This is a genomic window from Thiomicrorhabdus arctica DSM 13458 (assembly GCF_000381085.1).
Lineage (GTDB): Bacteria > Pseudomonadota > Gammaproteobacteria > Thiomicrospirales > Thiomicrospiraceae > Thiomicrorhabdus > Thiomicrorhabdus arctica.
In genome coordinates, this window is the sequence record NZ_KB905899.1 from 519,041 (window position 1) to 576,711 (window position 57,671).

Sequence of the window (57,671 nt, forward strand, 5' to 3'; positions counted from 1 at the left end):
GACTTCACCATCAGTACCTTATGTGATTGCTCAGGGTTATGTGCCACGTGGGCAACCCAGTTATGTTTATTTATAGCGGGGTCAAGATAACCCTCTCTTGAGATGAATAGTTCACTAAAACATTTATGTTTGACCTTAAATTCGAGCAAAGTTTTACAGCCTGTAAAAGCTAGAAATTTACGATTGACCGTGAGGATTTTTTGACCGTCAGTGATAAAGGTGATGTGTGGGTTGACTTCAAAAACCGTGTGCAATTCGGAAGAGGTTTTCTCTAGTTCAACCTTGAAATTATGCGTCTCGGTTATGTCATACACCGTACCAATCATATGCGAGGGTTCGCCATTATCATCAAAGAAGGGAATGCCGGTCTCTTGTACAAAACGAACCCCACCGTCACTTCTAATGACACGGTGAATCACATTGTAGTTTTGTGTCGTCGCGAGTGATTCACTGATGGCGGACTCGACGGCGGCGAGCTCATTGATTGGAATATAGGAGGTAAATTTTTCATAAGTCGGTATGAAAGATTGTGGCTGTTCACCAATTATCCGAAAGACTTCATCCGACCATGATAATGAATTGTCGACTATATTCCATTCCCAACTTCCTAGGTGGGCTAGTTTCTGAGCATCTTCGAGACGTTTTTTTTCTTTAGTCAGCTCAAGTTCAAGTTTCTTTTGCACCGTCAAATCGTCAAAGAGTGACATGATGTTTCCATTGGACAGCTTGATAACGTAATTCTTCTTCCAACGATGAGCATGCGTATCTTGGTATAACATTAAATCGAGATTTTGGCTTTCACCCGTTTTGTAAACTTCTAAAATGGTGTCAAAGAGTCCTGATGTTTTAGCACTTGGAAATTCTTCGAGGAGTTTTTTACCAATAAGTTCGTTTTTATTCAATTTCTCGTTGACCTGTGCGGCCACATTTAAATCAACCAAATAAACATCACCCTCTTTAACTTGATAAATTGTAATATGGATTGGTAGGTCATCAATATTAACGACAAAATCGGAGGGATTTATCACTGAGTTACTCATTCATTATTCACTTAAATTAAGTCAATAATGAATTATAACGAATTAAAAATAGGTAGCTGATTAGTATTTATCACCGTGGTGTATATTTTTTTAATGAGAGCACGCATTTCTGGCGTCTAGAGCATAGGGATGAGTTTTACAGCAGGGTAGGTCTATAAGTTTAGGTGATTGGACGCCATTAATGAGCGCTTTAAAATGGAATTAAGGACACAAAAAAACCAACCAGGCCTGGTTGGTTCCTTGAGAAACCCAAGAATCAGTCTAAAATATTTATGTACAATTCTACTTAGAATGAACCAGCATCAGCTTAGCTTAACTAACCAAATCGGTGGACATGTAAAAATGCCTTAAAAATAGAAAGCACGGCAATCGATTAAGTTGGTTAGGGCAAAGATGTAACTTTAAAACTCGTAGACGACATCGACTAACTGGCCGACTGCAACATCAGACACTTTAGGTTGAGCCTTTAACCAAGCTTCAATTTTTAAACGATCTTCTTCACTGACTGAGCCATAGCGCTGGTTAGAACAAACAAACGCATCAAATGCATCGGTACCACCACCCCCTAGTAATAAGTTGTTGCTTTCAACAACTTCTAACAAAGCATCAATAAATTTGTCGTATTCTTCGCTGTCTTGAATATCAATATTGCATGTCATCTCAAAACCTTTAATGGCAAATTCGCCTAAATAAAGTTTCTTTCTTAATCTTTTGTTTTTGTTCTCAATTCGCGTCGTGTTCATATAATGGCTTCCTTAGGATTGTGATATCTATTAGTATCTGTGGTGAATATCAGTGGGTAGCGACTGAAAATCAACCTGGTTTATAGGGTGGAATGATGGCTTGGACAAAAAAGTTAAAAAAGTGATTTAGGTCATTTTGAATCCATCATTCTAATGATCACAATTTGTCGCTGATTTTACCGATTAATTATATATTTACAATAAGAAATATCCGTAGATGTTCAAACGTGTCCAGGCAAAGTTAGACGCACCAATGAGTACGAAATTTAAATTAAATTAATTTGAGTTTGGTAGCGACTCATTGAGATATTTATTAAACCCAAAGGTTCATTATCTAAATGACCGACTCATAAAACTTTAGGATTAACCGCTTTATAATGAGTCATCCACAGCAATGCACCCATTAGCCATAGAGCGAACATGCTACCGGCCATTGCAAAAAGTGATGAGTGTACGAAAGGTACGAGCATTATCGACACTAAAGCCGCCATCCCCATTTGCAGCAAGCTCTGCAATGAAGCCGCCATGCCACGTTTTTCGGGCAGACAATCCATGGCGAGAATAGACAGCGCAGGGAGGCCTAACGACAAAGCAAACGCATAGAGACTGATTGTAGGGATAATGGTTAAGATCGTTGGCGATGTTATAAATAACAACATTAGATTAAGTAGAGCGGCGAAACCACCTATGCTAACAGACAAGTAGATAATCTGGTTGGGTGCGTTTTTGTTTGAGAGGCGATGCGAGAGCAACGCGCCCAGTATCATGCCGGTAACCATTGGAACAAATTGTACCCAGAAGTCTTCTGGCCCAAGTTTTAGATGATCAAAGATTAAACTGGCAGAGCCTGCTATATAGACAAAAAAACCGCCAAAGATAAAAGACTGCGCTAAAACCAAGCGTATAAATAATGGATGTTTTAAGCTGTGTAAATAGGAGTTAAATAATTTTTTGAGCGCAATGGATTGAATGTGATCTGGATGTTGGGTTTCTTTAAGCAGGAGTCCAATAATCAATAGAGTGAAAACGCCATAAGCGCTTAAAAACCAAAAAATACTTTGCCAATCATATTGTTGTTGTAAATAACCGCCGATAATTGGAGCAATAGCGGGTGCAATTGCAAAAACCATCATAATCAACGACATGGCTTTTTGTGCTTCTTGCGGGGTAAAAAAGTCTCTTATCATGGCGCGCGCTGCAATAATGACCCCGCCGGCAAATACGCCTTGTAAGACTCTAAATACCATGAAATGGTCAAATGAAAGTGCGAGCGCACAGCCAATAGATGCCAGTGCAAACCCAGCTAAAGAGATAATCGATATTTTTTGTCGACCAAAACGATCTGCAAGCGGTCCCCAAATAAGTGTGGTTAATGAAAATGCCAATAAATACGCCCCCATTGAGGTAGAGAGCAGTTCGCGCGAGACATGATAATAATCTTCAATTGCAGGAAAAGAGGGTAGATAAGTATCAATTGAAAAGGGTGCAATCATATTACTGAGTGCTGCAAATAAAATCAGCCAGAGTGGGGTTCTTCTAGACATTAATGAGATCACCTTTTTAGTGTGGAGTATTCGCAATTAAGTGGGCTTGGCGTAATTTGATCGTGAGCATCATTAAAGGCGAATAAATGAATATGGATAAAATGATATTACCAATGACAATGGCTTCAAATAAGGTTTTAAATTCGAAAGCGTCCGGAATCATATGGACCATTAAAATAGACAAGCCACCTTTTACGCCTGCAAAAGTCAAAATTATCCACCAATCAGTGGTGATGTTTTGCATTTTATCCGTTTTATTAGAGATCCACGCAAACTGACCCATCATCATGCCTCTGATAAAGGTGGTCACGACAAAGACCGATAATATTTCACGCCAATAAAGACTTAACAAAGTGAGGTTAATCATTTCAGAAATTGAGACAAATAATATAACGTTGGCAAACAGGGCCGCAAAACCAATAAATCCTAAAATAATAGTGCGATTTTTTTTGGTGGCTTTTAAATGTTTTAAACTTAAAAAGTTGGGTAAGTCTGTTGGAGGGTTTTTTTTAAGAGATTGACGTGATGAAAATTGCGACATTGGTTTTCTGTCGGCTATATTAGGTTCAGTCTCACCCACGAAAGGTTCATCTGAATTGATTAAGCTATTGGCAAGCACCATTGAAACCACAATGGCAAAAATACCGGCAAAATGAAAATGCTCGGCAATCAATAAAGCACTGTAAGCAATAATCAATAAAATGCCAGTTTCAGTAATGGGATCATCAGACAGTTTAAGCAGATACATCCCAATAATGCCGACAATTACCCCACTTAATAAGGCGCCACCAGTAGAGATTGAAAAGCTGGTGATAATTTCAGAGGTCGTCATCGGTTGACTCATTAGAGTGATCGCGATGGTAAAAATAGCAAATGCTGAGACGTCATTAAACAAGGATTCAGACTCGGCTAAAAACTTGAGTTTATGAGGCAATTTAGTCGTGCTGAAAATAGAAGCAACCGTGACAGGGTCTGTTGCAATAACCATCGACATCAAAGCGATCATTGCAGGGACGCTCAATGCATAATTCGGCAACATAATCGGTTGTAGCAGCACACCTGCAAAAACGGATAATGTCACGGCAATGCCCGCAGTACTCATAACACTTAACCAATTGTCTTTTAAATCTTCGGTTTTGAGTTGCATTACATCGCCCATTAAGAGCAATGGCAGTAAGAATAATAATAGGTGATCGAATCCATCATCATTAATATTAATAGGGTGAATATTAAAATGCGCCAATAACGACACCGTAACAATCAGCGTAATAGGTAAAGGAATACGGATTTTTTCCTGAATGATCAAAGATAAAACCATTAGGGCAATAATCATTAAACCAGCTTCTAACATGCTATCGGTTCCTTATTTACGCTTAACTACTCTGTTCTTGAGGTTCTATGAGATGCATTGAACGATCGATTATAAGTTAAATAAGCGGTTTTATAAGCAAAGTCGTAAAAATAAATAGAGTGGTTTTTGACCAGGCCTGGTCAGTTTTAAATTATTTATAATATGCAGTTAGCGAAGCCTTATGATCTAAACCTTGTCGATGAACTGCTTTAAGGTTCTAACGGGTTAAAAAAATGGGGTTTTTGTTTATGGTCAGTGCTTGATTGGATAGGTTAAAATAGTGGCCTAATTTAATACATAAGTAGAAAATCATGGCAGGATCCCTATTTGATCAGCTGAAAAAAGCCGGTTTGGTTGATGACAAAAAAGCCCAAAAGGCCAAGAAAGAAAAGTATCAGCAAACGAAACAGAGTAAAGGCAAGAAGGGTCAGAAACCCGTTGTAAATGAAGTCACCAAGATCGCCGAAGAAGCGGCAAAGCAAAAAAATGAGCGTGACCTTCAACTAAACCTTGAGCGTAAGCAACAGCAAGAAAAGAAAGCGACTTTAGCCGAGTTACGTCAGATCATTGAGACAAATCGCATGAGTGGTTTTGAGGGGGATGTTGTATACAACTTTGCCGATGAGAGCACCGTCAAAACATTGAGCGTGAATAAAAAGATACAACGAGCACTGGTAGCGGGTACCATTCGCTTAGCGCGTTTTGAAGGCGGTTATGCTCTGATTCCGATCGAAGCGGCGAACAAGGTTGATCAACGTGATCATTCAGTATTGATTTCAATGGCCGTAGTCGATGAGTCGATCTCGCAAGAAGACCAAGATTACTATGCCCAGTTTGAAGTGCCAGATGATCTGATCTGGTAAAATCAAACGTCATTCATTTTTCAAATCGACTAGGTCTGATCGATTCGTGTTTAATTTGTTAGGCATAAAAAAAGCAACATAAAGTGAGTTTAAACTCACTTTATGTTGCTTAGATTTATGGTTTTTTAATGAAACTTAATTCCAACCTTTGAAGGTTATGAAATGATATTAAGTAACTCTACGTCAAAAATTAACGCTGAAAATGGAGCTATCTTTGCGCCAGAACCTTGTGAACCATAGGCGAGCTCTTGAGGCACATACAAACGCCATTTTGACCCTTGAGGCATTATTTGTAATGCTTCCGTCCAACCGGCGATAACGCGATTCACTGGAAACTCAGCGGGTTGACCACGTTCAACAGAACTATCAAAAACCGTTCCATCAATTAAGGTCCCGTGGTAATGCGTTGAAACGACAGAATCCGCCGTTGGTAAAGCGCCTTCACCGGCGATAATGATTTCATATTGCAGACCTGAATCCGTGACAAAAACGCCATCCTTCTGAGCATTTGCCGCTAAAAACTCTTCACCTTCAACGCCCGCAACCTTAGCCAACTCGGCTTGCTTTGCTTGCATAATCTCGTTGATTTCTTCAAAAGCCTTCGCAAATGCCTCTTGGCTAACTGGGCTCTCTGTGCCTTCTAAAGAGTCAATGACACCGGCTGCAACCGCTTGAGCGTTAATTCCTTCAAAAGGGTCAGAAGCCAATTGATCACCCATTTGGCGACCAATACCATAGCTTACAATATCAGGGGTAGTCGTAAAGTTGTTAGACATAATTAGAAATCCAGTAGATAAAAAAAAGAGTAATTTTAGCATAAAACATAAGTAAAGATAAACGTAAGGGAGTGGACGTATTAAAGGTTCAGAATAGTTTATAAATTTTGGTGGGTTTACTCATGTGAAGCAAATACACGCTTTTAATGTCAGAGAAGGGAGTTCTCTTCGGCTATGCCAATCCCTGGATTAGGTTTCATGCTAAGACCCTTCCATATTATCAACAGAGGATAGCAATTTTAAATAGCTCATAATGTGAAGGAAGGTCTTTTGAATCATTGCTAACGTCTGTTTTTTCAGCTTTGGTTTATAGCAATCTAGGCGGTGGTATAAAAGCCTGCACATCAAGCTGAAGATCTAATGGGATGGATTGGATATTGTTATCCATAAAGCAATCACTGAATGCGTTAATTATCTCCTTTTGCTCGAGATCTGGGCACTCAATTACATCCAAATTATTATTTGGCAGAAAATTCGTTAGAATTTTGTCGTGTGCCACGAATATTGCGCCGAGCAACCTGTTCAATATCCCTCTAAATAGAGTCCACTATCATTATTGAACGTATTGGCAATCAAACCAGCACCATTCTGACGGATGTTGTCATTCAAATTACCTGCCTTCTAGGTTTATATATTAATGTTGATGGCATTGTTGTCAGGGAGGTAACAGAAGGCTACCTATTTAAGCGAGAGGGTATACACAGTAAATGAATCAATCAAAAAATATCACCAGGTCGGGTCATTATTTTTTAATGTGTAAACGAATGCCAGTGATGATGGTAATCAAAATCAGTAGGGCGAATAGATCCAATAACCATGGTCCGATAGGCCCTATAAAATATCCATTATGCAGTTCTAGAATAATTTTTTCCAAAGTTAAACCGGAAGGAGCTAGAGCGAGTAGTTTGGTTTTTAAGGTTTCTGGTAAAGGGTTATTAGTCAGTGCTTCAGTAGTCATCTTAAAGGTTGACGTTGCATTATCTGTATTAAGGACAAATTCACTGTACTCTGCATTTAATGACCATACCTGCTGATCTGTCATGAGATAAATCTGTTGCTGACTTACAAAAAGTTGAGACTCATTTTGTTTTTGAAGCTTTTCAGGCAAAGGAATTAAGTCAATTAACTCTCCTGCACTGCTCAAAAAAGCAACCTGGCTCGCTTGCTTGATAAATAGAAACGGTTCATGGGGAAGTATTTGGTAAATTTCTCCTTGCAATGGGAGTAATTTATCATCCCAATAAAGGTTTTGATTGCTGCGGGTAATCCAATGCTGATTGACCGAAAAAGATTGAGATACTACGGCTGCTGATTGTCCATACCATTTTAGTAATAAAGGGTTTTTTATGTCAATATTAGGTAAGTCGAGTGCTTTACTGTGGTTGAGCAAAACACCACTTAGTGTGAGGTACACTAAACCAAATGCCATAACCCATGCCAAGGAACGATGCAGTTTACGTGCGCTAGGTTTATTCATGCTTTGGGACCTTAATGGTTTGTAAGTGAATGCGTTTTAACAGGGGCTGGTGTTAACTGTTTAGCACTACCTTGTTTTGTGTCGATATGCTGTTGCAACAGCAAAGCCAGTTTAGACAACTTGGTGACGGCTCGCACCGAAAGGGTTGCGCCACTGATGCCATCAATATGCGTGGTTAAATCGATATTATTGAGATCAACGGGAGATTTTAATGCAATTCCATCAAATTGCTGAGTAAATGTTGGCAGTTCGACTTCCCAACCACGGCTCTCTCTAAATTTGAGAATCCGAAGGCTTTTTATCTGTTGGTTTTGAATGACAATACCTACAGTAATCGGTTTATGTTTGCCGATTTCCTCTAGAATCCATACCGTTTTACGATTATCATCGCGACCACTTTGCCAATAAGGAACTCTTAACGTGTAGTAGGGGTGGTCAAGTACGAGGGTAACCTGCTTTTTTACCTCGCCTGTTAACCATTGATACTGTTTGTTCGGGTTCTCTTGTAGGTGAGAAGCTAAAAAAGCCGCACTCTCTTCAGAGAGTGCAGCGGCATGAATTTGTGCGCTAAAGCTAATCAAGCCAACCAAGAGCAAGGCTCTGATAGGCTTGGATGATATCTGTTTAGCGGAAACCAAAAAAAGTGCTAAATTATTCATTAGAAACTATAACCAACTCCTAAGTTGATTCCATTTTGTTCAGTACTGCCTACCTTTTTAAGCTGGTAATCCGCTTTAAAGACGACCTGCTTGTGTGGCCAATAGTTTACACCAAAGTCTGTTTGTGTGTTTTTGTTCGCGTCAATGGTCGTTGTATTCCACTCATTATAGCGAGCAAATACACCCCAATTTTCAGAAATTTTATAACTTGGTTCTAGATAATAACCGTATTGTTTGTCAGCATTATTAGACTTAGCGGCATTACCTTCAATATCCCACTGTGCATAAAGTGCTTTGGCGGTGAAATTTTCTTTTGAATAGATTATGTGTGTTTCCAATAGTGTAGCGGCACCCGCATCGGTCAACTGACTCTGGCTAATATTGCTTTCATGACGTGCTGTAGCGGCAAGTTCTAGACCTGGAATCCCTGTGTATTTCAGACGCCCTGTGTAGGCAAGGTCAGAGGCTATGGCTTTGCTACTTTTTTGGCGACCTTTACGAATATTGAACCCATCAGGTGTATTGAGGCCTTCTGAAACCACCAAATCATAACTTAAACCTGAGTTCGTAATACCATTTAGGGAGGCACCAGCACTCCACCAGGTCGCTGGAATGATCTCCTTTTCTACAGGGTTTCGTTCAGTCCCATAAAAAGTGTTGGGTTCGTGAGTTTCATTGAGAATACCCACTGGCACTAATGTCATACCTACTCTGGTTTTCAACTGTTTGGTTAAATCCATTTCAATATAAGCTTGTTCAAGCTCAACTTCACCATTCTGGCCGTCACCGGCGATACTATGCTCTAATTCAAACTCTGAAAAGAAACGGATTTTTTCATTAAAATCATGACCAAAGAAAAGTACAAAACGGTGGAAGTCGACCTCTGGTGTTTTACCTTCTATATTATTGTAATGCAGTTCGCCATAACCACCAATGTGGGTTTTTGAAGCAACTTGAGAATGAGCAGAGCTTTCTGAACTGACTCTAGTTTGAGTTTCCATTTTGTCTGCTAATGCATTCATTTGAGATTGCAGCGTGTTAATCTCAGATTGTAATTCAGGCATAGTTGCTGCATGGCTTGATCCTGCAAAAAGTGCGATGGCTACTGCTGTACTCAAAGCTGTTTTGCGTGGAATAAAATTGGCAGTAAGCTGGTTTTTCAAGTTGGTGTTTATCTTAAGTGACATAAACTTCTCTCTAAAAGTAAATTGTAAAAATAGTGCTCTCATAGTTTTTAGTACAAATAATCTAAATGCTAACGATTCGTATTACGTATACTAGTTAAGTTCCTTTCTTAAGTCAAATCTAAATGTTAATTACTTTCATTTAGATGTGTATTAGAAGGATATAACGGACTTATTTGGGTCGACTTGAGGTGTGAAATCCATGTCCTAAAAGCACTTTGTCTTAGGAACAGTGTTAAATAGTGTGTGAAGTGTCCTGCATCAGTTAAAATACACGCAATTAAAATGAACGAGAGAAACTTCATGTCTATAGAACAACCAACGGTCGGTGTCATCAGCTTAGGCTGTCCAAAAGCAACAGTGGATACAGAGCGGATTTTGACGCAGCTTAGAACCGAAGGATATCAGTTAACCAACAGTTATGAAGATGCTGATACGGTCATTGTCAATACCTGTGGCTTTATCGACAGTGCCGTTCAAGAGTCTTTAGATACTATCGGTGAAGCGTTGGCCGAGAATGGGAAGGTCATCGTCACAGGGTGTTTAGGTGCCAGAGCGGAAGAAATCACTGCGGTGCATCCTAAGGTGTTAGCGGTATCAGGACCTGCAGCTTATGAAGAAGTGGTTTCTGCCGTGCATAATGTGATTGCACCTCCAGCACATAATCCATTTGTTGATTTAGTACCTCCTCAAGGCATTAAACTGACACCAAAACATTACGCCTACTTAAAAATATCAGAAGGCTGTAACCACCGTTGTACTTTCTGCATTATACCTTCTATGCGTGGCGATTTAGTAAGTCGCCCAGTGAGTGATGTGCTTAATGAAGCCAAACGTCTAAAAGACGCCGGAGTTAAAGAATTATTGGTAGTGTCGCAAGATACGGCCGCTTACGGTGTCGATGTGAAATATAAGACAGAGTTTGCAGAAGGTCGTCCGACGAAGACGTCCATGACCGGTTTGTCTGAAGCTTTAGGCGAATTAGGGGGGGTAGGTGAGTTCTGGGTGCGTTTGCATTATGTTTACCCATATCCGAATGTTGAAGAAGTTATACCTTTAATGGCAGAAGGTAAAATATTGCCTTATTTGGACATGCCTTTACAACATGCCAATGCACGTGTCTTAAAAGCGATGAAACGCCCAGGAAATGTTGAAAAAACGCTTGAACGTATTAAGAAATGGCGTGAAGCAGTTCCAGATTTGACCATTCGTTCGACTTTCATTGTGGGCTTCCCAGGGGAAACTGAGGAAGAGTTTCAAGACCTATTGGATTTCTTAGCAGAAGCACAATTAGATCGTGTTGGTTGCTTCCAGTACTCTCCGGTCACGGGTGCGGTTGCCAATGAGATTGCAGAAGCGATTCCGGATGAGATTAAGCAAGAGCGTTATGATCGTTTTATGCAGACTCAGCAAGTCATCAGTACCGCGAAGATGCAAGCTAAAATCGGTAAAGTGATGCAGGTCTTGGTTGATGAAATTGACGATCAAGGTGCAATTGCACGTTCACCGGCAGATGCTCCCGAAATTGATGGTCTCGTGTTCATTGAAGAGGGTTTCCATTTACAGCCGGGTCAATTTGTCACCGTAGAGATTGTGGCTGCAGATGAATATGATCTGTGGGCGCGTCCCGTCGTTGAATTTGTTGACCAGGAAACGTCTTATATTGAATTAGGTTAGTCTCTGATTAGATTGATTCGGTAAGGTTAAATGAGGGTACCCTTTTATGAGAAGATGATTTCTTCGAGGGGTACGGGTCTACCGAGTAGGTAGCCCTGTAGATAATGACATCCCGCATCAATCAAGAACGTTTTCTGTTCTTCAGTCTCAACACCTTCAGCAACCAGTTTTAATCCGAGTGTTTGTGCCAGTGAGATTATGGTTTGTACAATAGCAGTGCTTTCGGAATTTTCGAACATATCTCTGACAAAGGACTGGTCGATTTTAAGTGTCGTGATGGGTAGGCATTTTAAGTAGACCAACGAAGAGTAACCCGTTCCAAAATCATCCAGTGAAAATGCAATGCCATTTTTTTGGAGTGTTTTCATTTTTTTGACACTATCAGCCATATTTCCCATCAACTGACTTTCTGTTATTTCAATTTCAAGCTGCGCTAAGTTAATCTCATATTTATCAACGCTTTGTAAGGTTTGTTTCACAAAGTTATCTTGTTTTAGTTGGTGTTCACTGACGTTGATGGCAATGGTTAAGGCTCGTGTTTTATCCTCTTTTGCCCACAGATTAAGTTGACGGCAAGCACTTTCAAGCACCCATTGACCAATCTCCAAAATTAATCCAGTTTCTTCTGCAACGGGGATGAAATCATCAGGAGAGATCAATCCCTTCTTAGGATGTTGCCACCTAATCAGTGCTTCATAACCGATGATACTGCCGAAGGATGAAAGTTTTGGTTGATAAAAGAGCTTAAACTGATCTTTAGTAATCGCTATACGTAAATCCTTTTCAAGGGTGCTACGCTGCTCAACGGCCAATTGCATTTCAGGGTCAAAGAAAGTGATGGTGTTTTTACCTGAATTTTTGGATTGATACATCGCTAAATCCGAGTGTTTCATTAATTCTTCAGCTGTTCTTTGGTGTCCATTGCAAATAGTAATCCCTATGCTTGCACTGATAGTGTAATAGGTACCGTTTAAGTCGTAGGGTTTAGCAATTTCACTTAATAATTTTTCTGCAATTTTTTGTGAATGGAAGATGGCCAGGTGATACTGAGTCGAAATATTGGAAAGAAGCAGAATGAATTCATCTCCTCCTGGACGAGATACAGTATCGCACTCACGAACACAAGCTGATAAGCGTTCCGCTAGTTGTTGTAGCAACAGATCGCCATAATGATGACCTAACGTATCATTGAGCGTTTTAAAGTTGTCGAGGTCGATAAAGACAATCGCGAAATAAAAATGATCACGTTGACTGGTGGCCATAAGTTGCATTAAATGATCTTTTAATAAACGACGATTCGCTAACTGTGTCAGAGGGTCATAAAATGCAAGCTGTAGAATTTTATGTTCATTTTCTTTATGTAGAGTGATATCGGTAAAGGTGGAGAGATAATGACTGATTTGACCTTGGTCCGTAGTGATGGTTTTAATCGATTGACCCACTGGATAAATTTCACCTGACTTACGACGATTCCATATTTCTCCCTGCCAAACCCCTTCTTTTTTAAGCGTGTTCCAAATTTGATTGTAAAATTCAACGGGGTGATGCCCCGATTTGAACATTCTAGGAGTCTTGCCAATCACGTCACTGGGCTGATAACCTGTAATGTTTGAAAATGCTTTATTGACCCGAATTATTTTTTCATCTGGTGTGGTAATTAAAATAGCTTGCTCTGTATTAAAGGCAACAGCGGCAATGGCGAGGGAAGTCGTTTGCTCTTCAAGTCGGTGTTGCTGTGACTTTAGCCGCTTGTTGGTGGATATTAAAACAAGACTGAACAGCAGTATGATGACAACAATCAATGAAATTCCCATTATTTCTAGCGAATATTGAGCCCAAATATCTTCAAGAGTAAATGCAGGAATTGCTTCGTATGGGTAGACTCTTAAAGTACGTAATACTTCTCTTATGGGCTCATAGTCTGCAGGAATACTAAATCCGTGAATGCCTATTTTTTGAGTCGTTATACTGTCATGTTCTAGTGTTAACAGTAAGCCCGCTATTTTACCTGCGATAACGGTATTTGTATGAGGAAGCGCTGAAAAAGGCCACTCGGGATAGAGTCTAGTTGAGAGCATAAAAGGAAATCGTTCGGAAGATCGATTAATGACTTGCAACTGATTAAATCCCGAAGGAAATTTATTATGCAAAGATTCCAAAACACCCGTGCGTACGAAGGCTGCATCTACCTCTTTATTTAACAGAGCAGTAATGGCGGTATCATGGGGCATCCCGGTTTCTATAAATTGTAGATCCTTCTTGAGATCAAGCCCGGCTAATTGAAGTTCATAGGCTTGCATCATATACCCACCAAAAGATTGAAAGCTGGGGGTTGCGACACGTTTCCCCTTTAAATCAATGAGATTTTGGATAGATGCATTGTCTTTGCGAATAATAATGGCTCCCCCAAACCTAAAAAGAGGGGAGCCATTTGAGTCATTTATTAAACTTGCTAATGGTGCAGACAGTCCATGTTGATGCGTGAGCTGTATATAATTTGCCGAATTGGTGAGCAAAAAATCAATACTTTTGGTTTCAATTTCCTTTTGTAACTCAGTGAATGTAAGCACCTTGAGGCTAAGTTGGACATTGGATAAAGATTGGTTGAGGTAGTCCACTAACGGCTGCCATTGGCGTTTGGTCGATGCGATTGGTTGGAAAGAGAGTACTCCTATCGTTAGGTGATAGTTTTCCGGTAGAACATGAGAGTGTTCAGTATTTTGCGAGTTACCCTCGGCACCAACCTGGGAGAGATACCCTAGAAAAATAAGAAATATAAATGGCAGCCATGAAATTAAGAGAAATTGGCGCATTTTTAGCATGTTTTATCCGTCTAGTTGTTTTGTAACACTATAGTATACCCTTGTTTTTTACCAGGGAATAGTTATTCGGGTATTTAAAATATTGAGGCTTGGAAAGGATATGTGAATCATATTTTGTAGGGATAAATAGCTAAATAAACACTGCGTTTTCAGAGTAAAAAGGAGTGTTTTAATGAAATCTCTGAACAAAAAGAGATATTCTCTCCGACCAGGTGAATGGGTTTGAAAAAGATTGGTTGACGGCTTGATCCGTTGTATGAATTCATTAACCTAAATTAGGTTCACTTGTAAATGCAATTCTCCGACGGAGACGGAGGGTCGCTAAATCATTTACTCATAATCTATTTAATGAACTGAAGATGACATCGATTTTTCAAAATCTAACACGATTTGACTCGTTTTGAGTAAACTGTCGGGATTAAGGCTAAGTGAATCTACACCTAACTGCACAAAAAACTGTGCCATCTCAGGATAGTCCGATGGGGCTTGTCCGCAAACGCCACTGTGCAGTCCGTTTCTTTTCGCACCTTCAATGGCCCATTGGATCATTTTCTTGACGCCATTGTCGCGTTCATCGTAATCATAAGCGACCAGTTCGGAATCCCTGTCAACGCCGAGGACCAATTGCGTTAAATCATTGGTGCCAATAGAGATGCCGTCAAAGTAGGGCGCAAAGTGATCAATCTCTAGGATGTTATTGGGAATTTCGCACATCATGTAGAGCTTTAAGTTATTCTCACCGCGTTGAAGACCATACTTGGCAAGCGTGTTAATAACCAATTTGGCTTCATCAACGCGTCTTATAAAGGGCACCATAATAATTAAATTATTTAATCCCATCTCTTCTCGGACTCTTTTAATTGCATGGCACTCGAGCTCGAAAGCGGGCTCAAATAACTTTGAGCTGTAACGCGAAGCCCCTCGAAAGCCAATCATTGGATTTTCTTCTGTGGGTTCAAATTGCTCGCCGCCAAGTAAACTGGCGTATTCATTGGATTTAAAATCAGAGAGGCGAATCACCACTGGTTTCGGGTAAAAGGCAGCCGTGATGGTGCCTATGCCTTCAGAGAGTTTTTGGATAAAAAAATCTGCTCCAGATTTGTGGTTTTTAATCAGTTCAAGAATACGGCTTTTCTGAACAGGATCTTTAACCCGTTCTGGGTGGAGTAAAGCCAGAGGGTGCGCTTGAATTGATTGGTTGATAATAAACTCCATTCGGGCCAGGCCAACGCCTTGATTAGGCATGAAGCTGGTTTGAAAGGCGAGGTCGGGATTCGCTAAGTTGATCATCATCTTTGTCTTAGGGGCTTTTAAATGACTTAAATCAGTCTCAATGACTCGATAGGGGATTTTACCAGAATAGACTCTACCGATCTCACCCTGCGCACAAGATACGGTAACGTAGGGGTTGTGTTGTAAAACCTCGGTGGCATGCCCACAGCCGACAATTGCGGGTATACCAAGTTCTCGCGCAATAATCGCGGCATGGCAAGTTCTGCCGCCTCTATTAGTGACAATCGCTGATGCGAGCTTCATAATAGGTTCCCAGTCTGGCGTGGTAATATCAGATACGAGGATTTCGCCCGCTTTAAACTGATCAATGTTATTAGCGTTTTCAATGACGTGGATTTGGCCTTGAGCGACCTTTTGACCAACCGAGCGACCTTCTATTAAAATCTCAGTGGATTCCGGGATTTCGATTTCATAGGTTTTAAGCGTGGTACCGCTGGCTTGTGAGGTAACTGTTTCGGGTCTAGCTTGCACAATATACAGCTTGCCATCTATCCCATCTTTGGCCCATTCTATATCCATCGGCTTGTGATATCCGGCGTGTTCAGAGTAATATTTTTCAATCCGAATTGTGTAGTCGGCTAACTGTAAAACCTCTTCATCGGTAATGCAGAACTTCGACTGGTCTTTGAGTGGGGTTGGTATGTTTAAAACTGGGTTTTTAGCCGTATCCGTCGCATAAACCATCTTGATTTTTTTACGGCCTAAATGACGTTTTAGAATGCAGCGATAACCTAACTCAAAGGTCGGTTTGTGCACGTAGAATTCATCAGGTTCAACGGCACCTTGCACGACGTTTTCCCCTAAACCATAAGCGCCGGTAATAAAAGCAGCATCTTTAAAGCCGGTTTCGGTGTCTATCGAGAACATGACGCCAGACGCAGCTAGATCTGAACGTACCATCTTCTGTATACCAATGGATAGACCGACACTGAAGTGATCAAAACCTTTGTCGATTCGATAGTGAATTGCGCGATCCGTAAACAGGCTGGCAAAGCAACGTTTACAGGCATTTAACAGGGCTTGATCACCTGTCACATTAAGGTAGGTGTCTTGTTGACCAGCAAAACTAGCGGTCGGTAAATCCTCAGCGGTCGCTGAGCTACGGATGGCTAAGCTGATCTCATCTCTAAACTCGGCTTTGAGTAGAGCATAGGATTGGAGGATTTCTGTTTCCAATTGCTTGGGAAGCGGGGCATTAAAGACCAGAGCCCTGGCTTGATTGCCTCGATTGGCCAAATCGGCCATGTCGTTTTCATCCAGTGAATCTAAGATTTGGTGTAATTCATCCCAAAGATTGTTCTCTGTCAATAGTGCTTTATAAGCCTGGGCAGTAATGGCAAAGCCATTGGGTACTAAAATACCTTGTGGCGTGAGCGCTTGATACATCTCTCCGAGAGAGGCATTTTTACCGCCGACAATAGGGATGTCTTCTATTCCGACGTGACTGAAAAACTTAATGTATTCAAAGTTTTCTGAGGAAGTGTTCATAACATAGATTCCTTTTTTAAAGCCGTAAAGTTTCTATCTAATCAGTGAATTTTGGGGGGGGTGAAGAATGACTAGTTGGGCTGTTCATCAAATAATCGTGTTTGATTATGAGGAACCTCGTCGTATCGACAGACTTGGTTACGGCCGGATTTTTTGGCTTGATATAACGCATTGTCGGCGCGGGCAATAAAGGCGTTATGTTCGTTGCCTATTTTATATTCGGCGACACCGAAACTTGCCGTAATATTGATAGGGGTGTCACATCTATGATGGATGATTTTCTCTCTTATCTCATTACATAATTGCATCGCTGTTTCAATGGATTGATTCGGAAAAATAATTAAAAACTCTTCGCCGCCCCAGCGTGCAAGAAGTTCTTCTTGTGGCAGATGCAATCTGAGTAAATCCGACACTTCCTGTAAAACATAATCGCCATGGTTATGACCGTATTGGTCATTGATTTCCTTAAAATTATCGATATCTAAAATCGCTAGAGAGAGTGGCGTTGTGTTTTGAATTGCGAGATTAATTTCCAATTCGAGTTTTTTATTAATATAGCGACGATTAAATAGCCCGGTTAGAGAGTCGGTAATCGAAAGTCGTTTAAGCTCATTTAAAGCAGAGTGCTCTTTTTGAATAAGTTGATTTAATGCAGATTCTTTTACATAAATAATATAGGTGAGGATGAGTGAGGCGATGGCAAAACGTATAAAACTCTGAAAATTCCAAGCTCCATTTTGCCATGAGCCAATTCCTTGGTAAACCACAAAAAACAATATGCTATAAAACACCAGCGTAATTATGATTCCTTCTTTATGGCCTTTTAAAGTCATTACAAAGATGGGAAAGAATATCGTCCAGATTAAAATGAAGTCATTGTTATGTTGAGTGTAGGCTAACCCCAGAAAAAATATAAACAACGTCGCGACACCAATGTTGATCGACTTATCAATATTTTGACTGAACCTTAAATCAAGGTATGCATACAGTGCTAAAAATCCAGCCAAAAAATCGATGCTGGCAATCAATGCATTATCAAAGGAGAGGGCGCTCAGTAGAGCAAAACTAAGCAGTGTTACACTCGTTATCAATAATAAAACATTGACTAACAAAAGTTTTCGATAAGCATTATGGTCTTCAAAAGCGATGTTACCTACAAATAGCCATAAATAGGTTTTCTGTAAAATGGTTTGCATAAAGACCTTGCGGTGAAGTGATTGAAAATTCAGTAACCGTTAATTAAAACAATTAGTTAGAGTTTATAATTGAAATAATAGCATGGAATGGTTGCTCTTAAAGACTCTTTAATCCTTAATGACTCATTAATTTTTGGGTGGTTTATTATCAATATTGTTTTTTTGAATCATAATTCGTTTCAAATTTACATGTGAATAGCCATGCTAAAAGCGCTAAAGTATCATTGGGTATGTGAGGTTATTGTAAGATAGTTCATCAATTTCTAAAAAAGCATATTTTAGTGAGTAGGAAAACTGTTTGAGATGAAAGCTTGTGTTGGGTTTAATCCTATTATTCCAAAAGAACCTAAAATACTTGTTTTAGGCACGATGCCCAGCGTGGTTTCTATGGATCAAACTTTTTATTACGCGCATCCGCGTAATGCTTTTTGGCCCATTATTGAATCACTGGTTTCAAAACGTTTGACATCTGTCGATGACAAGCGGCAGGCGTGTGAGGAGAATGGCATTCTTTTATGGGATGTACTGCAAAGTTGCCAGAGATCCGGTAGTTTGGACAGTGCCATACAAAAACCCTGTGCTAATAACTTTGAACCCCTTTTTCAAACGTTTCCGAGGTTAAAAATAATTGCTTTTAATGGCCAGGCAGCCGAAAAATTATTTAGAAAAAAGGTGCTTAAAAAACAAATCCTACCAAAAGAGTTAGTCTTTATCTCTTTGCCGTCTACCAGTCCAGCTTATGCTGCAATAACTCTTGAAGATAAGCGGTTGTTATGGCAAGAAAAATTATCCAATCTATTGTAGAATACCCAGCTAAATTTTATAACCAAATGCTATAAAAATCTTTATCCACTCATTATTAGGAGATTTGCCTTGAAAGCAGACAACCTTAAAAACACTGTTACGTCAGAATTATTATCTCCAGCAGGCACCCTTAAAAACATGGAGTATGCATTTGCTTACGGTGCAGATGCGGTCTATGCAGGTCAGCCGCGTTATAGCTTAAGAGTGCGTAATAATGAGTTTGATGAGGAGAATCTAAAAATAGGGATTGATCGAGCGCATGCTTTAGGGAAAAAGTTTTATGTGGTGAGTAATATCGCTGCGCACAACTCTAAAGTAAATACCTATATGAAAGACATTGGGCCGGTGATTGCGATGAAACCCGATGCCTTAATCATGTCTGATCCTGGATTGATTGCCATGGTGCATGAGAAGTATCCAGAACAGGAGATTCACCTTTCTGTGCAGTCGAATGCGGTTAACTGGGCAACCGTTAAATTTTGGTATAACAATGGCGTGCGTCGTGTGGTGCTTTCACGTGAGCTTTCTATGCAAGAAATCCGTGAAATCCACGAAAAAGTTCCAGAAATGGAATTAGAAGTCTTTGTACACGGTGCTTTATGTATCGCTTATTCAGGTCGTTGTTTATTGTCAGGTTACATCAATAAACGGGATGCCAATCAAGGGACCTGTACCAATGCGTGTCGTTGGAACTACAACACCTATGAAGCCAAAGAAGATGTAACGGGCGATGCTGTCGGTGTGCCAAGAATTGAAATTGCTAATATTGATAACATCACTGATTTGACCATTGAAACCAATGTACCTCGTGTCGATTCTTATGTAAACCCAGACGTTGAGCAAGCCGTTGAAAGCCAAGCACCTACTTTGGGTGAAGGGGCAACCACTGAAAAGATGATGCTGCTTGAAGAAGAGGGGCGTCCTGGCGAGTTTATGCCAGCCTTTGAAGATGAGCATGGTACCTATATTATGAACTCAAAAGATCTACGTGCGGTTGAGTTGATTCCTGAGATGGTTTCAATCGGTGTGCACTCTTTGAAAATCGAAGGCCGTACAAAGTCCCACTACTATGTGGCACGTACGGCACAAGTTTACCGTAAAGCGATTGATGATGCCTTAGAAGGTAAGCCTTTTGACACCACTCTCATGACGGATTTAGAAAGTCTGGCCAGTCGTGGTTATACGGAAGGTTTCTTGCGTCGCCATGTGCATTCTGAATATCAGAATTACGAATATGGTGTGTCTAAGTCGGATCGTCAGCGTTTTGTGGGAGAAGTGACATGTGTCGGTGAAAAAGATGGCGAAAGCTACTTAGAAGTCGATGTAAAAAATAAATTCTGTGTTGGTGATTCGTTGGAAATCATGAGTCCGGTTGGTAATGTATCAATCGTACTCCCTAGTTTACGTAATCGCCATGATGAACCTGTCGAATGTGCTTTGGGTTCTGGGTGGGTCGTGCGTATTCCCAATCCATTTAAAGACGTTTCAGAAGAGATGCTTAAGTTTTGTTTGGTGATGCGTAATGAATCATGGGGCGGTGATGTTAAGCGTGATTCAGCCGCGCGTAAGGTGAAAAATGAGCAGGATGCTAAAGACCTTGTTAATCGTGCTTCCGCTAAAGTTTCTAGGTAGTCTTTTATGGCTTTGAAAATCCTTAAAAGCTGTATCAACTGTGATATGTGCGAGCCGGAATGCCCTAATAAAGCAATTTCTTTGGGTGATAAAATTTATGAGATAGACCCCGATTTATGCACCGAATGCGTCGGTTTTTATGACAAGCCAACGTGTATCAGTGTTTGTCCCATTGATTGTATTATTACCGACCCTGAGCGAATTGAAGATAAAGAGAGCCTTTATCAAAAATTTGAACAGCTCGTTCAGGATGATAAGATTTAAGACTTCTTAAATCTATTCGTGCCTAATCAAATTAATTGAGCTCAAGTCACTCAATTGACTGAAAGATGGCTTTTTTCTTTTTGGCACTCTGTTTGACTGCTTGCTACAATCACTTAAGTTAAATCTGAGGGGTTCTAAAAAGCGTGGCTAAAATGTATGATAAAGATGACTTATTTCAATACTTAATAAAGGCTAAATCATGTCACATAAATTGGAACTTATTAGCTTTACACTTTGCCCATTTGTGCAACGCGCAGTGATTGTTTTAAAGAAAAAAAATGTTGATTTTGATATCACCTACATTGATCTGTCAAACCCGCCAGAGTGGTTTAAATCGATTTCACCTTTAGGTCAAGTTCCGGTTTTAAAAGTAGGTGATGAGGTACTATTTGAATCCTCTGTAATTCAAGAGTATGTTGATGAAGTTACGCCGCCAAGCCTACAGCCAAAGGATGCTTTAATTAAGGCTAAAAACCGCGCGTGGATTAGCTTTGGTGGCGATATTTTATTTGCTATGCATGCAATGGTAACCTCTAAAGATGAGCCTGTGGTCAATGAGAAGAAAGCGATTGTTTTACAGAAATTAGACCAACTTGAAGCAGTGCATTCAGGGCAAGCTTACTTCAATGGTGAACTCTTCAATATGATTGATGCGGCTTATACACCTATGTTGATGCGCTTGAGTTTTATCAAGCTACATACCGGTATTGATCTATTAGAAAATACGCCAAAGCTGGCTAAATGGACAGAAAATCTATTAGCGTTGGATTTCGTACAAGCTTCCGTCGTAGCTGGTTTCTCAGAGATGTATAAGGGTATGATAACGCATATGGATGGTTTTTTTGCCACTCAACTGAGAGATTAAAATTCTATGCGTACACGTGTTTTGAATAAATTATGTTTAAAACACGCTCCCTTGATTTTAGCGCTGGGCTTGGTCATAAGCCCTGTGGTTAAGTCAAGTTCTTTGACCACTTCCCCCCCCAATTATAAGTTATTTGCTGAGTTACAATCATTAACCCAAGCAGATTACCAATGGATTGGGGAACGAATTTATCAAAATGAGTGTGCTGGGAAGCCTAAGTACTTAACCTATTGGGGCAGGGGCGAAACGTTCCCTTCATTTGGTATAGGCCACTTTATCTGGCATCCTAAACTTGCCGAAAATCGCGCTGAACATAGGTTTACGGAAACGTTCCCCGCGATGGTTGAATTTGTCTCTAAAACACAGAGGCCTCCTGATTGGTTACAAAAGTTATCTTCCCAAACTGAATTTATGGCTCCTTGGTCTTCAAAAGAAGCGTTTGACCAGGCCTGGTCAAACGCTGAATTGCAACAACTTAGACATTGGCTATTAACCACCCAGTCTCAACAAGCTCAGTTTATTGTTGTGGCCTTCCAAAACCGCTGGTTAAGTGAAATCCAATCCCTTACCTTAAATCAGCAAGTCATTATTCAGCAACGTTTAGATAAGATGATGAGTTTTAAAAAAGGTCTGTTTGCCGTGATTGACTACTTTAACTTCAAAGGTATTGGTCTGAATAAAAAAGAGCAGTACCAGGGCAGCTCTTGGGGATTGGCTTCGGTGCTGAAGTCTATGGATGTGGCAGAAAAGAGTTCGCAAGATGAATATTTAAAGCAATTTGTCATCGCAGCAAAAAAACGCCTTCAGTTACGCATCACGTTAGCACCGGCTGAACGTAATGAACTTCGTTGGCTAAAAGGTTGGTATGTTCGTTTAGATCAATACTTAAAATAATTTGACCACCTGCGTAAGCAGTAACCGCTCAAGCCCATCACCATAAAAAAAGGCCATCAATCTAAATTGATGGCCTTTTTTATTGAGTTCATTAAAGTAGAGTGTCAGTCTGAGTTTAGAAATCTGACCATTCATCACTATCATGAGGTTCAGGCGCTTTAACTGCCGATGGCTCTGGTTTTTTCACGCTTGCTTGAGTTGGCGTAACTTTGGACGGAGCGGCGGGTGTTTTGTTAATAGCAGGGGCTATTGTTTTATTAACCACGGGTGTGTGAGGAATGCTCACTGCCGGACTAGTAGGTAATGCAATCGAAGACACTGAATGATTGGTTCTAAAGAATGCCATGTTGTTACTTAACGCGGTTGCTTGTTGGTTCATGTTTTCGGCAACAGCTGAAGTTCTTTCCACGAGTGTCGCATTTTCTTGTGTAGTGGCATCTATATCACTGATTGCTAGGTGAACTTGATGTACACCTTCAGCCTGCTCTTTAGAGGCTGATGTGATGTGATGAATCATTTGTGTCACTTGGTCAATCGATGAGGTGATTTCATTAATCGCTGCACCAGATTCACTGGCAAGCTGTGTACCTTGACTAATGCGTTGCACACTAGAGTCAATGAGTTTTTTAATGTCCTTAGCCGCATCGGCCGATTTTTGAGCTAAATTTCGAACTTCTCCAGCAACGACCGCAAATCCACGACCATGTTCACCCGCACGAGCCGCTTCAACAGCCGCATTCAATGCTAATAGATTGGTTTGGAACGCAATGCCATCAATTAAGCTGACAATGCTCGCAATTTGCTGACTTGATGTTTGAATGCTGTCCATGGCTTCAATGGTGCGTTTCATGACGTCACCTGCTTGTATCGCCTCTGTCTGCACCTTCTCTACAACAAATGAAGCTTGTTGAGCATTTTCAGTATTGTTTTGTACTGCTGAGTTCATCTCCTCCATCGTGGCAGAAGTTTCCTCAATTGCGGCAGCCTGCTGTTGTACCTGGGCACTTAGATGTGAGGCATCTTTAGACAAACCAAGCGCTTCCGTCTGAACAATCGTTGCAGACTGTACCGCCTGCGAGACGGTGAATGCTAATTTTTCGATGGATTGATTAATGGCATTTTTCAGTTGTAATAGGTCGCCTTGATACTCATTGGAAATCGTTTTTGTTAAATCCCCTTCGCTTTGAGCGGTGACGACATCGGTGATGTCGGTAATGGCTTTATCTAAAGCAATCATCGAGTCATTGATACGCTGCTTAAGGGTATCTAATTCACCCTGTGCTTCAATTTCAATGCGCGACTGGAAGATACCTTGTTGCATATCCATCATGACATGGTTGATTTCAGTAATGACATGGTTTGTTTCAGTCATAGCTTGTTGCGCATCGTGAAGCATTGTTGCGTAACGACCGGAAGCATTATTATTCTGAATAGTAATATCATAAATGCCATCTTTCATGGCTTTCATGACTTTAGCGAGCTCATCCATGACACTGGCGATATTGTCTGTACTTTGGTTAATGCCTGATTTTAGAAGTTCTAAATCGCCTTGATAGTCACCTGAAATACGTTGGCTGAAGTCCCCTTCAGAAATTGCTTTAACCGTACCGTTGGCCTCTTGTAAAGCCAAGCCAATTTGCGTTAACAGTTCATTAATCGCTTTAGCGGTTTGTCCCACTTCATCATTAGAGTTGACGTCCATCCGCAGAGAGAAATTACCGGTACTGAGAATCTTGGCGGTGACTTTCTGCACGTTTTGTAAAGGGGTGATGACCATTTTACTCATGACAATAACGATAATAATAATTAATAACAGAACCCCGCTGAGAATGCCGGCAAGAGAGATCCACGCAGTATTCATTGCAAGCTCTATAGGTGTATCGTGAACCGCTTGATCGAGAATAAATAGATGACGTCCCATGATCTTATGCTCTTCATCATGGGCGGGAACGTCAATAAATACTTTACCGTTGTGGAGGTAGATTTTATTGTTTTCACCGTCTACGGCTTGAAAACCTGATTTAGCAAAATCAATAACGTCTTTTTTAAACCATTTATTGCTTGCTAATATGTAGTTTTTGCCAAAAGGTATATTGTTGTCGATAACCGGCATCTTGCCATATTTTTCGGCAACATAACGTTTATCAACCAATAATATCCATTCACCATCTTCCTGTTTGGCAAAATGTTTGCGAACGGAAGCCAGTCCTTGAATCATGGTGATCATACCCATGAATTCGCCATCATCTATTACGGGTGAAATACCAATAACGGAGACGCCTAAAGCACCCAAAGCAAGTGAGCCAGTAGCTTTTTTGTTTTTCATCGCATCTCTAATCAATGGGCTATTGGCAAGGTTTTGACCATAGCTATCAAGGTCCCAGGACTTAATCAATGCGCGTCCGTCTGCAGTAATGAGCTGAGTCGCGATGTTTTTATAGTTGGTTTGATTGCGGTAGCTGTCCTTAATGCCTGCAAAAATAGGGATAAGCTCTTCTCGCTCTTCTACCACTAAGGCGGATGCAACCTGCTTTTGGAGAGAAATGGCTGTAGAGCCAATAATGCTACCTTGAATTTTTAAATCGATTTGTGACTCAATGTACGTGGTCAAATCTTTAACCATTTTATTCTCTATCTCACCTTTGACAGGCGCAACTGAGGTTTGGTAAATCAAGGCTCCAACCATGATCGAAACAATTAAACCAATCAGTGTGGTAATGGACACCACTTTGGCTCTTAATGATAAATTGGCTAGCATTTAATATTCCTCTTTGAATGACAGGTAAGCGGTTTCTGTAAACTTTTATTTTAGGAGTTAGAGTATACTTTGTGAAAAGCATTCGTGATTATAATTACTGGTGTTAAGTTGAATAAATGCCGTTGGACACCATCTCCTAATAGTGCTTTCTGCTTAAGCATTACCTATGCCACTCATTAAGAAAGGTCAAGGCCCATAAAATGTAAGGCCTCAATAATTTGTCGCAGGTTCTTACAAAGGACCTATTCGGATTAGTCATTGTGTACTTTAAACGCGCAGAGCGGTCAATGCCACTTTTTACGTTGATTAACGGATAACTTACAAACGACCTGCTAGTATGGTATTCAGAACACTGATCGCCATTCAGGGACTGATCATCATTTTAGGGTGAGTTCATCTCAATTTATAGGCTGAACATTTTTAAGACTTGTTGGCTTGCTGGCTTGTTTATGATTTTGACCTACATTTAAAAAATAAACAACCTGTTGGGCGTGGGGTTTTTAAGGCTGCAATATTTGAAATTTGGGGCTTTGATGACTTTGGGTATCTAATGCGTTTGAACGGCCACTTTCTTAAGAACCATTTTTGAGTGGGTAATTGATTTATTTTAAATAGTTTAATATTATCAATAAGATAGGTTGGCAATATGCATGGGGATTTTTAGAAAAGTCTAACTCAAGTGTACTCCTGTTGGTTTTTTGTGAATTTTGTCCTTACAGTATTCGCTCGGGGGGCATAATTATCATTTTTTAGGCTTCTAAAGTGAGTTTGGGAGGGTTTGCTAAGGATGTTACTTGGGCTACCTATGACTAAAATCGTTTTGCAATCAGGTGAAAATTTCGATAAATTAATGCCCGCTTTGCGGATGAATGTCATAATAAATCTTTTTACGCTGACTGTTGATTGTCACAGGGCTATTATTTGGTTAATCTTCTTTATGAAATGAAGAAATATCCATTGAATGTAAAGAGGACGCTTATGCAATTTAAAACATTAATGGACTTTGTGGGGAATACACCATTGGTACGACTGCAACGTCTGGTCAATCCTGCGACGAAGAGTGTGGTGCTGGTCAAGCTAGAGGGTAACAACCCTGCGGGTTCTGTGAAAGATAGACCTGCTTTGTATATGATTCAGCAAGCTGAGTTGCGCGGGGAGATTAAGCCGGGTGATACCTTGATTGAGGCGACCAGCGGCAATACAGGAATAGCTCTGGCAATGGCAGCCTCCTTGATGGGCTATAAAATGAAGTTAGTCATGCCAAATAATATGAGTATGGAGCGTAAAGCATCCATGGCCGCTTATGGTGCCGAGCTTATTGAGGTCAGTAAAGAAAAAGGTATGGAAGGAGCTCGTGATTTGGCCGATAATATGAAATCTGAAGGACAAGGTTTTGTGCTAGATCAGTTTGCTAATCCTGATAATCCGCTCTCGCACTATCATTCTACCGGTCCCGAGATTTGGCGGGATACTGAAGGTGAGATTACGCACTTCGTAAGTGCCATGGGCACCACTGGGACGATTATGGGAACCTCTATGTTTCTAAAAGAACAGAATTCTCAAATTCAAGTTATCGGTGTGCAGCCTGAAGAGGGTGCTGCGATTCCTGGCATTCGACGCTGGCCGGCAGAATATATGCCTAAAATTTATGAATCGATTCGAGTGGACCGTACTATAAATATGGCGCAAATTCGTGCAGAAGACACCATGCGTGCCCTCGCTAAAGTTGAGGGGGTCTTTGGAGGAGTTTCTTCAGGTGGTGCCGTTGCCGCTGCTTTACAGGTCGCCAATGAGGTCGAAAATGCAGTGATTGTCACTATTATTTGTGATCGAGGCGATCGTTATCTTTCAACAGGTGTCTACGGGTAATTAGAGCATGGCAAGAGAGATTGAAAGAAAGTTTTTAGTGAAGAGCGATGAATGGAAAGCCTTAGCGTTTAAGCAAACGCATTTCGCACAGGGATATTTGAATGATATTTCAGAAGCCAGTGCCAAGAGTTCTGTGCGTGTGCGTATTGAAGGTGAAAAAGCCAATATGAACATTAAGAGCTTGGAAATTGGTTTAAGCAGAGATGAGTATGAGTATGCAATTCCTTTAGAGGAAGGTAAGCAAATTCTGCAAACACTGGCCACAGGCCCCGTGATTGAAAAAATTCGCTATCTGGTGAAAGTCGGGCAGCACACCTGGGAGATTGATGAATTTCTCGGTGCTAACTTAGGGTTAGTGGTCGCTGAGGTTGAACTGGACTCAGAAGATGAAGAGATTGAGATACCCAATTGGTCTGGCAAGGAAGTGACCAATATCTCGCGATATTATAATGTTAGCCTGAGTAAGGTGCCTTTTAGTTTCTGGAGTGTAGATGAAAATGTTTAATGGTTCTTTGTCCCGTTTAGGGTTTGTCGTCTCAAGTGGTGTTTTATGCTTGGCGACAGTCAATAGTGTTCAGGCTTCTGCTACAGCAGGGTTGATGGATGTTTACCAAATGGCTTCACTGCATGATGCCAAATTGTCGCAAGCTCGTGTGCAGTACCAAGCCGATCGCCAGGGTTTAAAAACCGCTAAATCCTATTTGTTACCACAGATACAGGCCGATGGCAGCTATTTCAAGACCGATAGCAGTAATGACTCTTATGATATGTCTGTGCGGGATTTATCGCTAACCTTGAACCAGCCTCTTTATCAGCATGAGACTTGGGCGGCTTATGAGCAAGTAAAACAGAGCTTGAAAACATCAGAGTATGTCATGCAATCTGCTGAACAGGATTTAATCCTACGAGTGACAGAGGCGTATTTTAATGTTTTATTAGCACAGCAAGATCTACAGCTTTTCAAAGCAAAAGAGAATGCGGATAACACCCAGTTAGAACGCGCACAAGCCTCTTCAGAAGTAGGATTAGCCAGTCGTGTTGATGTGCTGCAGGCTAAGTCGAGTTATGATCTCTCAAAATCGGACCGTATCACTGGCGAAAATAGTCTAGATATCAGTCTAGAGCAATTGTCCAAATTAACGGGTCAGTCCTTAACACGTTTGAAAGGTCTATCCATGCAGGTTGCTTTACCTAAAGCAGACCGTAATACGCTTGAGTTGGAATCCAGAGTGGATACACAAAATTTAGCTGTAAAACAAGCGGCTTCTCAGGTGCTCACTGCAGAACAAGAAATTGAAGTTAAAAAGGGCGGTTATTGGCCGTCTGTAAATTTCCAAGCGAAATATACGGATTCAGCTTATTCTGACTTTAATGGAAGACCGAGCTATTTTACGACGGATGCTCAAAAGACCTCTGTTGGAGTAACGGTGACTGTGCCATTGTATTCTGGTGGCGGTACAGACTCACAAGTGAGTGCAGCGCGCTATCAATTCACTGTCGCGAAAGAGGCCTTGAGAGATAGCAAGGAGCAAGCTCGCCTAAATGTCAGAATTCAAGCACGTACGCTTGAAGCTGGTGAATCTTTAATCTCAGCGCTACGTGAAGCCGTTAAGTCAAATGATGCCTTCCTAGCAGCGGCTGAAGAAGGTTATCAGGTAGGCTTGAAGAGTTTACTTGAAGTCCTTACGGCCCGCTCTAATCAATACGCGGCGCGTAAAAATTTAGTTGCTGCAATTCATAACCAAGTACTGAATACTCTACGCCTAGAATCAAGTTTAGGCGATTTAACGATTGATGATTTAATGGTATTTGATAAGTTGTTGCAAGAGCCTGTCAAAGTGGCTAAGCCAAGCGCTTAACTTGATGATGCAATCTATCAAAAGTTTTACATGTGGTATTTAGGAGCTTGATTTGAAACGACGTTCCTTTATTCAAGCAGGCCTGGTAAGTTTACCAGGACTGAGTTTTTTGGGTCTCCAGAGTTGTCAGAATGTGTCGAATCATCAAAGCTCTATTCGGGTGGGTATTACTTCTCGCCCACGCATGTTAGACCCGCGTAAAGCCACTGATGCTCTGTCGAGTCGCATTAATCGTCTGATTTACCGTCAGCTGATTGATTTTGACGAACGTTTCCAAGCCATTCCAGATTTAGCCAGCTGGTTACAACTCTCCAATACCCATTATCGTTTTACGCTCAATGACTCGTTACCCTTTCATCATGGTAAAAAAATGGCCGCAGAAGATGTGGTTGCGACCTACCAAAGTGTACTGAATCCGGACCTAGGCTCCGCACACAGGGGTTCGTTGAAAGGTATTAAAGAGATCATTGCGGTGAATGAACGGCAAGTTGATTTTATTCTTGATAAAGCAGATGCCTTGTTTGTTGGGCGTTTGGTCATTGGTATCTTACCGAAAGACTTGATTGATAAAGAGCATGTTTTTCATGAGACACCGATCGGTTCGGGACCTTGCCAGTTTATCTCTTTATCTGAACAGAAGCTGGTATTGCAACGTTTATCCGATTTGTCGAAACTTGTTTTTATACCTGTCAAGGACGCTACGGTTCGCGTATTGAAATTACGAAAGGGTGAACTGGACATCATTCAAAATGACCTGTCACCAGAGTTAGTCAACTACTGTAGCAAGCAAAAAGGCCTTAAGGTTGAGTGGCACAGCGGCACCAATTTTGGTTATATCGGTTTTAATTTCGAAGATGAGTTGCTGGCACAAACGGCAATGCGGCAAGCATTGGCTTATGGTATAGATCGTCAATCCATTATTGATGCTATGTTTGACGGACGAGCGCGTTTAGCGGGTGGCCTGTTGGTACCTGAACACTGGAGCGGTGTGAAGGATATTCACGGTTATGATTATCAGCCTGAGAAAGCCAAAGCCTTGTTAAAGAGAGTGATTGTTCCATCAGAATTAGTTAAAAAAGATTCTAATAATCAACAGTTTATTGAGTTAAGTTATAAAACTTCTAATGATCCAACCCGGATTCGTTTAGCGACTATTTACCAGTCACAATTGCGGAAAATTGGTATTCACCTGAATATTCAAAGCTATGATTGGGGCACCTTTTACAGCGATATCAAGAAGGGGCGTTTCCAATTATATAGCTTGGCGTGGGTAGGCGTTAAAAGTCCGGACATTTTCCAATATGCTTTTGACTCCAATGCAATTCCTCCCAAAGGGGCTAACCGAGGACGTTATCGAGACGCAACGGCAGATCAGTTAATTAGAGAGGCTGGGCAAACGCAATCATTAGAACAACAAGCACTCCTGTATCAAAAATTACAACGTCACTTACAAGATACTCTGGCTGTTATACCGCTTTGGTATGAAGATCAGTATTCGGTAATGCGCTCTAATATCAGCGGTTATGTCCTCTATGAAGATGGACGTTTGGATGGATTATTGCAGGTACAGAAGAAAATTTAATAGCAATGTAGTCCGGTAAGAAACGACACTCTTGCCTTGATTGATGACTTATAATCACAGCGAAGTTTTACAGAAAGGTGGCTTTTAAAGGCTTCGATTAAAATAGTCCGGAAAGCTTTTCCTAGTCAAACGAATCAACGTTAGACTAGCCCCCATTATTTATATGTTTTGCAGCAGGTTACACAGTGTCTTACTCTATTTTTATTTCCATCTCGCAGCAGACCTTGAGAGTCATTTCAAATGAACACAATAGCGCTATGCAAACTCGCTGCTATTCGGTCAGTAGTGGATTAAATGGGGGTGGGTGTGAGAAGGATTCAGGTAAGACACCGTTAGGATTGCATCAAGTTCGGGCTAAAATTGGTCACAACCTGCCCATCAACACGGTGTTTGTTGGGCGACGAGCAACTGGCGAGATCTTTGATGAACGCTTAGCTCTCAGCCATCCGCAAAGGGATTGGATTCTCAGCCGTATTCTCTGGCTTTCAGGGAAAGAGATCGGTGTGAATCGACTGGGTAATGTAGACAGTATGCAGCGTTATATCTATATTCATGGCACGCCGGACAGTGAACCGATGGGGAGACCCTTATCGCATGGCTGTATCCGTATGCGTAATGACGATCTAATTGAGTTATTTGATTTGATAGAGCCGGGTACAGAGGTCATGATTACGCCATGATTCTTGTCAACATCAAAAAAGTGAGTACGCTGCCGTATGAGGCCATTTTGTGATTAGCTATTTCTTCCGTTTATTAGGCTCAGTTTTATTTGTCTCATGGATTGTCGGCACCTTGGTTTTCTTTTTAATCCATTTAGTACCAGGAGATCCAGTTGCCGTCATGTTGGGCGATTGGGCCAGTCCTGCTGATGAAACGGTCTTACGCGAACAATTAGGCTTGAACCTGCCTCTTTGGGCACAGTACTGGAAATTTATCTCTGGGGTCATACAGTTTGATTTAGGCCAATCGTTGTTTTTTCAGCAACCCGTATCTGAACTGATTGCCGAACGTTTTCCAATGACTTTACAGTTGGCCGTCATGGCATTGTTGGTCGCGGTCTTAATCGCTTTTCCGTTAGGGCTTTGGGCGGCTTTAAGAGCGGGTAAATGGCCGGATCATCTTTCGATGTCAGTTTCACTTGTCGGTGTCTCCATCCCTAACTTTTGGTTAGGACCCATGTTGATTCTTTTGTTCTCTTTATGGCTAGCTTGGTTACCGGTGAGTGGGGCTGAACAACCGTTTTCATGGATATTGCCAGCCATTACACTGGGCACCGCATTAGCCGCTATTTTAGCGCGCATGTTAAGAGCTTCTTTGTTAGAAGTGTTGCATGAAGACTACATCAGAACGGCACAAGCGAAAGGGTTGCCTGGACGATTGGTTTACGGTAAACATGCGTTGATGAATGCCTTGTTGCCCGTGGTCACCATCCTAGGCTTACAGCTAGGGACTTTATTAGGTGGTGCAGTGATTACCGAAGTGGTGTTTGATTGGCCAGGTCTGGGACAACTATTAGTGGAGTCCATTCAACGTCGCGATTACCCGGTCGTGCAAGGTTGTATCTTAGTCATCAGTGTGGCGTATATTACGATTAATGGATTAACAGAGTTGGCTTATGCTTGGTTAGATCCGAGAATAAGAGTGGCAAACTAGAATGGTTATTAAGTGGATGAATGGGATGTTTGATTAGTGTTACGTTATTTAAGTTATAGCATTGTCGTTGTCTGGTTATTGATGGCTATATTAGGATTTGTCATTGGTGAGAGTGCCAATGAAGTGGTTTTGTCACAATTTTTAACGGGTCCAAATGCCCAGGCCTGGTTAGGTTCAGATGAGTTGGGTCGTCCAGTGCTTGAACGTCTTGTTTTAGGTGCACAAACTTCGTTGTTTGTTGCAATGGGTGTGGTGTTCTTCTCTGCAATTATCGGCACCACCATTGGCATCTATAGTGGTTATATGGGCGGATGGACGGATCGTATTATCACCAAAATAATTGATGTTTTCTTAGCCTTTCCAGGTTTACTATTGGCAATCGCTTTAGCGGCTATTTTGGGGCCGGGTATTGAAAATGTTGTGTTTGCCTTAGTCGTGGTCGGCTGGGTAGGCTACGCTCGTTTAGCCAGAGCACAAACCTTAAGCTTACGCCATCGTGAACATATCTTAGCGGCACGTTCACTTGCTGTGCCGATGCCGTGGATATTGTGGCGCCATATCTTACCCCTTATTCTGGCACCTTTAGGGGTGGAAGCCACTTTTGGTGTGGCGGGTGCCGTGATTTCAGAAGCCGGACTGTCTTTTCTGGGGTTAGGGGTTCAACCACCCGATGCTTCATGGGGCAGCATGATTAAAGAGGGTACACGTTATCTTTTGGTGGCACCGCATCTGGTGTTGGCACCTGGTATCGCTTTAATGTTGGTCGTTTTAGCCGTTAATTTAATTGGTGATCAATGGCGTGATTATCTAGATGTACGATCGCGGAAATCGAATCGTTAATAGGGTGTTAATGACATGTTTAGATGGTGTTTAGTGAGTCTAGGTTTCATCTATTTTGGGTTGACCAGGCCTGGTCAGTTTGAAAGGGTCTTATGGATATTTAATCTGTGCATGTTTAAATTTAGCAACGCTATTAACTACAATCTTTTAAGTAAATGAACACTATCTCCCGTCTTGATTACACCTGGCCTCAATACCATACAACGAGCACCGCCACGCCACTCGGGTGTTAAAGCCAATTTTAATCCAGCATAAACCTCTTCCATTCTTTGACAAGGATCGGTTTCTTGAGTGATTTCCAACAGTACCCCGCCAATTTGAATTTGTTGACCAATCATGGCCGTATTGAATTCAATATCATCAATCAGTAGATTAGCTCGCCTCAACGTCCAATCCAGAGTGATTCCTAGATCAGCACAACTTTGATCCCAACTTTTTTTAGACAGTAATGTCACTTGAGTTTGCCGGTGTTTTTGCCCTTGATAATCATTTTTTAGACCCGTCTCTGTCGTGACGTTGATCTGTTGGTGTGTCGTGATCTCGCCTCTTGATACCGAGTGTGACGCAATGCCAATTACTTTAGCCATATTAAAATCTCTATTAAAATTTATATTATAGGTATACCTTTTAAGAATACTTTTTTGCAGTACAACTAGCATAGCCTTTTAATATGACAACTAGATTAAAATTGTATCGTCGTTAAGCGGTTTAGCCGAGATAAAATCCGCTATAGAGTTCGTAAATGGCTTGGCAAGCCAATGGTTTTTGTTATGATACCGTCATTAAATAATGGCACCAAAATTCGCAACGGTTACGGGTCATTTTTTCAACGCTTAGGAATTGAAATGCAAAAAATAGATGGGCAGGCGATGTCTTTAGGGTCAGTGATGGTGGATCTGGAAGGTACTTCTCTTCAATCGGTGGATATCGAACGATTAATGGATCCCCTGGTTGCTGGTGTAATCCTTTTCAGTCGTAATTTTAAATCAATTGTGCAGATTCAGGCACTAACCAAATCGATTCATGATTTACGTCACCCTAAATTGCTTATTGCAATAGACCACGAAGGCGGACGAGTGCAACGCTTTCGACAGGGCTTTACCCACATTCCGTCGATGCGTGTGCTAGGCGAGCTTTATGAAAAGGATGAAAAACACAGTTATGCCGTTGCCGAGAAAGTAGGTTGGTTACTGGCAGCCGAGCTTTTATCGGTCGGCATTGATTTTAGCTTTGCACCCGTTGTTGACTTAGATTACGGTGGCAGTAAAGTCATTGGTGATCGTGCATTTCATAGTCATCCGATTGCCGTGGGTAATTTGTCATTCCATCTGATGCAGGGTATGCATAAAGCGGGTATGGCCTCGGTGGCCAAACATTTTCCTGGACATGGTTTTATAGAAGCGGATACCCATCTTGAGGTTGCAGTGGATCAAAGACCATTTGCCGAAATTCAACAGCATGATATGCAACCCTTTTTACGTTTGATCGAACATGGTCTGGATGCGGTTATGCCAGCACATGTTATTTATCCGCAGATGGACTCTTTGCCAGCGGGATTCTCTGAAGTGTGGTTGCAAGTGGTCTTACGTAAGCAATGTCATTTTGAAGGCGCGATTATCAGTGATGATATGAGTATGAAAGCCGCCACGGAATTCGGTAGCGCAGCTCAGAGAGTTTTAAAAGCACTGCAAGCGGGGTGTGATTTGGTCTTGGTCTGTAACGATTCGCTGGCTGTGGATGAAGTGCTGAGCAAGGTGAATTGGCATGCCAATGCCTTGTCGCATGCACGCCTAATCCGTTTGCATGCGCATGGTAAGTTCAACTACCAGAAATTACAATATGATCCCTTATGGCAAGCCGCCGTGACGGTTGTCAATCAATTGAACCAAACGAATGATCAACAGGAGCTAATTTAATGGAATTATTCACTGAATACTGGAAGTATTTAGTCACCCTTTTTGGCAGTCAAGCCTGGATTTTATGGGTGATCACCATTTTAATGGTGACCGCGATTATCGATATCGTTCAACGCCGAGTGTTGGGTGTTGCCAGTGACCAGTTTGAGAAGAAAGGACGTATTTGGTCCCACAGTGTCACGGATGCAGCAAAATCTCCTGTGTCATTCTTTATCTGGGTAACGGGCACGGTATTGGCATTAACCACCCTCATTACGAAAGTTGGAATCTATGTAGAGTTGATTGAATATATCAATGATTTCAAATCGACTATTTTGACTCTGTCTTTCGCTTGGTTTGTCATTCGTTTAGTACAACGTTTGGAACTGCATTTAAAAGAATATGCTCGAGAGGATGATCGTCTCGACGCTGTGACCGTTGAAGCGCTCGCTAAAATCATTAAGTTACTAGCGTTTATACTCACTATTTTATTCTTTCTAAGTGCTTTTGGTGTCAGTCTAACAGGCTTGATGGCTTTCGGTGGTGTCGGCGGCATTGCGATTGGTTTTGCAGCTAAAGATCTTTTAGGCAATGTGTTTGGTGGCTTGATGCTCTATATGGATAAGCCTTTTACCGTCGGTGAGTGGATTCGTTCCCCTGATAAAGAAATTGAGGGAACGGTTGAAAAAATAGGGTGGCGTATGACGACTGTTCGCACGTTTGATAAACGACCGTTATATATTCCAAATGGAATTTTTGCCAATGTTTCGATTGAGAACCCTTCGCGTATGACCAATCGACGTATTAAAGAGACCATGGGGATTCGTTATGCTGATGTTAATAAGATGCGAAAAATCATCCTTGCGATTAAATCGATGTTAAGAGAACATTCGGATATTGATAACAGTCAAACCATGATTGTGAATTTTAATCAGTTTGGCGCCTCATCTCTGGATTTCTTTATTTATACGTTTACTAAAACCACCGATTGGATTCGATATCATGAAATCAAAGAGGATGTCTTGTTAAGGGTCATTGAAATTGTCGAAGCGCAAGATGCAGAAATGGCCTTTCCAACTCGTACTTTGCATATTGAAACATCTCTTTCAACACCTGAACTGGAAGCGTCATTAAACACCGAACAGGCTGTTAAACGTAAATGATTAACATGCCTAATCCTTGTAGCGATTAAGCCTTAGTTTTCAGTATTTAGAAACCAAAAAAAACCTGACAGAGTACTCTATCAGGTCTTTTTTGTGCATAGGGTGTTGTTATAGCGTTATTTTAATCGCTAAAAGTGATCACTAAAGAATGATTACTTCCGGCTCCAAGTAAATACCAAATTTATGGTTAACATCCGCTTTTACCATTTGAGAGAGCTCTTCAATTTCACTGCCGGTAGCATTGCCCAGATTGACCAACACCAATGCATGTTGCATAGAAACCCCTGCATGTCCGTGCGACTTTCCCTTCCAGTCGGTTTGTTCGATGAGCCAAGCTGCAGGTATTTTAAAATTGCCATCCAACATTCTATGGTTAGGAATATCTGGGTATCTGCTCTGCAATTCTTCTAAATACTCAGGGTCTACCACTGGATTTTTAAAGAAACTACCTGCATTACCTTGACGTTGTGGATCGGGGACCTTATCTTCACGAAGAGCAATAACAGCATCAAACACAATTTTAGGCGTTAACGTTTTACTGGGTGTATCTTGTAGGGATTCTTTCAGTGGTGCATAGACAAGATTGGCTTGGCCAGCGTGTGCTTTTCGGAGTCTAAAAGTGACTCTGTGAACTAATAATTTGTTGACGTATTCTTGTTTGAAAATACTGGTTCTGTAACCAAAATTACATTCGGAATTTCTAAATTCAGTACGTTGACCATCATAAATGTTAAGTGTTTGTACCCGGGTAATGCAATCCCTTGCTTCAGAACCATAAGCCCCAATGTTTTGTACCGGAGCGGCGCCAACGGTTCCAGGGATCAATGCTAAATTTTCCAAACCCCACCAGCCATTGTCAATCGAATATTTGACCAAGTCATGCCATTCAACCCCTGCACCAACTGAAATCCAGACCTCATCTTGATCTTCTTTCACTATTTTTATTTGCTTAAAAGTGCACCGAATAGTCACTCCTTCAATATCTTGGGTAAACAGTAAATTGCTGCCATCACCTATGATTTTCCAAGGTAGAGAAGCGAGTTTCATATCGGTACGTAAAATCAAAATATCGCTTTGGCGATTGATCTCAACATAATATTGAGTTTTAACGTCAACCTTGAAAGTATTGTGTGGCAGAAGAGAGTAGTTGGCCTGAATATGCATAGGTGTCTTGTGTATAATTATATTTAAGATTTTATTATAAAGGAAGATGGATGAGCCAACTAAAACTTTCTAAGGATTCATGGTCTTCGCAGACAGTTTTTATTATGGCCGCGATTGGTTCTGCCGTTGGATTAGGCAATATTTGGAAGTTTCCCTACATTACGGGTGAAAATGGTGGCGGAGCATTTGTCTTGGTTTACTTAGCTTGTGTCTTGTTGATTGGTTTACCGGTCTTGATATCGGAAATTGCCCTGGGTAGATCCGGTAAGGCTAACCCCATACAGGGTATGGCGAACTTAGCACGTGAGAATGGGGCCAGTAAATTATGGGTCTTGTTAGGGTTTAATGGCGTTTTGGCAGGCGCCTTAATTCTCTCGTTTTATACCGTCATTGCGGGTTGGGCATTTGCCTATTTTTTCCAAAGTTTATTCGGGGTTTTTGACCGTATAACCGCGACTGAAGTAGGTGCGCATTTTGATCATTTGTTGGCGAATCCTTATGAGTTAATATTTTGGCACACTTTTGTGACGGTAGTAACGGTCTTGATTGTTTCTAGAGGCGTAAAAAGTGGCTTAGAAAAAGCGATTAATTTTATGATGCCGGGTCTTTTATTTATTTTATTGGTTCTATTAGGGTATTCGACGACAACGGGTTCTTTTGGACAAAGTTTTGATTTTTTATTCTCCGCCGATTTTTCTAAATTGACTTGGGAATCGGTCTTAGTGGCGATGGGACATGCGTTTTTCACTCTCAGCATCGGATTAGGTACCATGATGGTATACGGCTCTTATCTATCTCAAGAGTATTCGATTGTGAAGGCCAGTCTCTGGATTGCATTTGCAGATACAGCCGTTGCATTGTTAGCAGGCCTGGTGATTTTTTCAATTGTGTTTGCGAATGGTTTAGAAGCGAGTTCTGGACCTGGTCTTCTATTTCAGACATTGCCTATCGCATTTTCTCAAATGACGGCAGGGTGGTTTTTTGGCACACTTTTTTTTGCATTGGTCGTGATGGCCGCATTGAGTTCATCTATCTCTTTAATCGAACCTATTGTGAGTTGGTTTGATCAAAACTGGGGCATAAAAAGAGTAAAAGCGGCCTGTATTTTGGGGTTTATTATTTGGTTTGTGGGTTTTGGTACCGTCTTGTCGTTTAATGAGTGGCAAGATATTCACTTTATAGGCGAACGTACATTCTTTGAGTCACTCGACTTAATCACAACAAATATTATGCTGCCGTTAGGAGGTTTTCTAATGACGATATTTGTTGCTTGGGTCATGCGTTCAAAAGAAAGGGAGAAGCAAATTGAGTTGTCCACGAACAAGATGAAACTCTTTCTATTCGTTCTTAAATGGATTTCACCAGTGGCAGTGATGGTGGTATTCGCTTCTAATTTAGTCGCGGGAGAAATTGCCATCGCAATGCTTGGCGTTGCATTTCTGATGTATGCGTTTTATGCATGGAATGTGAGTCGTAAAATATAACGGTGAATACGCAAAGAAAGTTATTGATTTGTTACGATTAACATAAATAAAAAAAGGGGCTGAAAGCCTCCTTTTCAAAGAAAAAGACTTAAACATAAGTCTCACTGGGATTTATTGCGTTTGATAGGATTGTTGGATTGGAACTTTAATATGTGGCTGTGTATTGGTTTTGAACCAATCGGTGCATTTCCAAGTACTTGTTATTAATCTTACGTTGGATTTGGTGAGAGTACCGCAAGATAGAACGCATTACATGATAGGTTAAAAGCGGGTGTTGTTCGACAAGTGCCTCAAATGCACTTTTTTGTAACATTAAGACATGTGTGTCTGTTTTAGAGATCAATCGCATAGTGTGGGCAACATTATCGATAAAGCTTAACTCTCCAGTCATTGCTCCTTGCTTTAAAGTGTCGATTGAGATGGAATTCTCAGAACCAACCATTTTAAGAACTTCGAGTTTACCTGATATTAAAATGTATAACGTCTCATCAGTCGAACCTTCATCAAAAAGGATTTCACCCTTCACTAAGTTTTTTTGTGTCACGATCTTAGCGAGTAATTCACACTCTTCGGAAGTTAAGTCTTGTCCTAATAAGGTGTTGGCGATTAATTGTGCTATTGGCATGCGATTCCTTTTGAGATGAGTGACTTTTAAAAGTCTATGAATCCGATTTATTCTACGCGAGGGCTTGTAGAAATTCCAGAGTAAAATATAAGGGATGGTTAATATAGAAAACGGAGATGTTAGAGAGCTTCAAATTAATGGGGTACTAAAAAGCTAGAGATGAAGTCTATATTTAAAATCAGCATTGAACCTGGTGGTGCTCAGTTTATTTGACTTGATCTAAACGTTCGATGGGAAAAAAAGCATCAAATAAAGAGCTTAAACCGTAGAGAAATATAAAAATCAATATGAAAACGATGATGAGAGACCGTGCTGTTTTGTTCTCAATGAACTTTTCTCGCCACTTCTCTTGGCGAATATAAGGCCAGACTAAATAGATAAATAAACCGACGGCAAATAGTTGCACAAAGATGAGCAAATATTGAATATATTCAGGTAAATCCTTTTCAATCATCATTTTATTCACTTATCCTGTATGAATGTTTTTTGAGCTTATTGCCCGAGCAAGTTAACCAATGTTTGGTAGTAAATATCGGTTAACTTATTCAAATCACTGACACTGACTTGTTCATCAATTTTATGGATTGTGGCATTGAGTGGACCCAATTCAATTACCTGGGCACCTGTCGGTGCAATAAAACGGCCATCAGAAGTACCACCTGCCGTAGACAGTTTTGGTTCGTAACCGAGTATGGTATGGGAAGCTTGTTTCACGGCTTTAATCAGTGCGCCATTCGAGGGTGTGATAAAGGGAATACCAGAGAGGTTCCATTCTAGATCATACTCCAAGTTATGGTGGTCTAAAATTGCATGTACACTTTCTTGTAAAGACTCTGGGGTATGTTCAGTTGAGAAACGGAAGTTAAACAATACTTCGGTTTTACCAGGAATAATATTGGTTGCCCCTGTGCCACTATTGATATTGGATACCTGGAAAGAGGTTGGCGGAAAATATTCATTACCATGGTCCCAATGAACCTGTACCAGTTGCTCTAATGCGGGTGCAAAGTTATGGATTGGGTTATCAGCCAACTCAGGGTAGGCAATATGTCCTTGAACACCTTTAATGGTTAAGCGACCACTGAGAGAACCACGACGACCATTTTTAATTGAGTCGGCTAATTTATGGCTACTTGAAGGCTCACCGACTAAACAGTATTCAAACTTTTCATTTCTATTTTCTAGGGTTTCAATAACTTTAACCGTGCCATCTAAAGCGGGGCCTTCTTCATCGCTGGTAATCAAAAAGGCGATAGAGCCTTTATGGTCAGGATGCGTTTCTACAAAATGTTTACTGGCGACCATAAAGCAAGCAATACTACTTTTCATATCCGCAGTACCACGACCAAACATGATGTCACCTTCAATATGGGCCGAAAATGGTGGATAAGTCCATTCTGAAGCAGGTCCCGTTGGCACTACATCGGTATGACCAGCAAACACTAAACAAGGACTCTCAGTGCCTTTTCGTGCCCATAAATTATCCACGACACCAAAACGCATATCTTCAGTTTCAAAGCCAAGCGGGCTCAAATAAGCCGAAATTATTTTCTGACAGCCTTTGTCATCAGGGGTGACTGACTCAATTTGGATGAGCTGTTGAGCAAGTTGAATCGTTTCGGTCATAGCAGTGTCGTACTCTGTTAAGTCTGTGGAAGAGTTATTCTAGGCGTTTATACTAGCTTTGAGAAGACCTTAGCAGGTATTAATCAAAATTATGACGAATTAGACTAAGGTTTCATACTCAGCGGCATTAAAACCAAGCATTAGCTGAGTATCGGTTTCTAAAACAGGGCGTTTAATCAATGTCGGCAGTTCGGTGAGAATTTCTAAATTTTTGCCAGACATTAACTCGGTTTGTTGTTTATTTGTGATCTGCTTCCAACTCGTACTGCGTTTATTAACCAAGGCTTCAATGGGTTGACTTTCTAACCAATGTTGAATGGTTGAAACCGTCAATCCATCTTTTCTAAAGTCGTGAAAAGTGTACTGAATGTTGTTTTCGCCTAAAAACTTACGCGCTTTACGAACCGTGTCGCAATTGGGAATGCCATATAAAATCATTAGATAAAACTCTGTTAAGAAAGGTTGATTAATTATAAAGACAAACATCGGCTGTTTGTCTATAAAAAGTAGCTGTTTCACTCTTTCTAGCACTGACCAACCTGTCTAAATAGAAAGGTTATACGCTTCCAATCTATCCAAATGCTCATCTTTATGTGTTTTAGTTATTTATATACTGGATTCCTGCTCATTAACTGATAGGGGAAAATCATGAAAAATAATACATTACTTATTTCAGCTTTAACGAGCCTTTTTATACTGGTTCAGTCTAGTATCGTTTGTGCATCAGACGTTGTAGATGGCTCTTCTAAAGGTGATACTCAGCAAATTAAAGTGGCAAAAAATATGAATAAAAGGGCGGCCTTAACGGTATTGGATGAAGTACTGTCGCCTTTTGAAGATATGGCCGAATACGCGTTAGATAAAAATTTATTGGGTATGAAAAAAGGCTATAAAAAAATAGAGCTTATTCAAGATAATGGTTTATTAAAACAGACTGTTTCGGATCAGGCTCTTAAGTCTATAGATCAGAATATAGAGAAGTTAGAAGGTGTTATTAATCGAGGTGATTTTGCACAGGTCGCTTTGCTTTCGGCACAAATGTTTGGTGAGAGTATTTCATCTTTTAAGCATGTTCAAAAAATAACCAATCAATTGTATATTGAACATTTGGATGAGATGGGCTTTAGGTTATTGGCTTTGATAGAAGCAAATCAAACCGACTCAAAAATAATGCTTAATATCATTATACAAGCGAAAGCAAATTGGTTAGCACTGAAGGGTCAACTAAATGATGAGAATAAAGTAGAGTCTTTTGATTTATTATTTAAAGGCCTTGAGCAAAGTGTGAGTACAAATGATCTAAATATGGTTCAAATTTTAGCTTCAATGGATTTATCACTCGTCGATATTATCGAAAAAGATTTTCAATAGAAAAATTAGGCTTTAGATAAAACGAAATTAATTTAATTCAATCCATGGTTGATAAACCTTATTAACATGGATATTTTTTCGTTTGTTCATTCGGTTTCTCGTTACTTTATTTGTTAGTCTAAATAAAGTAACCAACCAAAAAACACCTTACAAACACATTTTCTATTTCACAAAGCTTGTTGGTAATAGTTCAAAACCTATATACGTGCGCGTGTAGTAAATTTTGGGATTTAAGTGAAAGAGTTTAGAACTTGCCACTTAGAAGAGCGGGTGCTCTTTTTGCGATGACTAATAAGAAAGAACCTGAATAAATACGACGTATAAAAAGGCTTCTCAATCGTGATTAGATTGAATTTAAGGGCCTTAAGGCTTGGTAAATCAAGTTATTTAGATCGGGTTTAATTGTTGCTTGATGTGGATTCTGTAATTTTTCTCTCGTCTCAGATTCGTGCAAAGAACGTAAAGAGAAGGTATACTTCCGTTTAATTTTTTAACCCTTATTGAACGAGAATAACATTATGACAATTAAACGAACCGGACACCGCTATAGCGATACTAAAACGGGCGTAACCTTAGATGTATGGTTTCCACGTACTAACAAAGAGATAGCCCGTAACTGTTTGGCTTTGCAGGCTGGTTTGATTAAAAGTGATTTTGTCACGGTAGAAATCGCTTCGGTTGACGATGCACCAACGTCTGCTGAAGAGGCTTATCTTCGTCTTCATTTGTTGTCTGAGTGTGTCGTTAAGCCAAATGAAATCAATTTAGACGGTGTGTTTGGTCTGTTAAACAATGTGGCCTGGACAAGCGCCGGTCCTATTCTGCCAGCAGACGTAGAAAACTTGCGCGAGGCGATTGCAGGTGAAGTTCATCAGTTTAATGTGACATGTATTGATAAGTTCCCTCGTATGACGGATTACGTCATTCCTGAAGGCGTTCGTATTGGTAATGCTGACCGCGTTAGACTAGGTGCTCATTTAGCGTCTGGTACAACGATTATGCATGAAGGTTTTGTGAATTTTAATGCCGGTACGCTTGGCAATTCAATGATCGAAGGTCGTATTAGTGCAAGTGTCGTTGTTGGTGAAAACAGCGATATTGGTGGCGGGGCATCTATTATGGGCACACTTTCTGGTGGCGGTAAGCAAGTTATTTCAATGGGTAAAAGGAACCTATTGGGCGCCAATGCCGGATTAGGTATCTCTCTAGGTGATGATTGTATTGTTGAGTCGGGACTTTATCTTACAGCGGGCACAAAAGTGAAAATGCCGGACGGTTCTATCATTTCTGCACGTGAATTGTCTGGCCAATCTAAGTTATTATTTAGACGTCACAGCCAAACAGGTGCTGTTGAAGCAATTGTAACGGACGGTACTTTATGGAATGGCTTAAACAGCGCACTTCATAGCAACGATTAATCGCAATTAATTTCAATTAATAATGAATTGAGTGCCCAGCTACACAGTTCATCTAATTCAAAAAAATTCTTAATGACTCAGTCGTTCTGACTGAGTCATATCTCTTCTTATTTACCGACTGTTTGCTTGGTAAACCGCTTATATTTTAAACTCTCTAACTCACACAAATTATATTGTTTTTCGAGTACGACTGTCTATTGTCTGTTGAAAAAATGAGCGTTTTTGAATCAGTTTATTTTTTAGAGACAAACTGTTGTTGGTATAATTTGTTTTTGAATACTTTTTTAAGAATAGGGGCGTTTTGATGGCGAAAGTCTTAGGCTTTGATCATGTCAGTATTGTTGTGAAAGATGCGAGAGCATCTTTTGAGTTTTATCAACAGTTATTGGATGTTGCATTATTAGAACGACCCGACCTAGGGTTTCCAGGCTATTGGGTTGATTTACATGCCGGGCAAAGTTTGCATATTATGCAGTTGGATAATCCTAATGCGGGTACGGTTCGTCCTTTACATGGTGGTAGAGATTACCATTTTGCTTTAAGAGTCGACTCTATCGCCGGTTATGTTGAGAAGTTAGAGGTTTTAGGCGTTGTATACACAACTAGTAAATCAGGCCGCAATGCCTTGTTTGTGAAAGATATAGATAATAATGCGTTTGAGCTATTTGAATATCATGGTGCTTAAAAATAAGCAAATGGGTCGTTTTAGCCTGATGGTGGTAATGGATTAATACCCAAAAACGTGTTTAAAATTGACTAAAAAAGGTGAAGTTATAAACTCACCAGGCCTGGGCAACGTTCTGGTTTAGACAATCGAATCATTGTCTAAATGCATTAAGAATAATCAAGTAAACTTCGGTGGCTTTATTCAATCATATCTAGCAGGGTATCAATAAACGCCTGTTTTTGAGCCTTATCTGTAATCGCTTTGTTCTGAGTGTCGCTAATTAAAAATACATCTTCTGCTTTCTCTCCCACCGTATGGATTTTGGCATCGTGTAAACGGATGTTACAAGACTTTAAGCTACAGCCAATTTTAGACAAGAGACCTGGTATATCTTTGGTATTGATGCTGAGCTCAGTCATATGATTACTGATTTTATGGAAGTTAATCTCAGTAGGCGTTTCAAAGCAACGTACTCTACGTGCCTGACGAGGTAGGTTGACCTCTTCTATATTAATATCTGGCAGAGAGAGTTGTTCGCGAATTTTATGGAGCACTTCGGCATGTCGACTCTCTTCGACAAAAGAGTGGGTTTCTCGGCTTAAAAAGTAGAAAATAACCAATGTCATATGCATGGTTGTACTGTAAACACGGGCTTCAACCACGTCGACATTAAGCTTGTCTAAGGTGAGCGTGATGTGTGCAAAAAGGTAATCTCTATCAGGCATGTAAATCATTAATTCCGAAGCACCCAGTTGCGTCTGGTTCTTTAGAAATAGGTGGGTCTTATTCAGATCCACGTTATAGAGTTTTTTGGTGATTCTAGCGACATCTTGCGAGTTTTGGCGACTGAAAAAATCACTTTTGGTCACACTGTTCCAAAAGTTTTTGTAGTCGGTGGAGCTGACGCCTCTTTTTGAGAGCACCTCTTTCGCTTTTTCTTGGGTTTTAAGGGCTTTTTTACTCTTGTTTTTGGGCACTTCAATCGACAAGTCGAGCGCATTTGAGGTTTGATTGTAGAGTTCTAAAAACAATGAGTTTTTCCAATCATTCCAAACATTTTCCGAGGTGGCACAAATATCTGCAACCGTGAGTAGGTAGAGATAATCTAAATGTTCTTGGTCTCCCATTAAATTTGCAAAATAGGTAATCACTTCAGGATCGCTGAGGTCTTTACGTTGAGCAATACCCGAAAAGTCTAAATGGCGACGCACCAACCAGGCGATCATTTCGCCATCTTTGTTAGAAAGGTTGTGGTGTTTGGCAAACGTGAGAGCATCTGCAGCGCCAAGTACTTCATGCGAGCCACCTCGACCTTTTGCGATGTCATGAAAAAGTCCTGCTAAGAACAGCAGTTCGGGTTTACATAAGTGATTGGCGATTTCATGCGCCGTTGGAAATTCATAAGTATAAGCATCGACAAAAAAGCGACGTAAATTACGAATGGTGAGCATGGTGTGCTCATCCACCGTATAAGCATGAAAAAGATTAAATTGCATCAAGCCTGTTATTTTTTTAAAAACGGGCAAATAGGCACTTAAAAAACCATAACTGTGCATGCGTTTCACTGCAGCATTAACACCTTGAGGTTGACGGAAAATTTCCATGAACAGTGCTTTGTTAATCGGGTCATTACGGAAATCATCATCTATCAAATACAGGTGTTCACGGATTGCTCTAATGGCATTAGAGCGCAACCCTTTAACATTCGGTAAGCTTTCTAAAACAATAAACGCTTCTAGCAGGGTGGTAGGGTTTTTTTGAAAAATCCTAGGGTGTTTGATATCGAGATATTGATTGACTAATTGGAAGCGGCTGTTGATTGAAATGATTTCCGGTTCCAGGTCATTAAACAAGACTTCCTGAAAATGTTGCAATAAGATTTCATTGAGTTTTACCACGGTTTGTACATTACGGTAATAACTGCTCATAAATTGCTCAACCGCCATCTTTTCTTCGGTATCGGCATAACCAAATGATTCAGCAATCGACTGTTGATTGTCAAATTGCAAACGGTCTTCACGGCGTTTTTTGTAATGCTGTAAGGCAAATCGAGTGCGATTAAGGAACTTGTAAGCGGCCTCTAACTCTAAATATTCCTCCGTGCTGAGAAAGTTTCTTTGTACTAATTCATTGATAGAGTTGGCATTAAAATGGCGTTTTGCAACCCAGTAGATTGTTTGTATATCCCTTAAGCCACCAGGGCTTTCTTTTATATTGGGTTCAAGCTGATAAACAGTATCATTAAAGCGTTTATGACGATTATTCTGTTCATCCATTTTCCCCTGGAAAAAATCTTTACGCTCCCAAAAACCAGGGCGGTTCCAGATATTTTGTAAGTGTTCAAAAGCGTGGTAATCACCTGTAATCCAGCGAGATTCTAAAATATTGGTGGCCGTGGTAATATCTTCAAGCCCTGCGGTGATGCAGTCATCTATGGTGCGTACCGATGAGCCAACATCAAAGCCTAGATCCCATAACAAGGTAATGAACCTGGAAAAGTCCTCTTTATGCTCCTCTAATGATTCACAGAGAATTAATAGGTCAATATCCGAGTAGGGGTGAAGTTTGCCTCGGCCATATCCACCAACGGCGATTAATGTTGCGGCATTTTCCGGAATATAGGCTGCCCAGATTTTTTTAATAAATTGATCAATAAATGAAGAGCGTTCGGTAATGAGTTCTGAGACAGCGCCACCATCTTCATATTGCTTGAATTGATAGTCCAAAAACTGTTTGAGCACTCCTCGACCAAGCTTTAACATCTCTAAATGAGGAACATTGTCATCGAGTAACGCGACAGAGAATTGAGGAGGATAAGTTGAATCAATTTTTTGTTCAGTGCTCATTATATAAACTCATTATATTTAGTGATTTTGAAAAAGTTCTGTCATCGATGCCATCTAACCATAACTGATGTCTTTCAATTTATCAGAAGTGAAGCGATTTGTATTAATTGTTCGGAAGGACGGGTTGTTCATCCGTTCTTAAAGTGAAAATTTCATAACCGGTTTCAGTGACGACTAAAGTGTGCTCCCATTGCGCAGAAAGCTTACGGTCTTTGGTGACGACCGTCCAGTTATCACCAAGCACTTTGACACCCGACTTACCCAAGTTGATCATGGGTTCGATGGTGAAAACCATGCCTGGCTTGAGTACAATTTGTTTAAGTTCAGGAGAGGCGTAATGCAACACTTGAGGTTCTTCATGAAAATCAGCACCAATACCGTGACCACAATACTCTTTAACGACAGAATAATTATTCGCTTCTGCATGGGTTTGAATGGCGAGCGCAACATCAAAAAGTGTTGCATCAGCTTTCACTTGTTCAATACCTAGCCATAAACATTCCTGTGCAACTTGGCATAAACGACTGGCAAAAGGTTTAACTTCGCCCACTTCAAACATACGGCTCGTATCGCCGTGATAGTCATTTTTTATAACGGTTACATCGATATTGACAATATCACCTGATTTGAGTTTCTTATCAGGATCAGGAATGCCGTGGCAAACGACTTGGTTGATCGAAATGCAGCTTGAAGCTGGAAAACCGTGGTAGTTAAGAGTCGCAGGAATAGTCCCTTGTTCATTAATCATAAAGTCATGCATTATTTGGTTAAGTTCACCAGTACTGACACCGACAACAACATGAGGGGCAATCATTTCGAGTACGTCAGCAGCTAATTTACCGGCAATACGCATTTTCTGAATTTCTTCTGGGCTTTTTATCTTTATTGACATGGATTTATTATCTTTTTGTTGGAAAATTGAGGTTTTAACCCAATTAAAATTGTGAATAAGTCGTGGTTATGGTATAAATGCCGCGCCTTTCTGTTGAGAGGAATTTTAACAAAAAATCCGCACGTTTACCGACACATAAAACGGGGTGCTGAAAAAACGGTTGTTTTAACCGAATTTTTGGTTCGTTTGTATGGGTAAACGGAGGCTTAACCCCAAAATTGGAGAAAATCATGGCAAAAGTTACCATGCGTCAAATGCTAGAAGCCGGTGTACATTTCGGTCACCAAACTCGTTACTGGAACCCTAAGATGGCTGAGTACATCTTTGGAGCACGTAATAAAATTCATATCATCAACCTAGAAAAAACATTACCAATGCTTAACGATGCGTTAAACATGGTTGGTAAAATTGCTGCGAACAAAGGCAGTGTTTTATTTGTGGGTACAAAAAAGGCAGCACGTGAGCTCGTTCAACAAGAAGCTAAGCGTTGTGGCATGCCTTATGTTGATTACCGTTGGTTAGGTGGTATGTTGACGAACTTCAAAACAATCAAGCAGTCTATTAAGCGTTTGAAAGAACTTGAAGTACAAGAAAAAGATGGAACTTTCGATAAAATCGGAAAAAGAGAAGCGTTAACGTTAACGCGTGAGAAAATTAAGTTAGAGTTATCTTTAGGTGGTATTAAGGATATGCGTGCCATGCCTGACGCAATTTTTATCATTGACACAGGTAATGAGAAAATTGCTATCCAGGAAGCACAGAATCTAGGGATTCCAGTGATCGGTGTTGTGGATACTAACAACGACCCACGTGGCGTTGATTATGTTATCCCTGGTAACGATGATGCGATTCGTGCGATCACATTGTATCTTACTGCTGCGGCTGACGCGGCAATCGAAGGTAAAGCAACGATTACAACTGCGGTTGCTGGTGATGATTTCGTAGAAGCTGAAGCAAAAGCTGCTAAGTAATTGACCAGGCCTGGTGGAAGCCAGGCGTGTTTTACAATAGATTGAGAATAAGGAATAAAAAATGGCTATTACAGCATCTATGGTTAAAGAACTGCGTGAGCTTACCGGCGCAGGAATGATGGACTGCAAAAAAGCATTGTCAGAAGTTGACGGTGATTTAGAAGCGGCAATTGAATTTCTTCGTAAGAAGGGTATGGCGGGTGCAGATAAAAAAGCCAGTCGCGTTGCCGCTGAAGGTACGATTGCAATCGCCGTTTCTGCTGATCAGAAAACAGCAATGATTGCTGAAGTCAATTGTGAGACTGATTTCGTTGGTATGGGTGATGAGTTCAAAGCATTCGCAAATGAAATTGCGGCACTTGCTTTAGCAAATGATACAACTGATATTGAAGCTATTATGAACCTTGATATGGCTTCTGGTAAAACAGTTGATACCATTCGTCGTGAAATGGTTGCTCGTATTGGTGAGAACATGGGATTACGTTTGGTTCAAAAAATGGAGTCAAATGGTTTAATTGGTCAGTATCAACACGGTGCAAAAATCGGTGTTGTTGTTGCACTTGATGGCGGCGATGATGCCTTGGCTCGTGATATCGCTATGCATGTTGCTGCGAGCAACCCTGCGGCCATTTCTGCTGATGAAGTCGATCAAGAGTTACTTGCGAAAGAGCGTGCTTTCCAGATTGAGCAAGCTAAAGAATCAGGTAAGCCGATGGAAATCATTGAAAAAATGATTGAAGGACGTATGCGTAAGTATCTTTCTGATATTACATTAGTAGGTCAAGCATTCGTTAAAAATCCTGATGTGACGGTTCAACAACTTTTAAAAGAAAACGCTGCAACTGTGACTTCTTTTATCCGTTTAGAAGTGGGTGCTGGGATTGAGATTGAAGAAACTAACTTTGCTGACGAAGTCGCGCTAGCGGCTAAAGCAGTAACGGGTTAATTTCCAGTTGACCGATTAAGCCATAGTGTGGTCTAACGTTTAAGTTAGGCTCGCTGTGGCTTTTTTTTAAGTCAATTTTGGGGTTAGGAAAGTTTTTTGCTATAGGGTTATTTCTATGGCAAAGCGCTTTTAAAAAATATTTTATGAAATGTTTACAGAAACGTTTTAAGAGATATTATGTAATAAATATAAGGATGAGTCGCGATGGCACTTAAATATAAACGTATTCTTTTGAAATTTAGTGGTGAAGCTTTAATGGGGCCAGGCGATTTTGGCTTGGATGCAGCGACACTGAAGGCTGTGGTTTCTCAAGTAAAAGAGTTGCGTGATTTAGGTGTAGAGGTCGGCATTGTTGTCGGTGGTGGCAATATATTCCGTGGAGCGCAAATTCAAGGTTCAGGTATTCAGCGAACCACGGGTGACCATATGGGAATGATGGCAACGGTCATTAATGCCTTGGCTTTACGTGACGTGATTGAAAGCATGGGAATGAAATCACAAGTATTATCAGCCATGTCAATTGAAGGCGTTTCAAGTGGTTTTAATGCCAATAGCGTTAAGAAGCAGTTAGCAGACGGTGAAGTAATCGTGTTTGCAGCAGGTACGGGAAGTCCTTTTTTTACGACAGATACCGCTGCGGCATTACGAGGCATTGAGATTGATGCTGAGATTGTACTTAAGGCGACTAAAGTCGATGGAATCTATAGTGCTGATCCGGTTAAGGACCCAAGTGCAACACGTTTCCAGACATTGACTTATAATGAAGTCATACAAAAAAATTTACAAGTCATGGATATGACCGCTTTCGTATTGTGTCGAGACCATTCAATGCCTATTCGTGTATTTGATATGTTTAAAGATAATGCGGTAATTAGAATTGTTCAAGGTGAAGATGAAGGCACCTTGGTGTGCTCAGGAGAGTCGAAATGTTAAATGAAATTAATGCAGATGCCCTAGTAAGAATGCAGAAGAGCTTTGAAAATTTAGAGTCTAACTTCGCTAAAATTCGTACCGGCCGCGCTCATCCAAGTATTTTAGATTCTATTATGGTTGACTATTACGGTTCACTTGTGCCGATCAGTCAGGTGGCTAATATTAACCTGGAAGATTCACGTACGTTAACGGTGCAGCCTTGGGAGCATCCAATGGTCGCCAAGGTTGAAAAAGCGATTATGACTTCTGATTTAGGCATTAATCCAGCGACTACCGGAAATCTGATCCGAATTCCTATGCCTGCTTTGACGGAAGAGCGCCGTAAAGATTTTATCAAGATTGCGCGTAGTGAAGCTGAAAACAGCCGAGTTGCTATTCGTAACATTCGTCGAGATGCGAATGGTGACATTAAGACTTTATTAAAAGACAAAGAGATTACAGAAGATGAAGCGCGTCATTCAGAAGAACAAATTCAAAAATTTACGGACAGCATAATTAAAAAAATAGATGCGGCTTTAGCTGAAAAAGAAGCGAGTTTATTAGAATTTTAAGCGTCCTTAATTGTTCGTGATCAAGAGCACAACTTTAGGTCGCTATTTGTACGCAATTACGGCATAATTGACCGGTTTTATCTTATAAGGCCTCGGTTTTTAATGTAGCTCGTAGGTTCTTAAATAAAACGGTTCAAGCGGATTTAACCCAGTGGGTGTCTATCCTCTTGAACCGTTTTTCGTTCTAGGTTCTCTTTAACTTGGAGCTCAATTTGAATAGGTTTTGCTCTGTCAGTATTAATACATTACAACAGCGCTTTACATAGACTCATTAAAGGTTTGTTTTGACACAAAAAATCCCTCAAATAAATATGCCTGAACATGTTGCTATTATTATGGATGGCAATGGACGTTGGGCTAAAAAACGTTTTTTGCCTCGTTTCGTCGGGCATCAAAAAGGCTTAAATTCAGTAAAGCGTCTCGTTGCACATTGTGCCAGTGTGGGGGTTAAGGCTTTAACTCTATTCGCATTTAGCACTGAGAATTGGCGACGTCCTCAAGATGAAGTTAATAAATTGATGGGCTTATTTTTAAAAGCGCTTCAGAAAGAAGTCTCTAAGCTAAATGAGAATAATGTCAGGTTACTCATTATTGGCGACCGAAGTGGTTTCAGTGAAGAGTTGCAAACCCATATACATTTGGCGGAGTCACTGACCGAAAAAAATACCGGGCTTGTGCTAACGATTGCGGCAAATTATGGTGGGCGTTGGGATATTGTGCAAGCTGTTCAGCAGTGGCAATTAGCGCATCCAGATAGCAGTGTTGCTGAAATGACAGAATCGGATATTAGTGATTTCATCTCATTAAGTGAACTGCCCGAAGTGGATCTTTTAATCCGTACGGGGGGGGAACAGCGCGTTAGTAACTTCCTGATTTGGCAAATGGCATATGCCGAGTTTTATTTCACCGATGAACTTTGGCCTGAGTTCAATGAATCCAGTTTTGATAAAGCCGTTAGCTCCTTTGCACATCGTGAACGTCGTTTTGGTAAGACGAGTGAGCAGGTGGCTCAGTAATGCTAATAAAAAGAGTGGTTACCGCAGTCATTTTGACATTATTAGCCAGTTTGGCGCTTTTTGAAGCCACCGCTGAAGTTTGGCAGTGGATCATATTGGGTGTGGGGTTTATTGCCGCCTGGGAGTGGGCGGGGTTCGCACAACTCAACCAGGCTTGGCAGAAGGTATTATTTGCAGTGCTCACCACTGTTGTCAGTTTTGCGAGTATTGACATGCTTTCAGCGCCCATTATTGCTTTCTTGACACTGCTGGAAAGCGTGCTGTTAATCTATATCGTAATAGGCTATCAGCGTTCGCATGGCCGTATCCGCATGAATCCAATTGGTTTTATTCTGTTTGCCGGTGTTTTATCAGTAGCTCTATTTAGTACTGTCATGGTGCGATTTAGAATGGAATTTTCGCCAGAAATCCTACTGATGAGTTTGTTTGTTATTTGGGCGATTGATACAGGCGCGTATTTTAGTGGCAAACGTTTCGGTAAAACTAAACTGGCAGTACATGTTAGTCCCGGTAAAACGTGGGAAGGTGTTTGGGGAGGGGTACTGTTTGCATTGACTATCGCTATAACTGGACTTTGGCTGATTTCGGGCGCGGTGACTCTGTACACAGTTTTATTTGCAATCATTTTAGCCGGGATAGCGATGTTTTCAGTCTTCGGCGACTTATTTGAAAGCGTGCTTAAGCGTCAAGTTAATGTAAAGGACAGTGGCCGAATTTTACCGGGTCATGGCGGTGTGCTTGATCGTATTGATAGTTTGTTGATAGCGGTCCCCATGCTTTATCTAGCATGGCATTTTGAGAGTATTCTTTCATGACCGTCTTATGGTCTATCTTTGGTTTTATCGTGGTTATGGGGGTTGTTGTTAGCCTACATGAGTGGGGGCATTATCAGGTCGCTCGTTGGTTTAACATCAAGGTTCTTACCTTTTCCATCGGTTTTGGTAAAACGCTGTATCAAAAACAGGGTAAAGAGACCTGTTTTAAGATAGGTTTATTTCCACTGGGAGGTTTCGTTAAGTTCGTCGATGAACGAGAAGGGACTGTTGCTGAAGAGGACCTGCCGAGAGCATTTAATCGTCAAAACGTTTACAAACGTTTTGCAGTGGTTGTTGCTGGACCTATCGTTAACTTATTGTTGGCTTGGTTTATTTTTGCTTTGATGTATATGATTGGTATTAACGGCTCTAAGCCCGTCTTTAATCAAGTCTCTGAGCAGAGTCCATTAGCGGTATCAATTGCTAAATCAACTTCACTTAATAACCAGGCCTGGTCTGTTTTAGCAGTTGATCATCAACCCGTATCAAGTTGGCAAATGGTGCATGAAATTATCTTGTCGGCACTGGTTAGGCAAAAAGCCGTTGTTGATATGACCATTGAAAGTCTTACTTCTCAACAACGCATACAACTGACGGATATTTCTCTTAACGCTTTGGATTTAAATGCCCCAAAGCAAAATTGGTTGCGAACTTTAGGGTTTGAACCCTTTCAACCTTTATTACCTGTTGTCGTGGGCGAGGTTGTCTCTGATGGCCCTGCGGACAAGGGTGGATTACGTTATAAAGATACTATTTTAGAAGTTGCAGGGCAACCTGTTTCCGATTGGCTTACTTTTGTTAATGTTGTTCAGTCACATCCTGGTGAGCTGGTAAGAGTCTCGTACAAACGTGAGGGTAGCCATTATAGGACCGATATATTACTCGAGCAGGTCCCTTTGCAAGACGGTCGTCTCATCGGTAGAATGGGGGTCGGGGTTGATGTGCCTAAAAAGATAATTGCAATGTATACGTCTACCGTTCAATATGGTCCAATTGATGCCTTTAAACATGGCTATCAACGCAGTGTTGATTTGTTTGGTATCAGTCTGGTTATGCTGCAACGTATGTTTTTTGGAGATGTCAGTTTAGAAAACCTTTCAGGCCCTTTGAGTATCGCACAGTTTTCTGGCAAAGCTTTGCAAACAGGGTTAATCTCCTTTCTAAGTTTGTTAGGCTTAATTAGTTTGAGTATCGGTTTATTAAATTTGTTGCCAATTCCTGTATTGGATGGGGGGCATTTGTTATATTATCTGGTTGAAATGGTAAAAGGTTCACCCGTGAGTGAGCAAGTCATGGCAGTGGGTCAGACAATTGGTTTCGTTTTAATTGTTGGATTGATGTTTGTCGCTTTATTTAATGATGTAGTAAGAATTTCCCATGGTTGATATGAAATTGAAAAAATTTAAAAGAGCTGCTTTATCAAGCGCGATTGCTGGTTTGATGTTATTACCTGGTTTGGCACAGGCATTTACAGTTGAAAAAATCGAAGTTGAAGGTGCAAATCGTATCGGGCTTGAAACGATTAAAAGTTACCTAGCCATTTCAAAAGGCAAGTTTCTGGACAGTAAATTGACCCAAGAAAGCATTCAGCGATTGTATAAAACTGGGTTTTTCAAAAACGTGGCACTGTATCAAAAAGATAATGGCACGCTTGTTATAAAAGTGGTGGAGCGTCCTTCTATCTCAGAGGTTGAAATCGAAGGTAATCAGTTAATTGACACTGAAACTCTTACCGAGGCTTTAGACGGGCTTGGCATTAAAAAAGGTCGTATTTATAGTCAGGTTGAGTTGGATAGAGTGATTGTCGACTTAAAAAGGCGTTATCAAAATCAAGGCTACTATGCGGCTGAAGTTGAGATTATCAGTGACGAGTTGCCGCGTAATCGTGTCGCCTTAAAAATTAAAATTGTTGAAGGTGAACCCGCTACCATTGGTCGTATCACTTTAGTTGGAAATAAAATTTATTCTGATGCCCGTCTTAAACCTAAAATGCAGATGGCCGAAGGGGATGCTTATTCCAAACCAAAATTACAAGCGGATATCGAAACGTTAAAATCTTACTATATGGACCGTGGTTATGCTGAATTTGAGGTACGTTCTTCACAAGTAAGTCTTTCAGCGGACAAAACGCAAGTGTTTACGACCATTAACATGACTGAAGGACCTCAATACACCATTGCAGAAATTCACCTATCTGGCGAGCTCATTATTTCTGAAGCAGAAGTCAATAAGTTACTCAATTTCAAAGTTAAAGATGTTTTTTCCCGAAGTGCTGTGGTTGAAGCCGTCAATGGCATTCGTGATCGCTTGAGTGAGGAAGGGTATGCATTTGCGGAGATTACTCCAGAAACAAATTTGGATAAAAAGACCCAAACCATTGTACTCAACTTTAAATTTGAACCTAAAAATCGTGTTTACATTCGTCGAGTCGTTTTAGAGGGTAATACACGAACTCGTGATCATGTCATTCGCCGTGAAATGCGCCAGCTTGAAAGCGCTCCTTATTCATTAAAGGAGGTTCGTCAATCTAAGTCGCGCTTGAATCGACTAGGGTTCTTTAAAACTTCAGATATTGAAACCAAACGTGTTAGTGCTGATGAAGTTGACTTGGTTGTTAAGGTCGAAGAACAAGCAACCGGGTCTTTTACTGCGGGTGTTGGCTATTCACAGTTGGACGGGGTTAGTTTTAACCTTGGCGTAGCAGAACGCAACTTTATTGGAAGTGGTAACAAGTTAGATTTGAGTTTAGCGACCAGTGCCTCCAGAAAAACGGCTGATATTGGTATTACGAATCCTTACTTTACCGATGATGGCGTCAGCTTAGGTGGTGGTTTCTATCTTAGTGAGCTCGATGCTAATAAATTGAATATTGCTGACTATACTACTAATAACATGGGGATTAGAACGTCTTTAGGTTATCCGCTCAGTGAGTATGACTCATTGAATTATGGATTAAAATTAGACTCTCAAGAATTAGTTTGTTCAGATACTTTTGCGGTCTGTAATGATCATGTTAATTTATATGGTAAAAGTACCACTGCAGCTATTTTTAGCATGGGTTGGAATTACAATTCAACGAACTCTTTTTACTTTCCTTCAAAGGGACAAAAAGCCCAATTGTCAGTGGAAACAGTGGTTCCAGGGACTTCTGACGTCCCTTACTATAAGGTCTATGCTGATGAGGCGTGGTATTTACCGTTAACAAAAAACCTGAGCTTTAAGCTTAAGGGAGCTTTGGCTTATGGCGATGGCTTTGGCAATATATCAGAGTTGCCTTTCTATGAACGATTTTATGCCGGTGGTATAGGTTCAGTACGAGGGTTTGAGCCTAACTCTTTGGGGGGGAACTATAATTTAGCAACTGATGGAAGTAATCGACCGAAAGGAGGAGATGTTAAAATCGCTACCACGGCTGCAATTCTGCTTCCGGTGCCTTTCATAGAAGATTCTAGTAATATTCGACTCAGTCTCTTTATCGATGCCGGGAATGTTTTTACAGGAATTGATAATGTCAAACTCGGAGATTTGCGTTCAGCAGCAGGCATTGGTGTCTCTTGGATAACCCCCGTCGGCCCATTAAGCTTTAGTTTTTCTCAGCCAATTGGTTACACTTCGGTTGACAAAACCCAGAGCTTTCAATTCAGTCTAGGTGCCGGATTCTAACGCTTTATTAAAAACGAATAACGCGGGGGTTTTTACCCCCCCGGGACTTTTTTTAGGGTACAATTCTGAAATGTGCTTTTATAATAATGAACAGAAAACTTAAGAATAAAACGGATGATTTTGATGCAAAAACTTTTTAAGATTTACTTATCGGTCGCAATGTTAGCTTTGACGATGAATGCTTGGGCAGATACACCGGTGAAACTTGGAGTTGTCAATGTTGCGATGCTTTTGGAAAAAGCGCCGCAAGCTAAGGTTGCGGATGCACAGCTCAAGAATGAGTTTGCGCCACAACAAGCTGAATTAAAAGGCTTAGCGGGTAAGCTTGAAAAGCAACAGTCTACCTATCAAAAAAATAAAGCGGTCATGAGTGAGGCGCAAAAGGTCACTAAAGAACGTGAAATAGGGATGTTAACAAGAGAAATTCAGCGTCGTCGAAATGATGTTCAAGAGTTACTGAATTTACGCCGAAATGAAGAGCTCGCAAAGTTG

49 protein-coding genes (2 of these 49 running past the window's edge) are annotated in these 57,671 nt (G+C 40.8%); 29 read left to right on the forward strand and 20 right to left on the reverse strand.

Annotated features, from left to right (window positions below; genetic code table 11):
* The 4 genes from F612_RS12840 to F612_RS0102390 all read right to left on the reverse strand — a co-directional run.
* Positions 1–1,040: the 5' portion of a GGDEF domain-containing protein gene (locus F612_RS12840; RefSeq protein ID WP_019556147.1), read on the reverse strand. The gene continues 601 nt to the left of window position 1, outside the view; the window shows 1,040 of its 1,641 coding nt (coding positions 1–1,040); it begins with the start codon at positions 1,038–1,040; its stop codon lies off the left edge, out of view.
* 401 nt (positions 1,041–1,441) lie between these two features.
* Entirely contained in the window at positions 1,442–1,783 is a 342-nt protein-coding gene (locus tag F612_RS0102380; protein WP_019556148.1) for a YggL 50S ribosome-binding family protein, read from the reverse strand.
* 347 nt (positions 1,784–2,130) lie between these two features.
* Complete coding sequence (locus tag F612_RS0102385) at positions 2,131–3,327, reverse strand: multidrug effflux MFS transporter (protein ID WP_019556149.1); 1,197 nt, start codon at positions 3,325–3,327, stop codon at positions 2,131–2,133.
* Between the two features lie 16 nt (positions 3,328–3,343).
* Positions 3,344–4,678 (reverse strand): cation:proton antiporter domain-containing protein, encoded by a 1,335-nt coding sequence (locus F612_RS0102390; RefSeq protein WP_019556150.1) that lies wholly within the window; start codon positions 4,676–4,678, stop codon positions 3,344–3,346.
* A 311-nt stretch (positions 4,679–4,989) separates the two neighbouring features.
* Here F612_RS0102390 and F612_RS0102395 point away from each other — a divergent pair, with 311 nt between their 5' ends.
* On the forward strand, positions 4,990–5,541 hold the full coding sequence (locus tag F612_RS0102395) for a DUF2058 domain-containing protein (protein ID WP_019556151.1): 552 nt from the start codon (positions 4,990–4,992) through the stop codon (positions 5,539–5,541).
* Between the two features lie 155 nt (positions 5,542–5,696).
* On the opposite strand, the gene F612_RS0102400 is transcribed toward F612_RS0102395, so the two are convergent.
* From F612_RS0102400 to F612_RS0102420, 4 genes are all read right to left on the reverse strand, one after another.
* Complete coding sequence (locus tag F612_RS0102400) at positions 5,697–6,317, reverse strand: FKBP-type peptidyl-prolyl cis-trans isomerase (RefSeq protein ID WP_019556152.1); 621 nt, start codon at positions 6,315–6,317, stop codon at positions 5,697–5,699.
* Between the two features lie 742 nt (positions 6,318–7,059).
* Entirely contained in the window at positions 7,060–7,794 is a 735-nt protein-coding gene (locus F612_RS0102410; protein ID WP_019556154.1) for a PepSY domain-containing protein, read from the reverse strand.
* An 11-nt stretch (positions 7,795–7,805) separates the two neighbouring features.
* A complete protein-coding gene (locus F612_RS12025; protein WP_019556155.1) occupies positions 7,806–8,453 on the reverse strand; it encodes an FMN-binding protein in 648 nt (215 codons plus the stop codon).
* Positions 8,453–9,640 (reverse strand): porin family protein, encoded by a 1,188-nt coding sequence (locus F612_RS0102420; RefSeq protein ID WP_019556156.1) that lies wholly within the window; start codon positions 9,638–9,640, stop codon positions 8,453–8,455. The genes F612_RS12025 and F612_RS0102420 overlap by 1 nt, the downstream gene beginning before the upstream one ends.
* 300 nt (positions 9,641–9,940) lie before the next feature.
* On the opposite strand from F612_RS0102420, the gene rimO reads away from it, so the two are divergent.
* Positions 9,941–11,314 (forward strand): 30S ribosomal protein S12 methylthiotransferase RimO, encoded by a 1,374-nt coding sequence (rimO, locus tag F612_RS0102425; protein ID WP_019556157.1) that lies wholly within the window; start codon positions 9,941–9,943, stop codon positions 11,312–11,314.
* A 44-nt stretch (positions 11,315–11,358) separates the two neighbouring features.
* Here the strand turns inward: rimO and F612_RS12845 are convergent, their stop codons facing one another.
* From F612_RS12845 to F612_RS12850, 3 genes are all read right to left on the reverse strand, one after another.
* Complete coding sequence (locus tag F612_RS12845; protein ID WP_019556158.1) at positions 11,359–14,136, reverse strand: EAL domain-containing protein; 2,778 nt, start codon at positions 14,134–14,136, stop codon at positions 11,359–11,361.
* A 345-nt stretch (positions 14,137–14,481) separates the two neighbouring features.
* Positions 14,482–16,917, reverse strand: a complete 2,436-nt coding sequence (gene ppsA / locus F612_RS0102435; RefSeq protein ID WP_019556159.1) for a phosphoenolpyruvate synthase — start codon at positions 16,915–16,917, stop codon at positions 14,482–14,484.
* Positions 16,918–16,988: 71 nt separating this feature from the next.
* Positions 16,989–18,113, reverse strand: coding sequence for a GGDEF domain-containing protein (locus tag F612_RS12850; protein WP_019556160.1), 1,125 nt, complete (start codon positions 18,111–18,113; stop codon positions 16,989–16,991).
* 303 nt (positions 18,114–18,416) lie between these two features.
* Here F612_RS12850 and F612_RS0102445 point away from each other — a divergent pair, with 303 nt between their 5' ends.
* The 5 genes from F612_RS0102445 to F612_RS12040 all read left to right on the forward strand — a co-directional run bounded on the left by F612_RS0102445 (position 18,417) and on the right by F612_RS12040 (position 22,572).
* Positions 18,417–18,917: a DNA-deoxyinosine glycosylase gene (locus F612_RS0102445; protein WP_019556161.1), complete on the forward strand. Its 501-nt coding sequence runs from the start codon at positions 18,417–18,419 to the stop codon at positions 18,915–18,917.
* Positions 18,918–18,986: 69 nt separating this feature from the next.
* Entirely contained in the window at positions 18,987–20,549 is a 1,563-nt protein-coding gene (gene trhP, locus F612_RS0102450) for a prephenate-dependent tRNA uridine(34) hydroxylase TrhP (RefSeq protein WP_019556162.1), read from the forward strand.
* Between the two features lie 6 nt (positions 20,550–20,555).
* The gene (locus F612_RS0102455; RefSeq protein WP_019556163.1) at positions 20,556–20,813 is read left to right on the forward strand and encodes a YfhL family 4Fe-4S dicluster ferredoxin; all 258 of its coding nucleotides are present in this window, start codon (positions 20,556–20,558) and stop codon (positions 20,811–20,813) included.
* Between the two features lie 199 nt (positions 20,814–21,012).
* Positions 21,013–21,678 carry a glutathione S-transferase family protein gene (locus tag F612_RS0102460; protein ID WP_019556164.1) on the forward strand — a complete coding sequence of 222 codons (666 nt, stop codon included), beginning with the start codon at positions 21,013–21,015 and terminating at the stop codon, positions 21,676–21,678.
* Positions 21,679–21,684: 6 nt separating this feature from the next.
* Entirely contained in the window at positions 21,685–22,572 is an 888-nt protein-coding gene (locus F612_RS12040) for a hypothetical protein (protein ID WP_019556165.1), read from the forward strand.
* A gap of 115 nt (positions 22,573–22,687) precedes the next feature.
* Here F612_RS12040 and F612_RS12045 read toward each other — a convergent pair whose 3' ends face one another.
* Positions 22,688–25,330: a methyl-accepting chemotaxis protein gene (locus F612_RS12045; RefSeq protein ID WP_019556167.1), complete on the reverse strand. Its 2,643-nt coding sequence runs from the start codon at positions 25,328–25,330 to the stop codon at positions 22,688–22,690.
* Positions 25,331–26,308: 978 nt separating this feature from the next.
* On the opposite strand from F612_RS12045, the gene cysM reads away from it, so the two are divergent.
* The 7 genes from cysM (at position 26,309) to F612_RS0102515 (ending at position 33,133) form a co-directional block, all read left to right on the forward strand.
* The gene (gene cysM, locus F612_RS0102485; RefSeq protein WP_019556169.1) at positions 26,309–27,199 is read left to right on the forward strand and encodes a cysteine synthase CysM; all 891 of its coding nucleotides are present in this window, start codon (positions 26,309–26,311) and stop codon (positions 27,197–27,199) included.
* A gap of 7 nt (positions 27,200–27,206) precedes the next feature.
* Positions 27,207–27,704 (forward strand): CYTH domain-containing protein, encoded by a 498-nt coding sequence (locus F612_RS0102490; RefSeq protein WP_019556170.1) that lies wholly within the window; start codon positions 27,207–27,209, stop codon positions 27,702–27,704.
* Complete coding sequence (locus F612_RS0102495) at positions 27,691–29,058, forward strand: TolC family outer membrane protein (RefSeq protein WP_019556171.1); 1,368 nt, start codon at positions 27,691–27,693, stop codon at positions 29,056–29,058. The genes F612_RS0102490 and F612_RS0102495 overlap by 14 nt, the downstream gene beginning before the upstream one ends.
* Before the next feature lie 52 nt (positions 29,059–29,110).
* Positions 29,111–30,640, forward strand: a complete 1,530-nt coding sequence (locus F612_RS0102500; protein ID WP_019556172.1) for an ABC transporter substrate-binding protein — start codon at positions 29,111–29,113, stop codon at positions 30,638–30,640.
* Positions 30,641–30,825: 185 nt separating this feature from the next.
* Positions 30,826–31,320: a L,D-transpeptidase gene (locus tag F612_RS0102505; protein WP_026329586.1), complete on the forward strand. Its 495-nt coding sequence runs from the start codon at positions 30,826–30,828 to the stop codon at positions 31,318–31,320.
* 49 nt (positions 31,321–31,369) lie between these two features.
* Positions 31,370–32,293 carry a nickel ABC transporter permease gene (nikB, locus tag F612_RS0102510; protein ID WP_019556174.1) on the forward strand — a complete coding sequence of 308 codons (924 nt, stop codon included), beginning with the start codon at positions 31,370–31,372 and terminating at the stop codon, positions 32,291–32,293.
* A 36-nt stretch (positions 32,294–32,329) separates the two neighbouring features.
* Positions 32,330–33,133, forward strand: coding sequence for an ABC transporter permease (locus F612_RS0102515; protein WP_019556175.1), 804 nt, complete (start codon positions 32,330–32,332; stop codon positions 33,131–33,133).
* A gap of 137 nt (positions 33,134–33,270) precedes the next feature.
* Here the strand turns inward: F612_RS0102515 and F612_RS0102520 are convergent, their stop codons facing one another.
* A complete protein-coding gene (locus F612_RS0102520) occupies positions 33,271–33,720 on the reverse strand; it encodes an MOSC domain-containing protein (protein WP_019556176.1) in 450 nt (149 codons plus the stop codon).
* Between the two features lie 258 nt (positions 33,721–33,978).
* On the opposite strand from F612_RS0102520, the gene nagZ reads away from it, so the two are divergent.
* Together nagZ and F612_RS12050 are read left to right on the forward strand one after the other, a co-directional pair.
* Entirely contained in the window at positions 33,979–35,049 is a 1,071-nt protein-coding gene (gene nagZ, locus F612_RS0102525; protein WP_211209469.1) for a beta-N-acetylhexosaminidase, read from the forward strand.
* Entirely contained in the window at positions 35,049–36,191 is a 1,143-nt protein-coding gene (locus F612_RS12050) for a mechanosensitive ion channel family protein (protein WP_019556178.1), read from the forward strand. The genes nagZ and F612_RS12050 overlap by 1 nt, the downstream gene beginning before the upstream one ends.
* Before the next feature lie 141 nt (positions 36,192–36,332).
* Here F612_RS12050 and murB read toward each other — a convergent pair whose 3' ends face one another.
* The gene (murB, locus tag F612_RS0102535) at positions 36,333–37,355 is read right to left on the reverse strand and encodes a UDP-N-acetylmuramate dehydrogenase (protein ID WP_019556179.1); all 1,023 of its coding nucleotides are present in this window, start codon (positions 37,353–37,355) and stop codon (positions 36,333–36,335) included.
* A gap of 50 nt (positions 37,356–37,405) precedes the next feature.
* Here murB and F612_RS0102540 point away from each other — a divergent pair, with 50 nt between their 5' ends.
* The gene (locus F612_RS0102540) at positions 37,406–38,839 is read left to right on the forward strand and encodes a sodium-dependent transporter (protein WP_019556180.1); all 1,434 of its coding nucleotides are present in this window, start codon (positions 37,406–37,408) and stop codon (positions 38,837–38,839) included.
* A 145-nt stretch (positions 38,840–38,984) separates the two neighbouring features.
* Here F612_RS0102540 and F612_RS0102545 read toward each other — a convergent pair whose 3' ends face one another.
* The 4 genes from F612_RS0102545 to F612_RS0102560 all read right to left on the reverse strand — a co-directional run bounded on the left by F612_RS0102545 (position 38,985) and on the right by F612_RS0102560 (position 41,576).
* A complete protein-coding gene (locus F612_RS0102545) occupies positions 38,985–39,464 on the reverse strand; it encodes a Crp/Fnr family transcriptional regulator (protein ID WP_019556181.1) in 480 nt (159 codons plus the stop codon).
* 205 nt (positions 39,465–39,669) lie between these two features.
* The gene (locus F612_RS0102550) at positions 39,670–39,921 is read right to left on the reverse strand and encodes a hypothetical protein (protein WP_019556182.1); all 252 of its coding nucleotides are present in this window, start codon (positions 39,919–39,921) and stop codon (positions 39,670–39,672) included.
* Positions 39,922–39,956: 35 nt separating this feature from the next.
* Positions 39,957–41,090 carry a succinyl-diaminopimelate desuccinylase gene (gene dapE, locus F612_RS0102555; RefSeq protein ID WP_019556183.1) on the reverse strand — a complete coding sequence of 378 codons (1,134 nt, stop codon included), beginning with the start codon at positions 41,088–41,090 and terminating at the stop codon, positions 39,957–39,959.
* Between the two features lie 99 nt (positions 41,091–41,189).
* Complete coding sequence (locus tag F612_RS0102560; protein ID WP_019556184.1) at positions 41,190–41,576, reverse strand: arsenate reductase; 387 nt, start codon at positions 41,574–41,576, stop codon at positions 41,190–41,192.
* Positions 41,577–41,738: 162 nt separating this feature from the next.
* Here F612_RS0102560 and F612_RS0102565 point away from each other — a divergent pair, with 162 nt between their 5' ends.
* From F612_RS0102565 to F612_RS0102575, 3 genes are all read left to right on the forward strand, one after another.
* Positions 41,739–42,461 carry a hypothetical protein gene (locus F612_RS0102565; protein WP_019556185.1) on the forward strand — a complete coding sequence of 241 codons (723 nt, stop codon included), beginning with the start codon at positions 41,739–41,741 and terminating at the stop codon, positions 42,459–42,461.
* A gap of 518 nt (positions 42,462–42,979) precedes the next feature.
* Positions 42,980–43,879, forward strand: coding sequence for a DapH/DapD/GlmU-related protein (locus F612_RS0102570; RefSeq protein WP_019556186.1), 900 nt, complete (start codon positions 42,980–42,982; stop codon positions 43,877–43,879).
* A 304-nt stretch (positions 43,880–44,183) separates the two neighbouring features.
* Entirely contained in the window at positions 44,184–44,564 is a 381-nt protein-coding gene (locus tag F612_RS0102575; protein ID WP_019556187.1) for a VOC family protein, read from the forward strand.
* Positions 44,565–44,743: 179 nt separating this feature from the next.
* Here F612_RS0102575 and glnD read toward each other — a convergent pair whose 3' ends face one another.
* Complete coding sequence (glnD, locus tag F612_RS0102580; protein ID WP_019556188.1) at positions 44,744–47,392, reverse strand: [protein-PII] uridylyltransferase; 2,649 nt, start codon at positions 47,390–47,392, stop codon at positions 44,744–44,746.
* A 103-nt stretch (positions 47,393–47,495) separates the two neighbouring features.
* Positions 47,496–48,284, reverse strand: coding sequence for a type I methionyl aminopeptidase (gene map / locus F612_RS0102585; RefSeq protein WP_019556189.1), 789 nt, complete (start codon positions 48,282–48,284; stop codon positions 47,496–47,498).
* Between the two features lie 230 nt (positions 48,285–48,514).
* Between map and rpsB the strand changes: the two genes are divergently transcribed.
* The 9 genes from rpsB to F612_RS0102630 form a co-directional block, all read left to right on the forward strand.
* The gene (gene rpsB / locus F612_RS0102590) at positions 48,515–49,255 is read left to right on the forward strand and encodes a 30S ribosomal protein S2 (protein ID WP_019556190.1); all 741 of its coding nucleotides are present in this window, start codon (positions 48,515–48,517) and stop codon (positions 49,253–49,255) included.
* Between the two features lie 61 nt (positions 49,256–49,316).
* On the forward strand, positions 49,317–50,201 hold the full coding sequence (gene tsf / locus F612_RS0102595; RefSeq protein ID WP_019556191.1) for a translation elongation factor Ts: 885 nt from the start codon (positions 49,317–49,319) through the stop codon (positions 50,199–50,201).
* A gap of 204 nt (positions 50,202–50,405) precedes the next feature.
* On the forward strand, positions 50,406–51,134 hold the full coding sequence (gene pyrH, locus F612_RS0102600; RefSeq protein ID WP_019556192.1) for a UMP kinase: 729 nt from the start codon (positions 50,406–50,408) through the stop codon (positions 51,132–51,134).
* Entirely contained in the window at positions 51,128–51,685 is a 558-nt protein-coding gene (frr, locus tag F612_RS0102605; RefSeq protein WP_019556193.1) for a ribosome recycling factor, read from the forward strand. Before pyrH ends, frr begins: the two co-directional genes overlap by 7 nt.
* Positions 51,686–51,996: 311 nt before the next feature.
* Positions 51,997–52,701: a polyprenyl diphosphate synthase gene (gene uppS / locus F612_RS0102610; protein WP_019556194.1), complete on the forward strand. Its 705-nt coding sequence runs from the start codon at positions 51,997–51,999 to the stop codon at positions 52,699–52,701.
* The gene (locus F612_RS0102615; protein ID WP_019556195.1) at positions 52,701–53,516 is read left to right on the forward strand and encodes a phosphatidate cytidylyltransferase; all 816 of its coding nucleotides are present in this window, start codon (positions 52,701–52,703) and stop codon (positions 53,514–53,516) included. Before uppS ends, F612_RS0102615 begins: the two co-directional genes overlap by 1 nt.
* Positions 53,513–54,901 (forward strand): RIP metalloprotease RseP, encoded by a 1,389-nt coding sequence (gene rseP / locus F612_RS0102620; RefSeq protein ID WP_019556196.1) that lies wholly within the window; start codon positions 53,513–53,515, stop codon positions 54,899–54,901. The genes F612_RS0102615 and rseP overlap by 4 nt, the downstream gene beginning before the upstream one ends.
* On the forward strand, positions 54,894–57,179 hold the full coding sequence (gene bamA, locus F612_RS0102625; RefSeq protein ID WP_019556197.1) for an outer membrane protein assembly factor BamA: 2,286 nt from the start codon (positions 54,894–54,896) through the stop codon (positions 57,177–57,179). Before rseP ends, bamA begins: the two co-directional genes overlap by 8 nt.
* Positions 57,180–57,302: 123 nt before the next feature.
* On the forward strand, positions 57,303–57,671 hold the 5' portion of the coding sequence (locus F612_RS0102630) for an OmpH family outer membrane protein (protein WP_157760446.1). The gene runs 168 nt beyond the window's last position; only the first 369 of its 537 coding nucleotides appear in the window; it begins with the start codon at positions 57,303–57,305; the stop codon falls past the right edge of the window.

Excerpts from the sequence above, each read along its gene's own strand:
- uppS (WP_019556194.1), top strand. The coding sequence starts at position 51,997 with ATGCCTGAACATGTTGCTATTATTATGGATGGCAATGGACGTTGGGCT.
- F612_RS0102570 (WP_019556186.1), top strand. The coding sequence starts at position 42,980 with ATGACAATTAAACGAACCGGACACCGCTATAGCGATACTAAAACGGGC.
- nagZ (WP_211209469.1), top strand. The coding sequence starts at position 33,979 with ATGCAAAAAATAGATGGGCAGGCGATGTCTTTAGGGTCAGTGATGGTG.
- F612_RS0102400 (WP_019556152.1), bottom strand. The coding sequence starts at position 6,317 with ATGTCTAACAACTTTACGACTACCCCTGATATTGTAAGCTATGGTATT.
- F612_RS0102575 (WP_019556187.1), top strand. The coding sequence starts at position 44,184 with ATGGCGAAAGTCTTAGGCTTTGATCATGTCAGTATTGTTGTGAAAGAT.
- F612_RS0102565 (WP_019556185.1), top strand. The coding sequence starts at position 41,739 with ATGAAAAATAATACATTACTTATTTCAGCTTTAACGAGCCTTTTTATA.
- frr (WP_019556193.1), top strand. The coding sequence starts at position 51,128 with ATGTTAAATGAAATTAATGCAGATGCCCTAGTAAGAATGCAGAAGAGC.
- murB (WP_019556179.1), bottom strand. The coding sequence starts at position 37,355 with ATGCATATTCAGGCCAACTACTCTCTTCTGCCACACAATACTTTCAAG.
- F612_RS0102455 (WP_019556163.1), top strand. The coding sequence starts at position 20,556 with ATGGCTTTGAAAATCCTTAAAAGCTGTATCAACTGTGATATGTGCGAG.
- F612_RS0102395 (WP_019556151.1), top strand. The coding sequence starts at position 4,990 with ATGGCAGGATCCCTATTTGATCAGCTGAAAAAAGCCGGTTTGGTTGAT.
- bamA (WP_019556197.1), top strand. The coding sequence starts at position 54,894 with ATGGTTGATATGAAATTGAAAAAATTTAAAAGAGCTGCTTTATCAAGC.
- map (WP_019556189.1), bottom strand. The coding sequence starts at position 48,284 with ATGTCAATAAAGATAAAAAGCCCAGAAGAAATTCAGAAAATGCGTATT.
- F612_RS0102495 (WP_019556171.1), top strand. The coding sequence starts at position 27,691 with ATGAAAATGTTTAATGGTTCTTTGTCCCGTTTAGGGTTTGTCGTCTCA.
- F612_RS12850 (WP_019556160.1), bottom strand. The coding sequence starts at position 18,113 with ATGCAAACCATTTTACAGAAAACCTATTTATGGCTATTTGTAGGTAAC.
- F612_RS0102550 (WP_019556182.1), bottom strand. The coding sequence starts at position 39,921 with ATGATGATTGAAAAGGATTTACCTGAATATATTCAATATTTGCTCATC.
- F612_RS12040 (WP_019556165.1), top strand. The coding sequence starts at position 21,685 with ATGCGTACACGTGTTTTGAATAAATTATGTTTAAAACACGCTCCCTTG.
- F612_RS12045 (WP_019556167.1), bottom strand. The coding sequence starts at position 25,330 with ATGCTAGCCAATTTATCATTAAGAGCCAAAGTGGTGTCCATTACCACA.
- tsf (WP_019556191.1), top strand. The coding sequence starts at position 49,317 with ATGGCTATTACAGCATCTATGGTTAAAGAACTGCGTGAGCTTACCGGC.
- F612_RS0102520 (WP_019556176.1), bottom strand. The coding sequence starts at position 33,720 with ATGGCTAAAGTAATTGGCATTGCGTCACACTCGGTATCAAGAGGCGAG.
- F612_RS0102490 (WP_019556170.1), top strand. The coding sequence starts at position 27,207 with ATGGCAAGAGAGATTGAAAGAAAGTTTTTAGTGAAGAGCGATGAATGG.
- F612_RS0102460 (WP_019556164.1), top strand. The coding sequence starts at position 21,013 with ATGTCACATAAATTGGAACTTATTAGCTTTACACTTTGCCCATTTGTG.
- dapE (WP_019556183.1), bottom strand. The coding sequence starts at position 41,090 with ATGACCGAAACGATTCAACTTGCTCAACAGCTCATCCAAATTGAGTCA.
- F612_RS0102390 (WP_019556150.1), bottom strand. The coding sequence starts at position 4,678 with ATGTTAGAAGCTGGTTTAATGATTATTGCCCTAATGGTTTTATCTTTG.
- F612_RS0102410 (WP_019556154.1), bottom strand. The coding sequence starts at position 7,794 with ATGAATAAACCTAGCGCACGTAAACTGCATCGTTCCTTGGCATGGGTT.
- pyrH (WP_019556192.1), top strand. The coding sequence starts at position 50,406 with ATGGCACTTAAATATAAACGTATTCTTTTGAAATTTAGTGGTGAAGCT.
- rseP (WP_019556196.1), top strand. The coding sequence starts at position 53,513 with ATGACCGTCTTATGGTCTATCTTTGGTTTTATCGTGGTTATGGGGGTT.
- F612_RS0102420 (WP_019556156.1), bottom strand. The coding sequence starts at position 9,640 with ATGTCACTTAAGATAAACACCAACTTGAAAAACCAGCTTACTGCCAAT.
- F612_RS12050 (WP_019556178.1), top strand. The coding sequence starts at position 35,049 with ATGGAATTATTCACTGAATACTGGAAGTATTTAGTCACCCTTTTTGGC.
- ppsA (WP_019556159.1), bottom strand. The coding sequence starts at position 16,917 with ATGAACACTTCCTCAGAAAACTTTGAATACATTAAGTTTTTCAGTCAC.
- F612_RS0102560 (WP_019556184.1), bottom strand. The coding sequence starts at position 41,576 with ATGTTTGTCTTTATAATTAATCAACCTTTCTTAACAGAGTTTTATCTA.
- F612_RS0102615 (WP_019556195.1), top strand. The coding sequence starts at position 52,701 with ATGCTAATAAAAAGAGTGGTTACCGCAGTCATTTTGACATTATTAGCC.
- F612_RS0102385 (WP_019556149.1), bottom strand. The coding sequence starts at position 3,327 with ATGTCTAGAAGAACCCCACTCTGGCTGATTTTATTTGCAGCACTCAGT.
- F612_RS0102545 (WP_019556181.1), bottom strand. The coding sequence starts at position 39,464 with ATGCCAATAGCACAATTAATCGCCAACACCTTATTAGGACAAGACTTA.
- F612_RS12025 (WP_019556155.1), bottom strand. The coding sequence starts at position 8,453 with ATGAATAATTTAGCACTTTTTTTGGTTTCCGCTAAACAGATATCATCC.
- F612_RS0102540 (WP_019556180.1), top strand. The coding sequence starts at position 37,406 with ATGAGCCAACTAAAACTTTCTAAGGATTCATGGTCTTCGCAGACAGTT.
- rimO (WP_019556157.1), top strand. The coding sequence starts at position 9,941 with ATGTCTATAGAACAACCAACGGTCGGTGTCATCAGCTTAGGCTGTCCA.
- F612_RS0102380 (WP_019556148.1), bottom strand. The coding sequence starts at position 1,783 with ATGAACACGACGCGAATTGAGAACAAAAACAAAAGATTAAGAAAGAAA.
- F612_RS12845 (WP_019556158.1), bottom strand. The coding sequence starts at position 14,136 with ATGCTAAAAATGCGCCAATTTCTCTTAATTTCATGGCTGCCATTTATA.
- glnD (WP_019556188.1), bottom strand. The coding sequence starts at position 47,392 with ATGAGCACTGAACAAAAAATTGATTCAACTTATCCTCCTCAATTCTCT.
- rpsB (WP_019556190.1), top strand. The coding sequence starts at position 48,515 with ATGGCAAAAGTTACCATGCGTCAAATGCTAGAAGCCGGTGTACATTTC.
- F612_RS0102445 (WP_019556161.1), top strand. The coding sequence starts at position 18,417 with ATGAAAGCTTGTGTTGGGTTTAATCCTATTATTCCAAAAGAACCTAAA.
- cysM (WP_019556169.1), top strand. The coding sequence starts at position 26,309 with ATGCAATTTAAAACATTAATGGACTTTGTGGGGAATACACCATTGGTA.